Here is a 57,552-nt window from a genome sequence, read left to right on the forward strand (position 1 = left end):
GGCCGCTTCGTCATGTCCGAACCAGCTGCCCCGCTCTCTCGCTACCGGGTCGGCGTGGCAAACGACGGGGCAGGCACACCCTGTAGCCGTTAGCCAGTGGCGTCATAGCAACAAGCTGGGGTTGCCGGAAGCGCTGGGCCGTCGCAAGGATCACAGGCATGGATGATCAGCCCGACCACGTCGTGGCCCTAGCTGTGATCGTGGACGCCGGGCGGGTGCTGCTTGCCCGCCGTGCGGTCGCCGAGGGCACCCTCACCCTCTCGTGGGTCTTCCCAGGCGATGCCGAAGAAGCGGCGACGTGTCTCACCTGCAGTTTGACCGGAGAAGCGGACATGTCCATCGGTATCGATCCCGCTGGACCCCGGTCAACTCGGTCGCCAAGGCGCTCGGGTCAACACCGAGTCCGATCCGGCCTTCCGGAGATGGCCACACGTCGGGGGTAAACCCCGCCCCTCGGCTACTCCTCGGCGCCCTCCGGCTTCTTCCCGGCGGAAGCCAGCGTTCCGCCGAGGAGGGTCGTACCCAGGGGCCATGAGTGCATGTGCACCGGAAGGGTCACGCAGTGCCCCCCGACGCGCAGGAGCAGGCCCCTGTCCACCAGGTCGTACGCGGCGGCGGCGCGCAGCGGGTCCCGGGTCAGCCCGGCCCATGCGCATCCCTCCAGTCCTCGGCGGAAGACATCCATCAGGACGGGGTCGTCCAGGACGATCCGGCTCCCGGATTCGGGGCGCTGATCGACGACAGACAGGAACGCCGGACCCTTGCGGAAGTAGAGGAGGCCGAACTGCCGGGCGGACCGCCACCGGTCGACGGGAAGAGGCCCCTTCTCCCGTACGGTGATCCGGTCGGGGGCGGGCAGGTGGTCGAGGCGCGGGATCAGGTCGAGCTGTTCCGGGCCCAGGGTCAGTGACCAGGTGATCCGGGCCCCGATCGAGGAGCACTCGCGAATCAGCGCGATGAGCCGCACAATCGCGTGACCGCCGAGGGCCGAGAAGTCCGCCGGATCCGCCAGCCGCACCTCGGCGATGGGCACCCGGGCCAGCAGCGCCGCCAGCTCGGCGGCCGCCGGGAGTTCGGCCTCACCAGGGCCGAGGGCGAGCGTCGCAGTCGCCGGCCGGCAACCGGGCGAGGCGCCGCCCTCACCGGAACCCGCCGCCCGTGCCCTGAGTTCACCGATGTCCATCAGCGCGCTCACCACGACGCCGCGACCTCCTTGCCGTTGATCAGCTTGCGTCGGTACGGGTCGACCCCGAGTGCGACGCTCACGAAGCGCCCCTCGTCCTCGAAGGCCAGGCCCCGGTCGACGAAGTAGCGGAGCATCTTCTCGACGTCCTCGTCCCCGACGGTGTGTCCGCCCTCGGCGAGCCGTCGGCGTATGCCCTCGCGGCCGGCCGCCTGGAACATGCCGAGATACACGTTGCTATGGAGGTCGTCCAGCTCGATAACTTCCTCCGGCCAGCTGGCGCGGCGGTCTTCGATGACCACCCGGCCTTGGTCATCGACGCGATAGGAGAGGGTGCTCTGCGGGTATGCCTTGGCCCAGTCCTCGCACGCCTGCTTCATCTCGTCCTCGATGGGTCCCGAGATTCCCTGGACGCTGGTGTCGAAGAAGAAGACCATGTCGTACAGCTGATCCCGTGGGACCTGGTAGATGAAGTCGTATATCTCCGACGGGCGGCGGAACATGAACCCTTGAGCGGGATCTTCGAAGTAGGGGCTGAACCGCTCGAGCGCTATGCGCCAGGCCCCGCTCGGCGGCTCCAGATGCTCGAGTGTGGCCATCTTCCTGAGCAGCCTGCGGTACTCGTTCTCGGTCTCGCCGGGGAAACCGTAGAGGATGCTCCACGTTACGTTGAGACCGAGATCCTGCCCGTCACGCAGCATCCGCACGTTGTGCGCGGCGCTGACGCCCTTGTCCATGAGGCGTAGCACGTGGCTGCTCAGACTCTCGATACCGGGCTGCACGAACAGGACGTTCGCCTCTTTCAGTCTGCTCAACTGTTCCCGGTTCATGTTGGACTTGATCTCGTAGTGGATTCTCAGATCGCAGTCGAGGGCAGCCAACTCAGGCATGGCCGTGCCGAGATACTTCATGTCGAGAATGTTGTCCACCATGACGAGGTCGAGGACCTGGTAACGCTGGGCGAGATCCCTGACTTCCTGGGCGATGCGCTCAGGGGCCTTGCTCCGGAAATCGATGTTCGATCCGTTCAGGCCGCAGAACGTGCACTGATGGGCTTCCCCCCACCAGCAGCCGCGGGAGGTTTCCAGCACCAGCATCGGCTGGACGTGGTGACGGACGGGTGACGTTTCGAGTGCCTGGAAGTAGCTGTCGTAGTCGGGTGCCGGCACCATGGCGAACGGCAGTGCCGTCTTGGCCGGCGGATTCACAACCGTCTGCCCGTCACTCCCTCTCCAGCTGAGCCCCGGAACGGCGGCAGGGGGCTCACTATGGTCGATGCAGTTCAGCAACGCGGGCAGTGCCCGCTCGCCTTCGCCGCTCACCACGAAATCGAGTTGCTCGAAATGCCGGTGCAGGGCGGGACCTTGGACTCCGTCGCAGTTGCTGCCACCGAGTACGGTGAGGATGCCCGGCACGAGTTTCTTCAGCTCCCGGGCCATCGCGAGGGACGGCACGTTCTGCATGAAGGTGCTCGTGAACCCGACCACGTCGGGTGGATCGGCGGCGATCTCGGCCGCCAGAGACCGGATGAACCCCCGGGCGTGTTTCTGCATCGCGACGGGAAGCGTCGGGTCTATGCCCCGCTGCTCGAGGAACTCGGAGTACTCGTCGGCCTGGTAGCTGTCGACGTCATACAGCGCCGGCGTGAACACCCAGTCGCCCACACCGTGGAAGACCTGATCCGCGACATTGCCGTAGTCCGCCGTTGTGATGGAGCCGTTGCTCTCCCGCATCAGGTGTTCGGCCCATCGGAGGTTGATGTACAACTCGTCGACATCCCAGTCGCCGGCATTCTTGCGGACGCACTGCCCGAGAACGCCCAGTGCGCTGGATGGGGTATCGAGCCCTTGCCACGGCATGGCGATCAAGAGGAGTTTCACAGGTTGCCTACCCAGGATTCGGTGTCGGACGACGGGAACGGGATGTGGCCGAGCGGCGGACGGGTATGTGCGGGCCGCGCATATCACGACCACTGCGTGCGGTCCGTCCGGCCGAGCGCCGTGAGCAGCGCCTCGTGTGCCTCGGCCTCGCCCACTGAGATCCGCACTCCGTGTGCCGGACAGGCGCGGACCTTGACCCCCGCCGTGGCCGCAGCCCGGGCGAAGTGCTCGGCGGCCGAGGCGAGCGGGAGCCAGACGAAGTTGCCCCGGGAGGGCAGGACGGGCAGCCCCAGTTTCTCAAGGCCTGCCGTGAGTTCCTCTCGTGCCGCGGCCACTGCGGCCAGCCGCCCGTACAGTTCGGCCGCGCTGCGCAGGGACCGGATGGCTGCTTGTTCGGCCATATGCGTCACGCCGAACGGCAGTGCTGTCTTGCGGACGGCGGCCATGACCTGGCGCGGCCCGACTGCGTAGCCCACCCGCAGGCCGGCCAGCCCGTACGCCTTGGAGAAGGTTCGCAGCACCACCGTGTTGCCGTGGTCGCGCAGCACCTCCGGCAGACCTGGCGGGTCGCCGCCCCGGTCGAACTCCACGTATGCCTCGTCGAGGACTGCGACCACGTGGTCCGGCAGTGCCTCCAGGAAACCGTGCAGTTGCTCGTGGTCGATGACGGTTCCAGTGGGGTTGTGCGGGGAGCACAGGATCACCACCCTGGTTCGCGGGCTCACGCGTTCGCGGAACGCGTCGAGGTCGTGACCGCCGGACGCGGTCAGCGGCAGGTGGACGCCGACGGCACCGCACATGGCAACCAGCAGCGGATAGGCATCGAATCCAGGCCATGCGTAGAGGACTTCGTCGCCTTCGCCGCACAGGGCGAGGAGGATCTGTTGGAGCACGCCCGCGCTCCCGGGGCCGACAGCCACCTTGTCCGCGTGGACGCACACGTGGCCGGCGATCTCCCCCGTCAGAGTCCGTGCGGTCGGGTCGGGGTAGCGGGCGAGCCGTGCGAAGCCCTCCTCGATGACGGGCAGCACGGTGGGCAGCGGGGGCAGAGTCAGTTCGTTGCTGGACAGATCGAAGGCGACGGCCGCGTTCGTTCCGGCGCTGGACGGTTCGGTGCCCCGGTAGGCCGTTATGTTCCGTAGCGTGCCGCGTTCCACGAATCTCACGTTCACCGCTGAACACTCCTCGCACGGAGGCATCGGTCGGCCGGCTTCACGCAGTCCTCGCCGCCCGCGACACGCTCAGCGCGAGCAACTCGTAGAGCATGTCGTGGACCGGGGCGGCCAGGCCCGCCCGGCCGGCGAGGCGGACCGCGGCGCCGGTCCAGGCCTCGAGTTCCGACGGCCGGCCCTCGAGGATGTCCCGTTGCAGCGAAGAGGTGACGTCGGGCGACTGCAGGTCCATGCGGGCGGTTGCCGCGTCCACGGCGTCATCCGGGAGTGCGATGCCCAGCGCCACGCCGGTCTCGTACATCTCCCGCATGCCGGCGATGAGTATCTTCCGGGTGCCGGCGCGCGATCGGAGCTCGCCGACGGTAGCCCCGCAGGCGGCACCAAGACTGCCGATCGGCACCACCAGCAGGAACTTCGCCCACAGGTCGGCCCAGATGTCGCTCGGCTCGGGGGCCGCCACCGAGGCGTTGCGCAGCGCCTCGCGCAGCCGCTTCACGCGGGGGGACGCGCTGCCGTCCCACTCCGCGAAGCCCAGGGCACCGGGGGGACCCATGTGCCTGATCTCGCCGGGACCGGCCGTCGTGGCCACGATCCTGACGGTACCGGGAAGCACCCGGTCGCGGCCGATGGCGGCGGCAACCTGCGCGGGGGCCTCCACTCCGTTCTGCAACGTGACCACGGCGGTGTCCTCGCCGAGCATCGGGAACAGGGCGTCGACGGCCGCCGGCAGCTGCGGCGTCTTGACACAGAGCAGTACGAAATCGACCTCGCCGATGTCCTTCGGGTCGCCCGACGTCCGTACCTGGGGCACCGACCAGTCGTGCTCGCCGCCAGTGACGCGCAGCCCGCTCCGCCTGAGCGCGGCGAGGGCCTCGCCGCGGGCCAGGAACTGCACATCGCACCCGGCGGCGGCGAGCCGCCCGCCGAGGTACCCGCCCACTCCGCCGACGCCCAGCACAGCGATGCTGGGCCCGCCCGGTTCTCGCGTCGCCGTCATCGGGCCAACCGCTCTCGCACTCGGATGGGGAGGGACTCCAGACCCCGGCTGAGTGAGCTGTCGGCGAGCCAGGTGACCTCCTCCTCGGGCACCGCGAGTTCGAACCCCGGTAGCCGGCGCAGCAGTGAGGAGAAGGCGATCTCGCCCTGGAGCCGGGCGAGGGGAGCGCCGATGCAGAAGTGCGTACCGTGCCCGAAGGAGAGATGGCGGTTCGGGGAGCGGGTGACGTCGAAGCGTTCCGGGTCGTCGTACACCTCGGGGTCGTGACCGGCGCCGGACAGGGACAGGTGGACGAAGCTTCCCTTGGGTATCTCCGCTCCCCCGAGTTGCATGTCCTCCGCCGCGACCCGCAGCGAGGCCCAGGCGGCCGATCCCTCGTAGCGCAGGATTTCCTCGATCGCCGCGGGAATCAGCTCGGGGTTTGTGCGGAGCATGCCTAGTTGCTCGGGGTGCCGGAGCAGCAGCAGTGTTCCGTTCGCGACCATGTTGGCCACCGTCTTGTGGCCGGCGATGATCAGCAGAAGGAGCGAGGAGAGCAGATCCTTCTCGCTGTACATGCCGGCGTCCCGGGCTTTGATGAGTTCGCTCAGCAGGTCGTTCCGTGGATCGCCGCGCCGCTCGGCCACCAGCCGGGTGAAATACTCGGTGAACTCCTGACTCGCTGCCTTGAGTTCCGCCTCGGCGTGCTGCAGCGGATCCTGGCTGAGGATGTAACTCCATTGCAGGAACAGCGGCCTGTCCTCGACGGGTATCCCGAGGTACTCGCAGATGACAGTGAGCGGAAGCGGCAGGGCGAACGCGGTCAGCAGGTCGATGTCACCGGACTGCGGGAAGGCGTCGATGAGTTCGTCGACGATGTCCTGGATGCGGGGGCGGAGCCGGGCGACCGCGCTGGGCAGGAAGGCCGAGCTGATCGGCTTCTTGAGGCGGGTGTGCTTGGGCGGGTCAGCGAACCCCAGATTTCCGACCACGAGGAGGCTGTTGGCCACCGCCTTGTCCCGGTACGGGGCGGGCAGGTTCTCGACTTGCTTGGACAGGCGCGAGTCACCGAGCGCCTCCTCGACGACCTTGTTCCCGAGCACCGCGTACGCCTCGGCACCGGGGGGAACGTCGATGCGATGGACCGGACACTTGGCCCTGAGATCTGCGGTGACGGCGTGCGGGTTCGGTCCAGGATGAGTGAAGAATTCCGAAGGAAGAACGTCAGACATCACGCCTCCCTGACTCGTGCCGCTCCGCTGCCGCCCGCAACCGCCGGCACGATCCAGATGATGTCGTCGTCTGCCACTTTCGTTTCGAGGTCGTCGAGACATCGAATGTCGCTGTCGTTGCGATAGACGTTGACGTATCGTTTCACCGATCCATCCTGGTCCATGAGCCGATCTTGCACACCGGGGCATGCTCGCTCGAGGGCGGCAAGCACCTCTCGGACGGTTTCGCCCTCGACGGGCAACTGCCGCCGACCGCCAGTCAGGGCGTGAAATGCCGCGGGAAGCTTGATGGATACGACAGGCGCAGGGTGCTTACCGACGGTTTGCGAGACGATCTCAGGCATGTGCCATCACTCCTTGGGTTCGCTATTTTCCCTTGGACGGCTCGTCATTCTTTGAACTGGCCTGCGATGCTGAATTCATCGCGAATGTCCGACGGAATGCGAATATCAAGCATTTCGCACCGCTCAGGACCGGGCCGCCAACCCGCCACGCGGTGCTCGAGAAGGCCACCGATCGCACGGATGTACCAGATCAGATTGACCGGCCAGGACGACTGACGGAAGAGATACTCATCCATCCGCGTCGGATTCTCGCTGAGCTCCTGAAACCGCTCGTGCGGCGGTCCGATCTCGTGCCAGTTCGGGTGCGAGTGCACGGATCCCAGCAGATCCAGGCCCTTCGCGGACTGGCGCTGAATCGCCTGGAGTACACCCTTGTCGTCGCTCCAGAACCCTCGTCCCGGATTCCGGTACACCTCGCCGAACCGGGGGGCGATAGCCGTCTCGAATTCGGCCATCACACTCTCGTCCTGGTCGCGGACGTTCTGTACGAATTCGAGGTCACTGATTGCGATCTCAGAGCCGCCCAACCGCCCGAACAGTAGTCCCGACGCACGGGGGAGATAAGTGGGAACCGCGTCCGCGTCACGGCTGTTCAGACACTTCAGGCACTCCTGTACGGCGTTGTCGACGAAGCGCCTGAGGGGTTCGCTTTCGAAACGCGCGACCCTCGGCAGATGGGCAGTCACGCGCCGAGCATTCTCCATGCTTGTCAGTTGTGACTCACCTCCGATTTCTCGCTCGACCCATATGATGCCAACCGGTGGTAGAGGAGCAGGCCAAACTACAACCAACGATGCATCGGGCGCGCAATGCGACTGACCGGGGCCGGCCCCTAGTTATGATGTGCCCATGCATCTCTCGTCATTTCTGTGCTGCTGGCGCTCCTCATAGGAGCGGCCGCCTCTGATGCATGACAGGGCCGTTCGGACGGATGGACGGGCCCTACGCGTCCCCTGGACCAGGGATCGGGCCATCCTCACGGCGGCATCGACCCCCAGGAGATTCTGTGAACACCGCATCCCGGACCATGTCAACCGACGCCACCAGCTCCGGCACCCCTGGCGACACGCTCGGCCTGTCCGCCGTACAGGCCCGCAACGCGCTGCTGGAGGAGCAGATCGTCAAGAACCCCAAACAGTTCCGGGTGCTGACGGGCGACCGGCCCACCGGTCGCCTGCACCTGGGGCACTACTTCGGCACGCTGCACAACCGCGTTCGTCTGCAGAACCTTGGCGTGGAGATGTTCGTGATCATCGCGGACTACCAGGTCCTGACCGATCGTGACGTGGCGGACAACCTGACCGAGCACGTGGAGAACCTGGTACTGGACTACCTTGCCGTCGGCGTGGACCCGGACCGCAGCACGATTTTCACGCACAGTGCCGTGCCTGCCCTCAACCAGTTGATGCTGCCCTTCCTCAGCCTCGTCTCCGTCTCCGAGTTGAACCGCAACCCCACGGTCAAGGACGAGATCGCCCACTCACGCCAATCGGCTGTCAGCGGGCTGATGTTCACCTATCCCGTTCACCAAGCCGCCGACATCCTCTTCTGCAAGGGCAATCTGGTCCCGGTCGGCCAGGACCAGCTCCCGCACCTGGAGATCACGCGCACCATCGCCCGCCGCTTCAACGACCGCTACGGCAACAGCACCGCCGTCTTCCCCGAGCCCGACGCCCTGCTGTCGAGCGCACCGCTGCTGCTGGGCACGGACGGCACCAAGATGAGCAAGAGCCGCGGGAATGCCATCCTGCTGTCCGCCGACGCTGACGAGACGGCCCGTCTGCTCAAGGGGGCCAAGACCGACGCCGAGCGCCACATCACCTACGATCCGGCCAACCGCCCGGAGGTGTCGTCGCTCCTCCTTCTGGCAGCGCTCTGCCAGAACCGGCCCCCCGAGGCGGTGGCCGCCGAGATCGGCTCCGCCGGGGCCGCCGCGCTGAAGAGGACGGTAACCGAGTCCGTCAACGAGTACCTGGCCCCGATCAGGGCTCTGCGGGCCGAATACGCGGAGGACCGCGGTTACCTCCGTCAGACGCTGCGTGAGGGCAACGAGCGGGCCCGGGCGGTCGCCGACGCCACGCTCGCCGAGGTACGTGCTGCCATGAACAGCGTCTACTGAGGTACCGGCCGGTGAGACACCGCCGCCGCTTCCGTTGCGGAAGCGGTGTCTCACCAGGTGGTTCCTGCCGCCCACCGGGGCAGTTGCTCGCGATCAGGATGAGGACCTCCATGCACCCTTGGATGCAGTCGCGGCCCAGGACGACACCATCCTCGTAATCTGACGCCGTGACAGTGACCTCCGGCAGAGTTCTCTCCCCTGCATCACGGCCTGGTGTCCCGGTGCGCCACTGGCCCCGCTACGTGCGTCTGAGCCTGGTCGAGGCCCGGCCTGTCGTCCAGATCGTGTTCCTCATGCGGTTCGGGGTGGGCGCCGCCTTCTCGGCTCAAAAAACGGTGGACGCACCGCAGTTGGCCGCCGGGGTCCTCGCATGGTGGCTGGCCGTGGTGACCGCCTACCTGGTCAACGGTGTGCTGGACGTCAAGGAGGACCGCGCCAACGGGTCCACCCGTCCGATCGCGCGGGGTGATCTGCCGGAGCGGACAGCCGCTTTCCTCACCGCGGCCGCGGCCGCGGGGTCCCTTCTGCTGTCGCTGTTCGTCCCTGGACTCACCGTGTGGGTGGCGCTGTTCCTGCTGCTGGGCTGGCTCTATTCGACACCGCCGTTTCCCGCAAAGCGCTGGAGCAGCACCTGTGCGGTGACGGTGTTCGGTCTCGGATGGACCTCGTTCGCGTCCGGTGCCACCTCCGTGGGAGGCGAACTGAGCCCGGCCGGCCTGGTCTTCGCCGCAGCGATGAGCGCCTGGATGGCCCTGGTGGGCGCGGTCGTCAAGGACCTCGGCGACGTCGAAGGGGACGCCGTCGGCGGGCGCCGCACCGTGGCCGTGCGGTACGGCGCCGGCCGAGCCCGCGCGGTGGCGGTGGCGGGGTCGCTGTTCGTCGGCGTCGGCGCGGTGCTGGCGGCACTGACCTGGGCCCCGCTGACGCTGGCCGGAACCGTTCCCCTGACGTTCGGAGCAGTATGCGTGGTGGCGCAGATCGTCCGCACGGCCCGGGTCGCCGACGGGGACAAAAGGACCAGGCGCAGCGCGTACCGAGTGTTCATGCGCACCCAGTACGCGGCGAACATCATCATGATGCTCGCGCTGGTGTTGCACGGGCCTGCGTGACATCCGCCCATGTGCCGGTGCTGAGGGGGCTTCTTGAAATTTTCCAAGTTCCTCAACAGATGCGAGTCAGTAGCGTCCGAAGGCCTTGTTGACGGCGTCGATACGGGACACGGCGTCCAGTTTTCCGTAGATGTTGTTGAGGTGCCGCTTCACGGTCGCTGTCGTTATGCCGAGCTGCCGGGCTATCTGGCTGTTGGTCATCGCCTTCGCGACCCTCTCGAGCACTTCCTTCTCACGCCTGGACAACGCCACGCAGGCGGCGTGCGCTGATGCCGTCTCCGAGGTGCCCTCTGCTGCGTCCTCGATCGGCAGAGTCTCGGACGCCCGGGCGGAGGCTCCGCCGTAGCCAACTGCGCCCGCATAGAGTCGGCTTCCGGAACTGGAGCGGAACGCGGCACTGATCAGCAACAGCGCGGATGTCCGTCGCGAGGGTGCCTCGTGCTGCACAGCGGAGCGGATGGTCGGCTGCATGGCTTTCCACAGGACCTCCACCGCGCGGACCGACTCGGCCACTGCGATTCCCTGGTTGGCGCGGTCGGCTCCCACGAGGTGTGAGTACTGCCAGACTTTGGCCGGCTCCAGCGGTTGGTCCCCGTTCAGCGTCGCAACGCAGTCCTCGACGATCGCCTGCGCCTGGTCGCGGCACTTCGGCCAAGCATCCATGCGCGTCACCAAGGGACTGCGGACGGTTCTCAGCGCCGTCTCATAGGAGCGGATGACGTTTGGAGTCGCGGTGCGCAGGAACTGCGCCGCAGTCGGGTAACGCAAGAGCCCCCCTGCTACAGCCTTATCGAAACGCGCCGGATGTACGGATCGACGCCACCCCTCAGCACGCGGGCGACCAGGACATCACGACCGCCAGCAGGGTAACCGCCCTGCCCCCGCGGCCCGTAGCCGTGTGCCCGACTTTCAATAACCTTGACGTTCGACTGTGTGTCAGATCTACCTCGAGTCCTCATCGGACCGGGATGACCCAGACCGCGGTGCCGATCGGACCGGCGACGATTCTGACGTGCAGGGCCAACCAGTTGTCCTCGTGGCTGAGTCATGACGCGGACGGCCGTTGCATCCCTACTCGGCAGGACAACAGTGGCGGCGCGGCTACCAGATGCTCCAGGATCGTCGTGCCGCCGTAGTCCTCGTCCACCCAGTTCGTGCCCGGAGACGGACCCTTCGCACAGCGGGCGAGTCCCGCCCATTCGACGCCGACACGTACGAGACCCGCGCTATCGGGGGTGATCTTCGAAGCCGTTCCTGCCGCACACCCCCGACGAGCAGGGCTTTGGTCAGTACGAGCGGTTCGGCAACGGCTACTTCTACGGGCGGATCGTCAGCGCCTCCGGCTGGGACACGGCTGCGCATACCTGGCGGGAGTACGACGTCACCAAGCACCCCCTCAACGTGTCATCCGATGCTGCCGAACTCGACGGGGAAGTCCGGAGGCCAGGGCTGGCTGAAGTCGAACAGGGACGGGTCCTCGAACACGCGGGCCGCCTCGCGCCACGCGGGTTCGGCGGACAGCAACCGGCACGACTCCCGCGGCTGGGAAGAATCCGGAGCCAAGGCCGCCGTCGGCAAAACGATGACCATCGCCGGCGGCGGCTACCAAGGCACCGGACTGGTCATCCCACACCGCCGACGCAAAGGCGAGGAACTTCCGGCCTGGAAAGAGGCACACAACCACTCCCACAAGCAGGTCCGAGCCCGCGTCGAGCACACCCTCGCCCGCATGACGGGCTGGAAGATCCTTCGCGACTGCCCCCTCAGAGGCGACGGAGTCCATCACGCGATTCTCGACATCGCCCAACCCTGCACAACCTCGCCCTCGCCGGATAAGTACAGGGGCGGCGCGGCGACCGACTCCCTTCAATTCCAAGATCGTTACGGGACAACCCTTAATCCCGCGCTGCTGACCGAAGAGGTGGTGGTGCCTCGGCGCCTGCTCCTCGCCGGGCAGAGCTGGCAGGTGACGTACATCGACTGGTCCCGGCGGCGACGCTTCGTCGAACCGGTTGACGGCGGCGGCAAGGCGCACTGAGGAGGAACTGGTTCCGGCCGGACCGCCTCGTACGAACTGACGCGCGCGGCACGGGAAGTGCTCCTCGGCGCCGGCCAGCCGGTCGCCCTCACCGGGCGCGCCAAGGCCGCGCTCACTCAGGCACGCGAGAGCAGTTCGGAACTGGTCCACCCCGACGGGACGGTGGTCGCAAGGGGCGGGCGCGACACCAGTGTGCGCTGGTGGACCTGGGCCGGCTACCGGGCCAACGCCACCCTGACCGCCACACTGACCACGATCGCCGATCCACTCCAGCATCCGACTTCACGAGGACGTGACGCCTGCGGAATGGAGGAAGGTCATTTCGGAAGCCGCCGATCAGCTGTGCCTTCCGGCAGTGGACGCGCGTGCGCTGAACGGCCTCACGTTCAACGCCGCACTGCCGACCCGGCTCGCGGAGGCCACCCTTGCCGCACGGCTCGCGAATCTGGACGGTGCGACGGCCGCGCTCAGAGGACCGACCAGGTTCACAGTTCTGGGGCAGTGACTTGGGCATCGATCATCGAGGGGCCCACAGGCCGACAACGTGAACCGGCTCCAGAAGATCAGGCTCGTACGTCCCGCTGCTGAACTTCCTTGAGCACTCCGGCCACCGTCGCGAAGTCGTTGTCCACGTGGAGAACGGTGTGCCCATGGTGCACAGCTGTCGCACACACCAACAGATCGATCGCTCCAGCCTCCCGATGCTGGCCCCGCTGGGTCAGCTTGTACTGGGCGGTGTCGACCCAACGCCAGGCATTCTTCGGCACAGGAGAGAGCAAGCAGAGCGCGTCCAGTTCCTCCGCGAGCTCGTCCCGATGGGACGGGCTGGTTGCCGAGTCGAGAAATTCGGCACGTGTCGGCTCGCAGATGTGGAACACCCCGGCGGCGATGTGTCCCTCCCAAGGGCGCAACGCACCCGGAGTACGGAACAGGTGCCACAGAGCCGACGTATCCATCAGATACGTGATCACTCGAAGGCCTCGCGCCGGGCACGCTTCTCCGCGTCATGCGCCGCCGCGGCCTGCTCGAACTCACCACGCGCACCCCGCCCGGCCAGCTTCTCCGCAGCCTCAAGCCTCTTGATCCGCGCCACGTAGTCCCGAAGGGCCGCGTTGACGGTCTCCTTCTTCGTCGTGACACCCATGAGCCGCATGGCCTCGGCCAGCGCCTCGTCGTCGAGATCAATCTGCGTGACGGACATCGGACACCTCCAACATCCGCTATGTATGCACCCAAGATACATCACCAACATTGGGTGGGCCATCGATCACAGGGAGACCGCGCGAGGGAAGTGCGCCGAACGTTGGGGCGCCCCCATGGGGCACTTCCCGCTACAGGACGAGCCAACGGAGACCCGCTCAACATCGACACAAAATACACCGCATAGGCGCCATACCCGACTTGACCGGAATCGGCGTCCAGAATCCGTCCAGACGATCATGGAAACATGATCTCGACAGGGTCGCCAGGACCCTCAACTCGCCCGACCCTCCAGCGAAGTTGCTGGTCAGATCGATTCTTCCCGCGTAGCGGAGAGTGGGGCGGGTGGGACTCGAACCCACGGCCGACGGATTATGAGTCCGCTGCTCTAACCGGCTGAGCTACCGCCCCATTACGGCGCGTCGCGCACATTTGTACGCGCCGTCTGCCGCAGCATAGCCGCTCATACGATCTCCTGCTTCGGATGGTCGGCTTCGCATGACCATGAGGACCCCGCCCTGCGCGGAGCGGTTCCACCGGGCATGAAAAAGGACCCCATCGGGGTCCTCTTCCGCTGCTCTCCCGACTGGACTCGAACCAGTAACCTGCCGGTTAACAGCCGGCTGCTCTGCCAATTGAGCTACAGGAGATCGAGCTCCCCCGACTGGACTCGAACCAGTAACCTGCCGGTTAACAGCCGGCTGCTCTGCCAATTGAGCTACAGGGGATCGCTTCGTTGCATCGAACGCACCTACCTGGGTATTCGCCAGGGGGCGTGCGCTCGCTGCGACACATACATTAGCGCAAGCAGGGGGGTGCTCCGCCAATCGGTTCCCCCCGCACCGATGACGACGCAAGGGAAGGGTGGCTGCCATGCGCTACCGGCTCACATTCGTCGCCGGACTGGCTCTGGGTTACGTGCTCGGCACAAGGGCCGGGCGCGAGCGCTACGAGCAGTTGAGGAAGACCGCCCGTCAGGTCGCCCAGAACCCGGCGGTGCGCAACACCGCCGAGTCCGCGGCCCAGCAGGGGCGGGAATTCGCCGGCAAGGCGTACCACGTGGTGAGTGAGAAGGTCGGTGACCGTGTCCCCGACTCCGTGACCGACCGGGTGCGCTCCCTGCGGGAGCGCAACGCCGGCACCGGCGGCGGGGACGACTGGGGCACCACGAACACCTGAATCACCCGGCTGAGGGCCGTCGGCGGGCATCCGTCCGCCGACGGCCCTGCGCGCTCACCCCCCTTCGTACGGCAGAATTTGCACCATGGGGATAGTCGCCGGGTTGGACAGTTCGCCCGATTTCACTCGTATCGTCGTCTGCGACGCGGACACGGGCGCCGTGCTGAGGCAGGGCTATGCGCCGCACCCGGTCGAGGGTGCGGAGGGTGGCGGCCGTCCCTCCGACGTCGATCCGCAGGCCTGGCTGCTGTCCCTGGGCGAGGCGGCGGGCGGCGGGCTGCTCGAAGGTGTGCAGGCCATCGGCGTTTCCGCGCAGCAGAACGCGCTGGTCCCGGTGGACGCCCAGGGCAATACGGTGCGCCCCGCGCTGGTCGGCGGGGACAAGCGGGCGCAGGTGGCGGCGGCGGATCTGGTCGACGCGCTCGGCGGCCGTGAGGCCTGGGCCCAGGCCGTGGGGTGCGTACCCCAGGCGGCCCATCCGGTGACGAAGCTGCGCTGGCTGGCCAAGACGGAACCCGAGGTCGCGCTGCGTACCGGCGTGCTGCTCCAGGCGCACGACTGGCTGGTGTGGCAGCTGCTCGGACGGCCGGTGAGACGGACCACGGACCGGGGCGGGGCCTCCGGTACCGGTTACTGGTCGGCGGCGACAGGCACTTACCGGCCGGATCTGGTCGAGCTCGCGCTCGGGCACCAGGCGATGCTGCCCGACGTGCTCGGGCCGTCCGACGCCGCGGGCACCACCCCCGAGGGGCTGCTGATCTCCGCCGGGACCGGCGAGACCATGGCGGCGGCCTTCGGACTGGGCATCGGGCTCGGCGACGCGGTCGTGTCCCTGGGGGCCTCCGGGTCCGTGATGGCCGTACACCCCGAGGCGCTGATCGACTCCTCCGGGATGATCACCTCCCTCGCGGACGCGACCGGGATGCATCTGCCGGTCGTCACCACACTCAATGCCGTACGGGCCCTGCGCGGCGCCGTCGACCTGCTGGGGCTGCCCGATCTGGAGAGCCTGTCCGACCTGGCGATGAAGTCGACGCCGGGTTCCCACGGGCTGGTCATGCTGCCGTATCTGGAGGGCGAGCGGACGCCGAATCTGCCGCACACGGCGGGGACGCTGGCCGGGCTGCGCCGGGAGTCGATGCGGCCCGAGCACCTGGCGCGGGCCGCGTTCGAGGGCATGCTGTGCGGGCTCGCGGACGCGCTGGACGTGCTGCGCGGCCGGGGTGTCGAGGTGCAGCGGGTCTTCCTGCTGGGGGCGGCCGCCGAGCTGACCGCGGTCCAGGCGGCGGCCCCGGCGCTGTTCGGCGCGCAGGTCGTGGTGCCGCAGCCCGCGGACTACGCGGCGATTGGCGCGGCCCGGCAGGCGGCCTGGGCGCTCGGGGTCTCGCAGGGCGCGCTCGACCCGCGGCTGCCACCCGTCTGGCAGGGTGCGGCCGCGCAGCTGCTGGAGCCCGGCGAGGACCTGGCCGTGGGGCAGGCGGTACGGCAGCAGTACGTGTCCGTACGGGAACAGACGCATCCGGGCGCGTTCCGGGCATAGCGCCCGGGAGCGGCACCGGGGCGTACGCCTCAGGTCGGAGGCGCGGGCGGCCCGGGACCGAGGCCGCGTCCGTCCTTTGACCGCTGTTGGGTTAATCAGTTGAGGTAACGCGGGGGGAGTGACCGACGATAGGGGGGTGGTGCACCACCCAGCCCCCGTCGCCGACTCCGAGAGACCCCGCGTGCTCATACGACTCCTGCGTACCTATCTCAGTCCGTACAAGAAGCCCATCGCCCTGCTGTTGCTGCTGCAGTTCCTCCAGACCTGCGCCACGCTCTACCTGCCCACCCTCAACGCGCACATCATTGACAACGGTGTCGTGAAGGGGGACACGGGTTACATCCTGTCCTTCGGGGCCCTGATGATCGGCATCTCGCTGGTCCAGGTGGTCTGCAACATCGGCGCGGTCTACTTCGGCGCCCGTACGGCGTCGGCGGTCGGCCGCGACATCCGGGCCGGCGTCTTCGACCGGGTGCAGTCCTTCTCCGCCCGCGAGGTCGGCCACTTCGGTGCGCCCTCGCTGATCACCCGCACCACCAATGACGTCCAGCAGGTGCAGATGCTGACGCTGATGGCGTTCACCCTGATGGCGTCGGCGCCGATCATGTGTGTGGGCGGCATCGTCATGGCGCTCGGATTGGATGTGCCGCTGTCCGGCGTGCTCGTCGCCGTGGTGCCGGTGCTCGGCATCTGCGTGACGCTGATCGTGCGGCGGCTGCGGCCGCTGTTCCGGACCATGCAGGTGCGTCTGGACACCGTGAACCGGGTGCTGCGCGAGCAGATCACCGGCAACCGCGTGATCCGCGCCTTCGTACGGGACGGCTACGAGAGGGACCGGTTCGAGAAGGCGAACGCCGATCTCACCGAGGTGTCCCTGGGCACCGGCCGGCTGCTGGCCCTGATGTTCCCGATCGTCATGACCGTCGTGAACCTGTCGTCGATCGCCGTGGTCTGGTTCGGTGCGCACCGCATCGACAGCGGCGGCATGCAGATCGGCGATCTGACGGCGTTCCTCGCCTATCTGATGCAGATCGTGATGTCCGTGATGATGGCCACCTTCATGTTCATGATGGTGCCGCGCGCGGAGGTCTGTGCCGAGCGCATCGAGGAGGTCCTGGCGACGGAGAGCAGCGTCGTGCCGCCGATCGCACCCGTGGTGGAGCTGCGGCGGCACGGGCACCTGGAGATCCGGGGGGCCGGGTTCCGCTACCCGGGCGCCGAGGAGCCGGTCCTGAGGGCCGTCGACCTGGTGGCGCGGCCGGGCGAGGTGACCGCCGTGATCGGGTCGACCGGCAGCGGCAAGTCCACGCTGCTCGGGCTCGTCCCCAGGCTGTTCGACGCCACGGAAGGCACCGTGCTCGTCGACGGTGTGGACGTGGGCACCGTCGAGCCGCAGCTGCTGGCCAGGACCGTGGGGCTGGTGCCGCAGAAGCCGTACCTCTTCGCGGGCACGGTGGCCACGAACCTGCGGTACGGCAATCCGGACGCGACCGACGAGGAGCTGTGGCACGCGCTGGAGGTGGCGCAGGCCAAGGGCTTCGTGGAGGGGCTGGAGAACGGCCTCGACTCCCCCATCGCGCAGGGCGGCACCAACGTCTCCGGTGGTCAGCGGCAGCGGCTCGCGATCGCCCGCACCCTGGTGCAGCGGCCGGAGATCTACCTCTTCGACGACTCCTTCTCCGCCCTCGACTACGCGACGGACGCGGCGCTGCGGGCGGCGCTGGCCGAGGAGACCGCCGAGGCCACCGTCGTCATCGTGGCGCAGCGGGTGTCGACGATCCGGGAGGCCGACCGGATCGTGGTCCTCGACGAGGGCCGGGTGGTGGGCTCCGGACGGCATCACGAGCTCATGGCGGACAACGAGACCTACCGGGAGATCGTTCTCTCCCAGCTCACGGAAGCGGAGGCTGCCTGATGGCCGGGCCTATGGGGCGGATGATGGCCGGGGGCGGCCCCGATCAGCGCTCGATGGATTTCAAGGGGTCCGGCAAACGGCTCCTCGCACAGTTCAAGCCCGAGCGGGCCACGATGTTCGCGATGCTGTTCGCCGTCGTCCTGAGCGTGGGCCTGTCGGTGGTCGGTCCGAAGATCCTCGGGCGGGCGACCGACCTGGTGTTCGCGGGCATCATCGGGCGGGAGATGCCCGCGGGTGCCACCAAGGCCGAGGTCCTCGCGTCCATGCGGGAGCGCGGTGACGGCGGCATGGCCGACATGCTCTCCGGTACGGACTTCACACCGGGCGAGGGCATCGACTTCAACGCGGTCGGCGAGGTGCTGGGGCTCGCGCTCGTGGTGTTCGTGCTGGCCGGCCTGCTGATGGCGGTCGCGACGCGGCTGGTCAACCGGGCGGTCAACATGACCGTGTACCGGATGCGCGCGGACATCCAGGCGAAGCTCTCGCGGCTTCCGCTGTCGTACTTCGACAAGCGGCAGCGCGGTGAGGTGCTCAGCCGCGCCACCAACGACATCGACAACATCGGGCAGACCCTCCAGCAGTCGATGGGCCAGCTCATCAACTCGCTGCTGACCATCATCGGCGTCCTCGCGATGATGTTCTGGGTCTCGCCGCTGCTGGCCCTGGTCGCACTGATCACCGTGCCGCTGTCCTTCGTCATCGCCACGCGCGTCGGCAAGCGCTCGCAGCCGCACTTCGTGCAGCAGTGGCGGACCACCGGAAAGCTCAACGCGCACATCGAGGAGATGTACACCGGGCACACCCTGGTGAAGGTGTTCGGGCGGCAGGAGGAGTCGGCCGCGCAGTTCGCCGAGCAGAACGAGAAGCTGTACGAGGCCGGGTTCAAGGCGCAGTTCAACAGCGGGATCATGCAGCCGCTGATGATGTTCGTCTCGAACCTGAACTATGTGCTGGTGGCGGTCGTGGGCGGGCTGCGGGTCGCGTCGGGCTCCCTGTCGATCGGTGACGTGCAGGCCTTCATCCAGTACTCGCGGCAGTTCTCGATGCCGCTGACGCAGGTCGCGTCGATGGCCAACCTGGTGCAGTCCGGGGTCGCCTCGGCCGAGCGGATCTTCGAGCTCCTCGACGCGGAGGAGCAGGGCGCCGACCCGGTCACGACCGAGCACCCGGCGGAGGTGCGCGGACGGGTGGCGCTGGAGAACGTGTCCTTCCGCTACGACCCCGACAAGCCGCTCATCGAGGACCTCTCGCTGAAGGCCGAGCCCGGGCACACGGTCGCGATCGTCGGTCCGACGGGAGCGGGCAAGACCACGCTGGTCAATCTGCTGATGCGGTTCTACGAGGTCACCGGCGGGCGGATCACGCTCGACGGGGTCGACGTCGCGAGGATGTCCCGGGACGAACTCCGGGCGCAGATCGGCATGGTGCTCCAGGACACCTGGCTGTTCGGCGGCACGATCGCGGAGAACATCGCGTACGGCGCCTCCCGGGACGTCACCCGGGGGGAGATCGAGGAGGCGGCGCGGGCGGCCCACGCGGACCGGTTCGTGCGCACGCTGCCCGAGGGGTACGACACCGTCATCGACGACGAGGGGTCGGGGGTCAGCGCCGGTGAGAAGCAGCTCATCACCATCGCGCGGGCGTTCCTGTCCGATCCGGTGATCCTCGTGCTCGACGAGGCGACGAGTTCGGTCGACACCCGTACGGAGGTGCTCATCCAGAAGGCGATGGCGAAGCTCGCGCACGGGCGTACGTCGTTCGTGATCGCGCACCGGCTCTCCACGATCCGGGACGCGGACACCATCCTGGTGATGGAGAACGGGGCCATCGTCGAGCAGGGGGCTCATGCGGAGCTGCTCTCCGCGGGTGGTGCGTATGCGCGGCTGTATCAGGCCCAGTTCGCGCAGGCGGTGGCCGAGGTGGACTGAGGGCTTCTTTCGCCCCCTCCGCCCCTGCCAGTCCCCGGGGCCCGCCCCCGGCCCCCGCTCCTCAAACGCCGGAGGGGCTGATGTTCAGCCCCTCCGGGTGCGCGCCCTCAGTCCAGGTAACCCCGCAGCTGGTCCGCGAAGGCGTGGTCCCTCAGTTTGTTGAGGGTCTTGGACTCGATCTGGCGGATGCGTTCGCGGGTGACGCCGAAGATGCGGCCGATCTCCTCCAGGGTGCGGGGCCGGCCGTCGGCCAGGCCGTAACGGAGCTGGACGACCTTGCGCTCACGCTCGCCGAGCGTGGACAGGACCGCCTCCAGATGCTCACGGAGCAGCAGGAAGGCGGCGGACTCGACGGGACTGGCCGCGTCGCCGTCCTCGATCAGGTCGCCGAGCGCCACGTCGTCCTCCTCGCCCACCGGCGCGTGCAGCGACACCGGTTCCTGGGCCAGCCGCAGGACTTCGCTGACCCGCTCGCCGGGCAGGTCGAGGTGGGCGGCGACCTCGTCGGGGGTCGGCTCGTAGCCCCGCTCCTGGAGCATGCGCCGCTGGACCCGGACGACCCGGTTGATCAGCTCGACCACGTGGACGGGGACCCGGATCGTGCGGGCCTGGTCGGCCAGCGCGCGTGACATGGCCTGGCGGATCCACCAGGTGGCATAGGTCGAGAACTTGTACCCGCGGGCGTAGTCGAATTTCTCAACTGCCCTGATCAGGCCCAGGTTTCCCTCCTGGACGAGGTCGAGCATGGTCAGTCCGCGGCCCACGTACCGCTTGGCGACGGACACGACGAGCCGCAGGTTCGCCTCGATCAGCCGGCGCTTGGCCATCCGGCCCATGACGACGAGCTTGTCCAGGTCGAGGGCGAGCTGGCTGTCCAGGTCGCGGGCGAGCCGCAGCTTCTCCTCGGCGAAGAGGCCCGCCTCGACGCGGCGCGCGAGCTCGACCTCCTCGACGGCGGTGAGCAGGGGGATGCGGCCGATCTCGCGCAGGTACTGGCGGAACAGGTCGGAGGAGGGACCGGTGTCGGCCGCGGCACGGCTGCGGGACCGCTCGACGGGCTCGGGCTCGACGACCTCGGGCTCGGCCTCGGCTTCCGGTTCGGTGGCGTCGGACACGGCGCCCTCGCCGGGTGGCTCGTCGGGTTCGGCCGGGCTCCCCGGGTCCGCCTCGGGGTGGTGCGTGGCACGGCTCTGCGGGGGGACCGCCGCGACGACGCCGGTTTCCGCGTCCGTGTCCGTGGTGTTGTCGGTCTGTGTGAGGGTCTGGGTCTGCACGGGGGCGACCTCCAGGAATGTCGCTGCTGAGGCATGCGGCAGCGGTACGTCGGGGATGGGGTCGACGGCCTTGCCGCTGACCATCCCGTAGTCGTTTGGCGGAACCGCGGGGATGGGGGACCCGTCGCGTACGGGTCGGCCGCGCTCCGAGGACTCAGGCACCGGAACCCAGTGTGGAGTACGACACATCGCTGCCACGAGGGGCGTGCGGTGACTTTTTGCGTCCGGTCCGTGACCGCATGGTTACCCTGCCGGACGAGTGCGCAGTCCAGGGCGGTCCGAACGGGGCGAAAGTCGCACGTGCCGGATGCCTGTGCCGGGCGCACCGCGCACCGGGGCGGCGACCGGAGGCGGCCGGGGCCGACGCCGGGTCCCGGTGCCGCACCGTCAGAGCGCCGCCGCGCCCCGCTCCCGCAGCGCCTGACCGTACTGCTGGAGGACCCACAACTCGTTCTGTACGGCGGCCAGATGGGCCGGGTCGCCCTGGGTGCTCGCGCGGCTCAGCGCCCCCTGGACATCGCGGATGCGGCGGTCGACGGCGCGCCGGCGGACCATGACGAGCTGGTCGCCCGCATAGGTCTCGTCGACGGTCCTGCGCAGGATGGCCTCGACGGCCAGCTCCGTGACCATGGCGCGGACCGCGTTGTCCGGGGCGGCGTCGCGGACCTGGACCAGATACTCCTGGGGGTCCTGGACGCCGGACTCGGCACCGCCCGCGTCCATGATCGCCTGGCGCACGGCCGCGTACGGCGGGGCGGTGAACTCGTCGAGCCCGTACGCGTCGAAGGCCGGGGAGACCAACTCCGGTCGCTGGAGGGCGAGTTTGAGGAGCTCGCGCTCGGTGGCGAACACGGGGTTGCGGAGGGTGAGCGCGGGACCGCCGGCCGGTGCCTGGGCCGCCGCGTACGTCTGCTGGGGGCGCTGGGAGGCGGGGGCCGGGCCCTTGCCGCCGCGGTCGCGGGACCAACGGGCCAGCTGGGCCACCCGCTTGACCACGAACTGGGTGTCGAGGATGCCGAGCATGCCCGCGAGCTGGACCGCGACCTCGTGCTGCGCGCCGCTGTTCTTGATGCGGGCGACGATCGGGGCGGCCTCGTCGAGCGCGGCGGCGCGGCCCGCGGGGGTCTCCAGGTCGTAGCGCAGGACGATCTGGCGGAGCGCGAACTCGAAGAGCGGAGTGCGGGGTTCGACCAGGTCGGCAACTGCTTCGTCGCCCTTGGCCAGGCGCAGTTCGCAGGGGTCCATGCCGTCGGGGGCGACCGCGATGTAGGTCTCGGCGGCGAACTTCTGGTCGTCCTCGAAGGCGCGCAGGGCCGCCTTCTGGCCGGCCGCGTCACCGTCGAAGGTGAAGATCACCCGCGCCGAGCCGTTGTCCATCAGCAGGCGGCGGAGGATCTTGATGTGGTCGCTGCCGAAGGCCGTGCCGCAGGTGGCGATGGCGGTGGTGATGCCGGCCAGGTGGCAGGCCATGACGTCCGTGTAGCCCTCGACGACGACCGCGCGGCTGGCCTTGGCGATGTCCTTCTTGGCGAGGTCGATGCCGTAGAGGACCTGGGACTTGCGGTAGATCGGCGTGTCGGGCGTGTTCAGGTACTTCGGGCCGTTGTCGGAGTCGTAGAGCTTGCGCGCGCCGAAGCCGACCACGTCGCCGCCGATGTCCCGGATCGGCCACATGAGGCGGCCGCGGAAGCGGTCGATGGGGCCGCGCCGGCCCTCCTGGGAGAGCCCGGAGAGGACCAGCTCCTTGTCGGTGAAGCCCTTGCCGCGCAGATAGCGGGTGAGGTGGTCCCAGCCCTGGGGGCTGTAGCCCACACCGAAGTGGGCGGCGGCGGCCTGGTCGAAGCCGCGCTCGGCCAGGAACTTACGGCCCGTGTCCGCCTCGGAGCTGGTGTCGAGCTGCTCGATGTAGAACTGCGCGGCCGCCTTGTGCGCCTCGACCAGGCGGATGCGCTCGCCGCGCTGGTTGGAGGGGTTGTACCCGCCCTCCTCGTACCGCAGGGTGATGCCCGCCTGGCCGGCGAGGCGCTCGACGGCCTCCGAGAACGTGAGGTGGTCGACCTTCATCACGAACGTGATGGTGTCGCCGCCCTCCTGGCAGCCGAAGCAGTGGAACAGTCCCTTGCTCGGGCTGACCTGGAAGGACGGTGACTTCTCGTCGTGGAAGGGGCACAGGCCCTTCAGATTGCCGCCGCCCGCGCTGCGCAGCTGGAGGTACTCGGACACCACGGCGTCGATCGAGACCGCGTCCCGAACAGCCTTCACGTCCTCGTCGTTGATCCGTCCTGCCACGGGGAGAGTCTACGGCGACTCACCGACACTCCTGGGGCGCGCCGGCCGTCCGCCGGGGTCCCGGGGGCCGGCCCCCGGATCCGCGGCGCGGCGGCCGGGCGCCGGGGCCGGTCATGGCACCAGGCTCTCCAGGGGCACATGGGGGTCGGCGAGTGCCTCGGTGTCCACCTGGACCCGGGACCGGATGAGGGCCTGGATGGGCTCCGTGACGTCCCACACATTCACGTTCATCCCGGCGAGGACCCGGTCGTCCTTCACCCAGAAGGCGATGAACTGCCGCTTTCCGGCGTCGCCGCGGATCACCACCTGGTCGTACGAGCCCGGCGGCGCCCAGCCCGAGTACTCGAGCCCGACGTCGTACTGGTCGGAGAAGAAGTAGGGCACACGGTCGTACGTCACCTCCTGGCCGAGCATGGCGCGGGCCGCGGCCGGGCCGCCGTTGAGGGCGTTGGCCCAGTGCTCGACGCGCAGCCGGGTGCCGAAGAGCGGGTGGGGGAAGGAGGCCACGTCGCCGGCCGCGTGGATGTCGGGGTCGGAGGTGCGCAGCCGGGCGTCGACGGCGATGCCGCCGCCGTGCGCGCGGTCGGCGAGGGTGAGGCCGACGGCCTCGGCCAGGCCGGTGCGCGGGGCGGCGCCGATCGCGGCCAGCACGTCGTGCGCCGGGTGCTCCTCGCCGTCGTCCGTGCGGGCGGCCAGCACGAGGCCGTCCTGGCCGACGATCTCGGTGAGCCGGGCGCCGAAGTGGAAACGGACTCCGTGCTCGCGGTGCAGCTCGGTGAAGAGCTGGCCCAGCTCGGGGCCGAGGACGCCGTGCAGCGGGGTCGCCTCCGGCTCGACGACGGTGACCTCGGCGCCGTACTCACGGGCCGCGGCGGCGACCTCCAGGCCGATCCAGCCGGCGCCCGCGATGACGATGTGGCCGTTGTCGCGGCCGAGGGCGGCGAGAACACCCTTGAGCCGCTCGGCGTGGGCCAGGCGGCGCAGGTGGTGGACGCCCGTCAGGTCCGTGCCCGGGATGTCGAGCCGGCGGGGCTCGGCGCCGGTGGCGATGAGCAGCTTGTCGTAGTGGACGAGGGTGCCGTCGTCGCCGAAGCGGACGGTCTTCGCCACCCGGTCGACGGCGTCGACGGTCTGGCCGAGGTGGAGCTCGATGTCGTTCTGCGCGTACCAGCTCGGTTCGTGGACGAAGACGCTGTCGCGCTCCTCCTTGCCGAGCAGGTAGCCCTTGGAGAGCGGCGGACGCTCGTAGGGGTGGTCGCGCTCGTCACAGATCAGTATCACCCGCCCGGTGAACCCCTCCGCGCGGAGCGTCTCGGCCGCCTTCGCGCCGGCCAGACCTCCTCCGACGATGACGAATGTCTGATCCGCGTCGACCACTTGATGCCTCCTCGTAAGGGTGTCGCCACATGCGAGCGTCCCGCACGGAGTGTGATGCGGGAAGAGGGAGTGGCCCGATCAGGCCACGCAGGGTCACCCTCGGCCGCCGCCGTCGGGGCGGGTGGTGAACCTGAGGTGCAGGGAGCGTGCCGAGGCGTCCGTGAGCGAGGCGATCTGGTCGACGAGCACGCGCTTGCGGGCCCGGTCGTCCGGGGCCGTGTCGAACAGGGCGCGGAACTGCGGGTCCAGTCCGTCCGGAGCGCGCGCGGTGAGCGCCTCGGCCAGCTCGGCGACGACGATCCGCTGGTCGGCGCGGAGCCGCTCCTGCTCGGCGCGCTGCATCACGTAACGGTCGGCGACCGCCTTGAGGACCGCGCATTCGTGGCGGGCACTCGTCGGTACGACGAGTTCGGCGGCGTACCGGGAGAGGCGGCCGCTGCCGTACCGCTCGCGGGTGGCGGCCTCGGCGGCGAGGCAGAAGCGGCCGATGAGCTGGCTTGTGGCGTCCTTCAACCGGGCCTGCGCGACGGCCGATCCGTCGTATCCGTGCGGCCACCACTCCTGGTCCAGGAGGCGGTCGAGGGCTTCGTCGAGCTCGGCGGGGTCCGTGTCTGCGGGTACGTACCGCCCGATGGCCACCGCGAAGATCGCCTGCCGCTCCGGCTCGGCGTGCAGACAGTTGGGGTCGATGTGACCGGCGTGCAGGCCGTCCTCCACGTCGTGCACCGAGTAGGCCACGTCGTCGGACCAGTCCATGACCTGGGCCTCGAAGCAGATACGGGTGCCGGGGGCGCCCTTGCGGACCCAGTCGAAGACCGGCCGGTCGTCCTCGTAGACACCGAACTTGGGTGACTTGGGGTCGGCGGGATGGCCGCCGCGGGGCCAGGGGTACTTGGTGGCGGCGTCGAGGGCGGCGCGGGTGAGGTTGAGGCCGACGCTGACGAGTTCGCCGGACTCCTCGGAGCGGACGAAGCGCTTGGGCTCGATGCGGGTGAGCAGCCGCAGTGACTGGGCGTTGCCCTCGAAGCCGCCGCAGTCCTCAGCGAATTCGTTCAGTGCCTGTTCGCCGTTGTGCCCGAAGGGCGGGTGGCCCAGGTCGTGCGAGAGGCAGGCCGCCTCGACCAGGTCGGGGTCGCAGCCGAGGGCGGCGCCCAGCTCGCGGCCGACCTGGGCGCACTCCAGGGAGTGCGTCAGCCGGGTGCGGGCGCTGGCGTCCCAGGCCTGGCTGCGCGTGCCGGGGGTGACCACCTGGGTCTTGCCGGCGAGCCGGCGCAGGGCGGAGGAGTGCAGCACGCGCGCGCGGTCGCGCTGGAAGGCGGTGCGGCCGGGGCGTTTGTCGGGCTCGACGGCCCAGCGCTCGACGGCCGCCTCGTCGTACGCGGCGGGCAGGGTGTGGTTCTCGTGGGGCTGGGGCGGGGTGGTGCCTTCGGTCTTCGGTGCGGTGCCTTCCATGCCCCGACAGTAGACGCAGGCAGTGACAAACGGGACGCGGCCGTCCGGTTCAGGCCGAGGCCAGGGCCCGCTCGGGGGCGGGCTCGGGGGTGGCAAGGGCCTGGTCGTAGCGGTGCAGGACGAGGCGGGCCATCGCCGGGTGGGCGCCGAGCGGGGCGGCGGCGATCCAGGGGGCGGCGGCCGCGCACTCCGTGGCGAAGCGGCCGGGGGCGGTGAAGTAGGAGGCGACGGCGACCCGGTGGCGGCCGCGGGCGGCGAGGGTGCGCAGGGCGGCGCTGACGGTGGGCGTCGCGGCGGAGGCGTACGCGGGCACGACCGGGACGCCGAGGCGCTCGGCGAGCAGCTGGGCGGTGCGACGGGTGTCGACGCCCGCGTCGGGGTCACGGGAGCCGGCGGCGGCGAGGACGACACCGCTGGAGCGGCGGGCGGCATCGCTCATCCGGGTCCGCCAGCCGGCCTCCACGAGCCGCGCGTACAGCGTCTCCACGAGGAGGGGGTGCGGGCCGAGCGGGGCGGCGACGCGGGTGCGCACCACGTCCGGGGCGGCGGCCGCGGCCTCGGGGATGTCGTGCTTGACGTGGTGGCCGCGGCTGAGCAGCAGCGGGACGAGGACGGCCTCACCCGGGTCCGCGGACGCGAGCGTGTCGGGCAGCAGCGGCTCGTTGAGCTCGATGTGGCCGAGGCGCACCGGCAGGTGCGGGCGCAGCTCACGGATCCGTTCGATCAGCACGCGTACGGTGCTCAGCGTGCGCGGGTCGCGGCTGCCGTGCGCCACCAGGACGAGCGTCGGCGGCGCCGGGCGGCGGGTGCCGTTGAGCGAGACGAGGCTGAGCTGGCTGCCGAGCTGGCTGGTGATCCGGTTCATGAGTTGCGCCGTACTGTCGAGGTGGGTGCCGCGGAGCGTGGGGCCGCCGGGGCCGGCAGGCGACTCGTCGCGAAGAGGGTTCGACGCCGTCATGGGCCGATCCTGACGGTAGGAGGTTGCCGTCCCGTTGCGCGGGCATGACGGGTGTTTTCCGGCGGATCACCATGGGGTGAGGGGAAGGTGTGAGGCGCGTCCCCCCGCGGTCGCGGCGCCCGGGGTGAGCCCCTTCACGCCGGGGAGGCGAACCGTATCGCCTTGCACTGCGTCCCCCTTTGTCGAACGCCGAACGCCGAACGCCGAACGCCGAACACCGACGTCACTGGGGGTACACCGACCATGCGCCTGCCGCGCCCGGGCTTCCGCAGGCCGTCGCTGCCGCGCACCCGCGCGGGACAGCGCCGGGCCGTGCAGGGATTCATGCTGCTGTGCGTGCTCGCGCTGCTGCCCGCGACCTGGATGTTCGTGTCGACGGGCGACCGGCTGCGGACCATCGCGGACGTGCCGCGGACCGAGGTGGCGGTGGTGTTCGGGGCCGGGCTGTGGGAGGGCGAGCCGTCGCCGTATCTCGCGCACCGGCTGGACGCGGCGGCGAAGCTGTACCGGGACGGGCGCATCGAGGTCGTGCTCGTCACCGGTGACAACAGCCGCGAGGACTACGACGAGCCGGACGCCATGCGGACCTATCTGACGCGGCGTGGGGTGCCGGACCGGCGGATCGTCAGCGACTACGCCGGGTTCGACACCTGGGACTCGTGCGTGCGGGCGAAGAAGATCTTCGGTGTCGACCGGGCCGTGCTGATCAGTCAGGGCTTTCACATCCGGCGGGCCGTCGCGCTCTGCGAGGCGGCGGGGGTGTCGTCGTACGGAGTCGGGGTCGACGCCAAGCACGACGTCACCTGGTACTACGGGGGTGCGCGGGAGGTGTTCGCGGCGGGGAAGGCCGCGGTGGATGCCGTGTTCCGGCCTGATCCCCGGTTCCTGGGGCCCCGGGAATCCGGGGTGACCCGGGCGCTCGGAAGCGCGGGGCGCTGACCTGTTTCTGTCGAGGGTTTTCGCCCCCTCCGCCCCTTCCCGTCCCGTACTCGGGGCTCCGCCCCGGACCCCGCTCCTCAAACGCCGGAGGGGCTGGATTTCCCTCACGGTGGCGTCCAGGCCGACGGGAGGTCTCCGCCGCGGGTGCGTAACGGAGTGCGTCCCGGGGTGAAACACGGTCGTCGCACGCTGGGCGGCATGGAGAACTCCGTGACGCCGACGCACTGCCCGTACTGCGCCCTGCAGTGCGGGATGAACCTGACGCCGGCGCCCGGCGGAGGCGTCGAGGTGACGGAGCGGGCGGACTTCCCGGTGAACCGGGGGGCGCTGTGCGGCAAGGGCCGTACGGCGCCGGCGCTGCTCTCGTCCCGGGTCCGGCTGACCTCCCCGCTGGTGCGCAGGGCGGGCGTCCTGGAGCCCGCCACGTGGGACGAGGCACTCGAACGGATCGCCGGGGGATTCTCCCGCATCCGGGCGGAACACGGCCCGGACGCGTGCGCGGTCTTCGGCGGGGGCGGCCTCACGAACGAGAAGGCGTACGCGCTCGGGAAGTTCGCCCGTGTCGTCCTCGGCACCTCGCAGATCGACTACAACGGGCGCTTCTGCATGTCGTCGGCTGCGGCCGCCGGCATCAAGGCGTTCGGCCTGGACCGCGGGCTGCCGTTCCCGCTGGAGGACATTCCGAGGACCGGGTGCGTGATCCTCGTCGGTTCGAACCTCGCCGAGACGATGCCGCCGGCGCTGCGGTATCTCACCGAGCTGCGGGCGAACGGCGGCAAGCTGATCGTGATCGACCCGCGCCGGACGCGTACGGCCGAGCAGGCGGACCTGCATCTGGCGCCGCGGCCCGGCACGGATCTGGCGCTGGCGCTCGGTCTGCTGCACCTGGTGGTGGCCGAGGGGCGCACGGACGAGGAGTACATCCGCGACCGTACGAGGGGATGGGAGGAGGCCCGGGCGGCGGCGATGGCGCACTGGCCGGAGCAGGTGGAGCGGATCACAGGTGTGTCCGTGCCCCAACTCCGCGAGACGGTACGGATGTTCTGCGAGCCGTCCACCGCCATGGTGCTCACCGCACGCGGGCCCGAGCAGCAGTCCAAGGGCACCGACACCGTGGGCGCGTGGATCAACCTCTGTCTGGCGACCGGCCGTGCGGGCCGGCCGCTGTCGGGGTACGGCTGTCTCACCGGGCAGGGGAACGGACAGGGCGGGCGCGAACACGGCCAGAAGGCCGACCAGTTGCCCGGTTACCGCAAGCTGACGGATCCGGCGGCGCGGCGGCATGTGGCCGAGGTGTGGGGCGTGGACCCGGACTCGCTGCCGGGGCCCGGGCGCAGCGCGTACGAACTCCTCGACGCGCTGGGCACGGACATCCGCTCGCTGCTGCTGATGGGCTCGAACCCGGTGGTGTCCGCGCCCCGGGCCGCCCATGTCGAGGAGCGTCTGAAGTCGCTGGACCTGCTGGTGGTCGCGGACGTCGTCCTCTCCGAGACGGCCGCGCTGGCCGACGTGGTCCTGCCCGTTACCCAGTGGGCGGAGGAGACGGGCACGACGACGAACCTGGAGGGCCGGGTCCTGCTGCGGCGCCGGGCGGTCAGCCCTCCCGACGGGGTGCGCAGCGATCTCGACGTCCTGCATGAACTGGCCGACCGCCTGGGCGTGGAGAAGGGCTTCCCGACTGATCCCGAGGAGGTCTTCGAGGAGCTGCGCCGGGCGAGCGCGGGCGGTCCCGCGGACTACTCGGGGATCACCTACCGGCGGCTCGCGGAGGAGGCCGGAGTCTTCTGGCCCTGCCCGGCGCGGCCTGCCCACGACGACGCTCCGGGCACGCCCCGGCTCTTCCTGGACCGTTTCGCCACCGACGACGGACGGGCGAACTTCGTGGCGGTCGCGCACCGGCCGATCGCCGAGGAGCCGGACGCCGAGTACCCGGTGCTGCTCACCACCGGGCGGGTGGTCGCGCAGTACCAGTCGGGGGCGCAGACCCGGCGGGTCGACGAGCTGAACACCGCCGCGCCCGGGCCGTTCGTGGAGATGCATCCGCGGCTGGCCGAGCGGCTCGGCGCCCTGGACGGCGACACCGTGGCCGTCGTCTCCCGCCGCGGACGGGCCCTCGCACCGGCGCGGGTCACCACCGCCATCCGCCCCGACACCGTCTTCATGCCCTTCCACTGGCCGGGCGAGGGGCGGGCCAATACGCTGACCAACCCGGCGCTCGACCCGACCTCCCGCATGCCCGAGTTCAAGGCGTGTGCGGTCCGCGTGGAGACCGTCGGACCTCCCGCACCCGGCGTCGGCGCGGTCCCCCACTGACCGGCGCCCGCGCTCCCGCTGACCCCGTGCCCGCGCTCCCCGGAGACGGCCGGCCCCGCCCACACCGGCGCCGGTCCGGTCCGGCGCACCGGCTGACCGGCGGCAAGGCGCAAGAGGTGACCGGGCCGCACCCGCACCCGGACCGGTCCGGTCCGGCGCACCGGCTGACCGGCGGCAAGGCGCAGGAGGTGACCGGGCCGCACGGGCACCCGGCACCGGTCCGGTCCGGCGCACCGGCTGACCGGCGGTAAGGCGCAGGAGGTGACCGGGCCGCACCGGCACCCGGACCGGTCCGGTCCGGTCCCCCACTGACCCGCGCCCGCGCTCCCCGGAGACGGCCGGCCCCGCCCACACCCGGCACCGGTCCGGTCCGGCGCACCGGCTGACCGGCGGCAAGGCGCAGAAGGTGACCGGGCCGCACGGGCACCCGGCACCGGTCCGGTCCCCCGGCTGACCGGCGGCCGTGTCCCGGCGTGACCAACGGCCCCCCGGGCGCGCCGGCGCGGCTCAGCGGCGGGTGTGCCAGTCGCCGCTCTCGATGAGCTTGCCGCGGGCGCGCAGCCGGGCGGCGACGGTGGGGGCGGCCACGTACACCCAGGCCCGCACGACCGCCCCGTCCGGGCGGGTCACCTCCCGGGCCACGCGCTGGTAGGGACTGCGCGGGTCGCCCGGCACGTACTCCTCCAACCGGTCGAGCGCGCCCAGCAGTTGCCCGTACGCCTCGCGCAGCGCGGTGATCACCTCCCCGCTCACCTCTCCCCCGTGCTCCTCCACGGCGTACGGATAACCGGGCCCCTCGTAGAGCACCAGTCCCCGCATCCGCCCCGGCTCCTCGGACTCCGTGCGTCCGCGCAGGAAGAGGTCGTGGTTGTGCTCGCCGGGGCGCAGGGTGCCGTAGACGAAGAAGGGCAGCGCCGGGCCGGTCAAGAGGCCGTGTCCGCGCGGGCCGGCGCCGGTGCCTTCTTCGCGGCGTCGTTCGTGGTCAGGACGGTGAGCCAGTCGGGCGTGGCCATGATCGGTCTCCCTCTCGCGCTGTCGCGGACGCCGCTGCGAGGCCCCCACGGATGTCCTCCCGGACGCCCTCCCGGTGCCTTCGCAGAAACGATTCTCGCCCCTCACACACCCACACACATCCGCCAGGTCGCGCTATGGACATGACATGTCATGGCCCCTTAAATCTGAGTCACCTTCAGCGCCTCCCCACGCGCCCCAAGGCGCCTTCCCAAGGAGACAGATGAGTCGGACACGGCACATCCGAGGTTCCCGTCTCGCCACCGCGGGCATAGCCGCGGCGGCCACCGGACTGGTGGCCGCCGCCCTCACCCCGGCCGCCGGCGCGGCCGACCGGCCCAGCCGCGCCACCGCGATCAGCAACGCGGCCTCCGCCCTGCTGGACGAGGCCGCGCGGCTCGGACTGACCTCCGCGCAGGGCACCAGCGTGCGGGACGTCGTCGTGGACGCCGACGGCGACCAGCATGTGCGCTACGACCGCACGTACCGCCAACTCCCCGTACTCGGCGGCGACTTCGTGGTCCACCTGGCACCGGACGGAACCTACCGCGGCGCCGACCGTGCCACGACCCGCAGCGTCTCCGTCGCCGACGTCAAGCCGGCGCTCTCCGCGCCGAAGGCCGCCGGCCTGGCCGCCGGCGCGCTGCGGGCCGCGAACGCGGGCGAGACGCTGAAGAAGGTGACGGCCAAACCCCAGCTGGTCGTCGACGCCCTGCACGGGGCGGCCCGGCTGGCCTGGCGGACCAACGCCGTGGGCCAGGACTCGCTGGGCAACCCGGTCGCCCGCACGGTGCTGACCGACGCCCGCACCGGCAGACAGATCGACGCGTGGGACAGCATCGAGACGGCGACGGGCGACGGGAAGTCGCTCTACGGCGGCACGGTCCCGCTGGAGTCCACGCTCTCCGGATCCACGTACCAGCTGAAGGACCCGACGCGCGGGAACACGTACACCGGCGACGCCGCGAACAAGACGGACCTGTGCATCCTGGGCATCTGCTTCAGCCGGGCGCCCGCGACGCTGTTCACCGACGCCGACAACCACTGGGGCACCGGGACGACGGCGGACCGGGCCACGGCGGCGGTCGACGCGCAGTACGGCACCAACACCACCTGGGACTACTACAAGAGCGTCCACGGTCGCAACGGCATCGCCGGGGACGGCAAGGGCTCGTACAACCGCGTGCACTACGGGAGCAACTACAACAACGCCTTCTGGGACGACAGTTGCTTCTGCATGACGTACGGCGACGGTGACGGGACGACGTTCGGGCCACTGGTCGCCCTCGACGTGGCCGGGCACGAGATGTCGCACGGCGTGACGTCCAAGACGGCGGCGCTCACCTACTCCGGGGAGTCCGGCGGACTCAACGAGGCGACCTCCGACGTCTTCGGGACCCTGGTGGAGTTCTACGCGGGCAGCGCCGCCGACCCCGGCGACTACCTCATCGGCGAGAAGATCGTCCGCCCCGGGTTCGGCAAGTCCGCGCTGCGCTACATGGACCAGCCCTCCAAGGACGGCAAGTCGGCGGACTGCTGGAGCTCTTCGGTCGGCAATCTGGACGTGCACTACTCGTCGGGCGTCGCGAACCACTTCGCGTACCTGCTCGCCGAGGGCAGCGGCGGCAAGGTCATCGGCGGGGTCCAGCACAACGGCACCACGTGCAACGGCGCGTCCCTGACGGGCATTGGCAAGGACAAGCTCGGCGCCATCTGGTACCGCGCCCTCACCGTCTACATGACGTCCTCGACGAACTACGCGGGCGCGCGCACGGCGACGCTGAACGCGGCGAAGGACCTCTACGGGGCGGGCAGTGCGGAGTACAACGCGGTCGCGGCCACCTGGTCGGCGGTGTCCGTGGGCTGAGCGCGGGGACCGAGGCCGGCCTCGCCTTCGAGGCCGGCCTCGGCGACTTCATCCCCCGTACGGGCGCCTCTCCTTGGCCTCCCGCAGGGACCTCGCCCACCAGACCAGCTGGTCGAGCATCAGCTTCGCCGCCGCGGTGGCCGGCGCGGGATCGCGGAGTGCACCCTCCTCGTCGAAGGCCGCGCTCGCGTGGTGGAAGGACACCGTGTCGCGGACCGTCACGGCGTGGAGTTCGGCGAAGACCTGGCGCAGGTGCTCACTGGCGCGCAGACCGCCGGCGAGGCCGCCGTAGGAGACGAGGGCGACCGGCTTGGCGCGCCATTCGGTGTAGTGCCAGTCGATGAGGTTCTTCAGGGCCGCGGGGAAGGAGTGGTTGTACTCGGGGGTGAGCACGACGAAGGCGTCCGCCGCGGCCAGCGCAGGTGTGACCCCGGCGAGCGCGGCGGCCGCCTCGGCCGAGGGCGAGTGGGTCAGGGCCGTGGGGAGGCGTACGTCGGCGACGTCCACGACCTCCGGTGCGAGATCGGTGCGCTCGCGCACCCTGGCGAGCAGCCACTCGGCGACGACGGGGCCGAACCGGCCCTCGCGGTTGCTGCCGATGACGACGGCGACCCGGACCGGCGCCTCCGGGGTCTCGACGGTGGCCGTGGCCGGAGCGGTGGCGGTCTCAGGGACGATCGTGTCCGGGGCCGCCGGAGCGGCCGTGGCGGGGGCGGTGGCGGGGGCGGTGGCGGGGGCGGTGGAATCAACGGTGGCGGTCTTCATGGACCCAGCCTGATACCTCAAGCTTCGTTGAGGTCAAGCGGGCCGGGCCGGACCCCGGTCACCCGTTCACACCCGCGCGCCGCGCCCTTCGGGTTCTTTTCGCCGAGGCATCGCCGCCACGCCGGTGACCTGCTGGAACGTCGCCGGACCGGCCCTCAGGGAGCACCTCCTGACACCCGTTCACATCATTTCTGACGCGTCATCAGGGAGCGGATGCGGCCGTGTGCCACTTACCTCGGAAGAGCAGGGGCGCGACCGACGCAGCGGCACATGGGGGTGCCGCGGGCCGTGCCCTCTCGGAGGAGCAACACCATGCGCACAACCCGTCTGCTGACCGGTACCGCGCTCGCCGTGGCCGCCGCGGGCCTCGCCGCCGCGCCCGCGTACGGCGGCGACACCGGCACGCTGGAGGTGTCCCCGTCCACCGTCGTCCCCGGCGCCGGCGTGACGGTGAGCACGGCGGCATGCGGCGCGGACGGCTCGGCCGCGGGAGACGCCAGCGCGGTGGGCGCGGGCACCTTCACGCTCGCCCCCGGCACGCACGGCAAGGAGGCGATCGGACAGTTCCGGGTGCCGCCGAGCGCGCAGCCGGGGACGTACGAGATCGTCGCGAAGTGTTCCGGCGGGCGGCGGGTCACGGGTGACCTGATGGTCACGCTGACCGCCACCACGGAGCAGACGCACCCACGCGGAAGTGTGAAGACGGGGGTCGGCGGCGCACTCGGCCCCGACCCCGTACAGACCACGGCGGGAGTGGCGGCCCTGGCCGTCGCCGCCGCGGGCGGTACCTGGCTCCTGCATCGCCGGGCGAGAGGCGACGGGATCTGACGGACACCCTCCGCTGTCCGTCCGCCGGTACCGCAGTCCCCTCCCCCTCCGGGTCCGACGCCCCTCGCGGCCCGGAGGGGGCGGGGGACCCAGTGGGCCCCGCAGGTGAGGGCCCCGGCCCCACAACAGGTGAGGCCCCGTGGGCTCGACCGGTGCGGGTCCCATGGCACCGGGCTCGACCGGTGCGGGCCCCATGGCACCGGACCCGACCGGTGCGGGCCCCATGGCACCGGACCCGACCGGTGCGGGCCCCATGGCACCAGAAAGGAGGCTCACGTGCGCAGGCTCAGCAACACCGCGATAGCTTCCGTCACGGTGGTCGCCCTCTGCTCCGGCGCGTGGCTGCTGCGCAGCGGCGCCGAGACGCACGCGCCGCCCCAGCCGTCGGCCGCGCAGGCCGCGTCCCCCGGTGCCGCCGCCGGCAGGGAGCAGGCCGCGCCCGCGCTGCCGCCCTCTCCGCCCGACCGCATCCGCATCCCCGCGATCAGGGTGAACGCGCCCCTGATGGGCCTGAACCTCACCCCGCAGGGCAGCCTGGACGTCCCGCCCGCGGCGAAGAAGAACCTCGCCGGCTGGTACCAGGCCGGCACCACCCCGGGGGAGACCGGCACCGCCGTCGTCGCCGGACACGTCGACAACGCCGAGGGCCCCGCCGTCTTCTACGACCTCGGCTCCCTGAAGAAGGGCAGCACCGTCGAGGTGCAGCGCCGGGACGGCTCCGTCGCCGTCTTCGCCGTGGACGCGGTCGAGGTGTACGACGCCCGGAACTTCCCGGACGAGAAGGTGTACGGCGCGGCCCGGCGCCCCGAACTGCGGGTCATCACGTGCGGTGGCGGCTACTCGAAGGCGACGGGCTACCAGGGCAACGTGGTGGTCTTCGCCCACCTCACGGGCAGCCGGTGACCACCCGCGTACGGCCCCTGCGGGCGTCGTCGGACCGCCGCGCCTACGCGATCCACTGCTGATACGCGAGGTTCGCGACCAGCGCGAAGACCACCGTCAGCAGCACCACCCGGACGAACCCGCTGCCCTTCTTGAGCGCGGTGTGCGCGCCGACCGTCCCGCCGACGAGGTTGAAGACCGCCATCAGCGCGGCCAGCTGCCAGAACACCGTGCCCTGCCAGGCGAAGGTCGCGAGCGCGCCCGCGTTGGTGCAGCAGTTGACGATCTTCGCGGTGGCGGAGGCGGTCACCAGGTCGAGGTGGAGGAGCGCGGTGAGGGCAAGCACCAGGAACGTGCCCGTGCCGGGGCCGATCAGCCCGTCGTAGAAGCCGATGCCCAGGCCCGCGATGCCGATCGCGGCGAGGACGCGGCGCGGCGGCACGGGCGCGGTCGACGGCGCCGTACCGAAGGCCGGCCGCATGATCACGAAGGCGCCGACGCCGAGCAGGACGACCATGACCACGGGCTTCAGCACCTCGGTGCTCATCCCGGCGGCGACGAACGCGCCCGCCGTGGACCCGGCGAGTGCCGCGAGCCCGATGCGTATGGCCGTGCCGACGTCCACGGGCGCCTTGCGCGCGTAGGTCACCGCGGCGCCGGTCGTCCCGACGATCGCCACCGCCTTGTTGGTGCCGAGTGCGTACGCGGCCGGGGTGCTGCCCGGCAGTCCGAGCAGCATCGCCGGCAGCAACAGCAGTCCGCCGCCGCCCACGACTGCGTCGATCCAGCCCGCCGCGAGGGAGGCGAGGCACAGCACGGCGACGACGGTCAGGGATATGTCGGGCATGATCATGACCCTAGGGACGGGTAGATGTGCAGTCCATGGATCCTGGGAACCTTGAGGGTCTTCTGAGGTTCGGCCCGCGGACCCCCGCCCCGCCCGTCCCGGCCCGCTCCGCCGGTCGTGGTCCCCGAACCCTCACACCCCGCCCCCGCCCCCGCTGAGGGCAGCGTTCCCCGCGGGAAACGGGAGGGATGCGGCCGGGAAACACCGGCACCGCACGCTGCGGTCATGACCTCGAATACGCGTGTGGTGGTGATCGGCGCCGGGCTCGCGGGCGCCCGGCTCGCCCGCCGGCTCGACGAGCTCGGCGTGTCCGCCGTGCTCATCGGCGAGGAGGAGCATCGCCCCTACAACCGCGTCCTGCTCGCCGAGGTCCTGGCCGGGCGGTACGCCCCCGAGGTGATCGCCCTCCCGGCCCCCGCCCGGCTCACCCGCGCCCGGGTGACCGCCATCGACCGCGCCGCACGCACCCTGCACTGCGCGGACGGCACGGCGACCGCGTACGACACGCTGGTCCTCGCCACCGGCTCGAACCCCGTACTGCCGCCCCTGCGCGGCCTGTTCACCCCCGACGGCCATGAACTCCCCGAAGGCGTCCACGCCTTCCGCACGATGGACGACTGTCTGGGGCTGTCGAAGGCCGTACGGCCGGGCTCGCGCGCCGTCGTCGTCGGCGGCGGTCTCCTCGGCGTCTCGGCCGCCCGCGCGCTGGCCGTGCGCGGCGCCCAGGTGGTCCTCGCCCAGCAGGGCGAGCGGCTCATGGAGCGCCAGCTCGACCCGTCCGCGTCCCGGCTGGTGCACCGGCACCTGACCGACCTCGGCGTGGAGGTGCACACGGAGAGCCGGGTCCGCGGTGTCCGCAGTGCCGGCGGGGCGGTCCGGGCGGTCGAGATGGCCGACGGATACGCCCTCGACACCGACCTGGTGGTCCTCGCCTGCGGGGTCCACCCACGGGTGGGGCTCGCCCAGGACGCGGGGCTCGCGGTCCACCAGGGCATCCTCGTCGACGACGAGCTGCGCACGTCCGACCCGCACATCCGCGCCATCGGCGACTGCGCCCAGCACGCGGGCACGGTCTACGGACTGGCCACGCCCGCCCTCGAACAGGCCGAGGTACTGGCCGAGTTGCTGGCCGGTGGCGCCGGCCGGGCCGACGCCCGTTACACCGGCACCCGCTCCCTGACCCGGCTCACTCTGACCGGCCAGGCCGCCCCCCTGGACCTGGCCGCGTTCGGCGAGCCCGACCCCCGCCCCGGCGACGACGTCATCCAGCTCGCCGACGCCACCCGCGGCACCTACCGCAAGGTCGTCGTCCGCGACGACCGGCTGGTCGGCGGGGTGCTCGTCGGCGAACTCGGCACCGTCGGCGCGCTCGCCCGCGCCTGGGAGCAGGCGGAGCCGCTCCCCATGGACGGCGCACCACCGCTCCATCTGCTCACCAACGACGGAGGCTCCTGATGACCGCCGCCCCGGGGTCCACCCCCACGATCGTGCTCGTCGGCCATGGCATGGTCGGCCAGCGCTTCCTCGAAGCGCTCGCCGAGCGCGGCCTGACCGCGACGCACCGCGTGGTCGTGCTGTGCGAGGAGCCCCGCCCCGCGTACGACCGGGTCCGTCTCACCTCGTACTTCTCGGGCCGCACACCCGACGAACTCTCGCTCACCGACCGGGAGTTCATCGACGGGCACGGGATCGAGCTGCACCTCGGCGACCCGGCCGAGGCCATCGACCGGACGGCCCGGACGGTGACCGCCCGCTCCGGTCTGGTGATCGCGTACGACACCCTCGTCCTGGCCACCGGCTCCTTCCCCTTCGTGCCTCCGGTGCCCGGCAAGGACGCCGAGGGCTGCTTCGTCTACCGCACGATCGAGGACCTGCTGGCCATCGAGGCGTACGCGAAGTCGAGGGCGACGACGGGCGCGGTGGTCGGCGGCGGTCTGCTCGGCCTCGAAGCGGCGGGCGCCCTGAAGGGGCTCGGACTGACCACGCACATCGTGGAGTTCGCGCCGCGTCTGATGCCCGTCCAGGTGGACGACGGCGGCGGTGCGGCGCTGCTGCGCACCATCGAGGAGATGGGCCTGAGCGTGCACACGGGCACGGGAACGCAGGAGATCGTCACCGGCGACGACGGCGCGGTGTCCGGCATGAAGCTGTCGGACGGGTCCGAACTCGCCGCCGATCTGGTGGTGTTCTCCGCCGGCGTACGGCCCCGGGACGGGCTGGCCCGTGACACCGGGCTCTCGGTCGGCGAGCGCGGCGGCATCACGGTCGACGAACAGTGCCGCACCTCGGACCCCTCGGTCTTCGCCATCGGCGAGTGCGCCCTCGCGTCCGACGGCCGGGTCTACGGCCTGGTCGCGCCCGGCTACGAGATGGCCGAGACGGCCGCCGCCACCATCGCCGCCGACGAGGCGAGCTTCACCGGCGCCGACCTGTCCACCAAGCTCAAGCTCCTCGGGGTCGACGTCGCGTCCTTCGGTGACGCGCACGGCACCACCGCGGACTGCCTCGACGTCGTGTACGCGGACTCCCGGTCGGGCACGTACAAGAAGCTGGTGATCGGCCGCGACGGAGAGCTGCTCGGCGGGATCCTGGTCGGCGACGCGGAGGCGTACGGCACGCTGCGCGCCCTCACCGGATCGGTGCCGCCCGTCGCGCCCGAACAGCTGGTGCTCCCGGCGGGCGCGGGCGCCCCGGTCGCCCTCGGCCCGTCCGCTCTGCCGGACACCGCGGTCATCTGTTCCTGCCACAACGTGACCAAGGGCGCGATCCGCGGCGCGGTGACCGAGCACTCCTGCACGACGGTGCCGGAGGTCAAGAAGTGCACCAGGGCCGGTACGGGCTGCGGGAGTTGCGTCAAGGTCCTCGGGCAGCTCGTCAACGAGGAACTCGCGGCGAGCGGCGTCGAGGTCGACCACGGCCTGTGCGGCTGCTTCGGGCAGACCCGCGAGGAGCTGTACGAGATCGCCCTCGCCCTGCGCATTCCCTCCCACCGCACCCTGCTGGACCGCTTCGGCCGGGAGAGCGCGCGGGGCGGTGACGGCTGCGAGATCTGCAAGCCCGCGGTCGGCTCGATCATCGCCTCGCTGGCCCCGGCGATCGGCGCCGAGGGTTACGTCCTGGCCGGCGAGCAGGCCGCGCTCCAGGACACCAACGACCACTTCCTCGCCAACCTCCAGAAGAACGGCTCGTACTCGATCGTGCCGCGCATCCCCGGCGGCGAGATCACCCCCGAGAAGCTCATCGTGATCGGGGAGGTGGCCCGGGACTTCGGGCTCTACACGAAGATCACGGGCGGTCAGCGCATCGACATGTTCGGCGCGCGGGTCGAGCAACTCCCGCTGATATGGGCGCGGTTGGTGGACGCCGGCTTCGAGTCGGGCCACGCCTACGGAAAGGCGCTGCGCACGGTGAAGTCGTGCGTGGGGCAGACCTGGTGTCGCTACGGCGTCCAGGACTCGGTCCGGATGGCGATCGACCTGGAGCTGCGCTACCGGGGACTCAGGTCCCCGCACAAGCTGAAGTCGGCGGTCTCCGGGTGCGCCCGCGAGTGCGCCGAGGCCCAGTCCAAGGACTTCGGGATCATCGCCACGGCGAACGGCTGGAACCTGTACGTCGGCGGGAACGGCGGCGCCACCCCGCGCCACGCGGACCTGCTCGCCCAGGACCTCTCGGACGCCGAACTGGTGCGTCTCATCGACCGGTTCCTGATGTTCTACATCCGCACGGCCGACCGGCTGGAGCGCACCTCGACCTGGCTGGAGCGGATCGAGGGCGGCCTCGACCACGTGCGCGACGTGGTCGTCCACGACTCGCTGGGCATCTGCGAGGAGCTGGAGGGCCTGATGAGGGCCCATGTGGCGGCCTATCGCGACGAGTGGGCCGAGACGATCAACGACCCGGAAAAGCTGGCCCGGTTCGTGTCCTTCGTGAACGCCCCGGACACCCCCGACCCGGTCGTGGGCTTCGTGCCCGAGCGCGACCAGATCAAGCCCGACCTGCCGCTGCTGACCATCGGCATGCGGCCCCTGGAACCCGCGGAAGCCCTGGAAGGAAGCGCCCAGCGATGACCCTCGCCCCCGAGACCACGACACTCGATGTGCACGTCCGGCTGGAGGAGGGCTGGCTCGCGGTCTGCGATCTGTCCCTGCTCACTCCGGGACGCGGGGTGGCCGCGCTGCTGCCCGACGGCCGGCAGGTCGCGCTCTTCCTGGACCGCGCGGGCCGGATGTACGGGATCGACAACCGCGATCCGTTCAGCGGCGCCGCCGTCCTCTCCCGCGGTCTGACCGGCACCCACCAGGGCCGCGCGTTCGTGGCCTCCCCGCTGCTCAAGCAGCGCTTCGACCTGGAGTCCGGGCAGTGCCTGGACGACGAGGCGGTGACGGTGCGGACGTACGAGGTGCGCGCCTCCTGACCATACTTGACCGAGCGTTCTCGAATGACCTACGGTTCCGACCATGGCCAGGACCAAGGAGTTCGACCCCGAAGCCGCGCTGCAGTCGGCCCTGGAGCTGTTCTGGCGGCGCGGCTACGAGGCGACGTCGATGGCGGACCTCGTCGAGCACCTCGGCATCGGGCGCGCCAGCATCTACGCGACGTTCGGCAACAAGCACGAGCTCTTCCTGAAGGCGCTGGACCGCTACAGCGAGAACCGCGACCCCGATCTGCTGCGCGAGCTCTCCCAGCCGGGGCCCGCCCTGCCCGCCGTCCGCACGCTGGTACGGCGTTTCGCCGCCGAGGCGGCCACTGAGGACCGGCGCCTGACCGGCTGCTTCGTCACGAACACCGCAGCCGAGCTGGCCCCGCACGACCCGGCCGCGGCCCGTCGGGTCGAGCACAGCTGGGACCACATCGAGACACTGCTGCACGCGGCCCTCGTCCGCGCGCAGGCCCAGGGCGAGCTGGCGGCCGGCCGTGATCCACACGCCCTCGCCCGCACGGTGCTCGTCCTGATGCAGGGACTGCGCGTGGTGGGCAAGGCCACCGCCGACCCGGCCCGCGTGCTGGACGCGGCGGAGCAGACCCTGACCCTGCTCGACTGAACCGCCCTTCCCGGGCGGGCGCTTTCGCATGCCCTCATAATGAACCGATCGGTCAAGAAAAGAGATCTCATGACGACCCGCTTCACCGGCCGGACCGCCCTCGTCACCGGCGCCGGCTCCGGCATCGGGCGCGCCACCGCCCTCGCGTTCGCCGCAGGGGGCGCGAACGTCGTCGTCGCCGGACGCACCGCCGCCCCGCTCGACGAGACCGTCGCGCTGATCGAGGAGCACGGCGGCAAGGCGCTCGCCGTGACCGCCGACGTGTCCCGCGCGGCCGACGCGCAAGCCCTGGTGCGGGCCGCCGTCGACCACTTCGGCTCGCTCGATGTGGCGGTCAACAACGCGGGCGTCTTCCGCGGCGGAGCGCCGCTCGCCGACCTCGCCGAGGACGACTGGCACACCCAGCTCGACATCAACGTCACCGGTGTGTTCCTCGCCCTGCGGGCGCAGATCCGCCGGATGCGGACACAGCCGGCCGGCGGCACGATCGTCAACATCGCCTCGAACATGGGCATGCACACCCGCCGCCCCGGAGTCGCCGCCTACGCCGCCTCGAAGGCCGCCGTCGCCGCGCTGACCCGCGCGGCCGCCCTGGACCACATCGCCGAAGGGGTCCGGATCAACGCCGTCAGTCCCGGCGCCACCGCCACCGCCATGTCGCTGCGGCCCGGCGAGAGCGAGGCCGAGCGCGGGGAGCGCGTCCGGCACCAACTGCCGCTCGGCCGGGTCTCGGCGACCGAGGAGGTGGCCGCCGCGGTGCTGTACCTGGCGTCCGACGACGCGGCCTCGGTCGTCGGCACGGACCTGGTGATCGACAGCGGCGGCTCCCTCTGAAAGGCGCCCTCCGGCCGGTCAGTCGTCGATCCCTGACCGCTCCACCCCCGCCACGATCCACCGCTGGAAGCAGAGGAACACCACCAGCAACGGCAGGATCGACACGGCCGCGGCGATGAACAGCTCGTGCAGCCGGATCACTTGGGACGTCGTGAAGGACGACAGCGCCACCTGCACCGTCCAGGCGTCGCGGTCCTGGCCGATGACCAGCGGCCACAGGAAGGAGTTCCAGGCACCGATGAAGACGATCGTGCCGACGGCCGCGAAGACGGGCCGGGCGTTCGGGACGACGATCCGCCAGTACGTACGCCAGTAGCCGAGTCCGTCGACCTGGGCCGCGTCCTCCAACTCCCGTGGGAAGCCGAGGAAGTACTGCCGGAAGACGAAGCAGGCGAAGGCGGAGAAGAGCGTCGGGACGATCAGCCCGCGCAGGGTGGAGATCCAGCCCAGCGAGGAGACCAGCACGAAGCTCGGTACGAAGGTGACGGCCGCCGGCACCATCAGGGTGCCGAGGAACGCGTAGAAGACCTTGTTCGCGTGCCGGTAGGGGATGCGGGCCAGCCCGTATCCCGCGAGTGAGGCGAGGACCAGCGTGCCGAGGGTGGTGGCGACCGCGATCAGCGCGGAGTTGAGCAGCGAGCGCGCGAAGGGCACGGACGTGTCGTCGAACAGCTCGCGCACGTTCGACCAGCGCAGCTCCGACGGGAAGAAGGTCCACTCCGGCGAGGTGATGTCCCGCTCGCTGGACAGCCCGTTGCGGACCAGGAGATAGAAGGGGATCAGGAACAGCAGGGCCAGCGCGATCAGCAGCACGAGCCGCAGCGCCCGCCCGGCCCGTACCGCCGCCTCGTCCTTCGTGCGCATCACTCCTCCCTCCTGCCGAGGCCGAACCACGTGGCCTGGCCGATCGTGACCACCGCGATGATCAGGGCGAGGATCACCGCGCCCGCACTGCCCAGGCCGAGGTTCTGCCCCTGCCCGAGGGCGGTGTAGTAGAGGTAGACGAGCGGCGGGCGGGCGTAGGGCGGGTAACCGCGGGAGTCCGAGAGCAGGTTGTAGAACTCGTCGAAGGCCTGGAAGGCGTTGATGACCAGGAGCAGGACGACGGCGACGGAGGTGGCGCGCAGCTGCGGCAGGGTGATGTGCCGCAGGACCTGCCAGCCGGGCCGGGCCCCGTCGACCGCCGCCGCCTCGTACAGCGTGGGGCTGATCCGCTGCAGCCCGGCGAGGAAGAGGATCATGTAGAAACCGGCCTGGAGCCAGAGCCGGACGGTCACGATGACCAGCCAGTACCAGGGCGGATCGGTCGTCGACAGCCACGCGGTCTGCTCGCCGCCGAACCAGCCGAGCACGGTGTTGGCCAGCCCGAACCGCACCCCGTTGAAGATCGACATCTTCCAGATGAGCGCCGCGACGACGTACGAGCAGGCCGCGGGCAGGAAGAAGACGGACCGGAAGAACGCCTGGGCGCGGCGCAGCCGGTTGACCATCAGCGCGAGGGCCAGCGAGAGCACGAAGGTCGCGGGCACGATGAAGGCGGTGAAGACCAGGAAGGTCCACAGGCTGTCGGTGAAGGCGTCGTCCGACAGCATCGCCGTGTAGTTGTCCAGGCCCACGAAGTCGGTCGGCGTGACCGTGTTGTGCGCGTCGAAGAAGCTGAGGCCGACGCTCCAGGCGAGCGGGACATAGGTGAAGAGGCCGAGGCCGACGGCGAAGGGACCGACGAAGATCCAGAACCAGAGCGTCCTGTTCCGTGCGCGCCGGACGGCGGTCCGCCGCGCCGCACCGGCCCGCTCCGCCGTTCCCGTCCGTCGCCCGGACGCTGCCTCCCGCGTGGCCGACGTCACGACTTCTTCTTCACCCGGTCGAGTTCGGCCGACACCTTCCGTACGACCTTCCTGAGTTCGCTCTCCGGGTTGGCGCCGTCCTTGATGATCCGGCTGAGGGCGTCCTGATAGGCGGTCTGGGCGGCGGGGGTCCACAGCAGGGGCTGGGCGTACCCGTGGTCGGTGGTGAAGCGGACGGCGTCCGCGGCGGCGCCCTCCTTCAGCTTGTCCGCCTTCTTGGCGAGGGAGATCCGGGCCGGGATGTGGAAGCCGTAGGAGAGGGCGAAGTCCTCCTGATAGTCGGCGCGTTCGACCCACAGCCACTTCACGAAGTCCTTGGCCTCCTCCCGGTGCCGGCCGCGCGCGCTGACGGCGGCTCCGTACGCGCCGACGGGCACCGAGGGCTGTCCCGCGGAGCCGTCCTTCGGGAAGGGCAGGACGCCGAAGTCGTCGCCGAGTTCCTTCTGGACCTGGGGCAGCGCCCACAGCCCCGACCACTGCATCGCGGTCAGTCCCTGGAGGAGGGCGGAGGGGTCGGACCAGTCGGTGGGCGCGCCGAGGAGGAGAGACTTGTCGGCGTAGAGCCGGTGGAGTTTGCCGAGTGCGGTGGCGGCCGCGGGGTCGTCGAAGCCGACCTTGCCGCCGTCGGTGACGAGCTGGAGTCCGGCCGCGTAGAGGGGCGTTCCGCCGAGGACGCCGGCACCGCCGTCATTGCCGAGGAAGAGACCCTTGACGCTCTTGGTGGTCAACGCCTTGGCCGCGTCGACGAGTTGGTCCAGGGTCTCGGGCGGCTCCACGCCCGCGTCCTTGAGCAGGCTCTTGCGGTAGTAGAGCAGCTGCATGTCGATGACCTGCGGGATGCCCCAGATCTTCCCGTCGTACGTCTTCGGCGCTAGCACCGCCGGGTTGAAGTCGTCCTTGACCCCGTCGAGCAGGCCGGTGAGGTCGACGACCTGCCCGCCCTGGATCTGGTCGAGGGTGGGGCCGTTCACCTCGAAGACGTCCGGGCCGGAGTCGGTGAGCAGCGCGGCGGCGGTCTGCTGGTCGTAGTTGCCGGGCCGCCACTGGACGGTGACATCGGCCTTCTCGTACGCGGCGGCGTACCGCTTCACGGCCTGTTCGGTGCCCGACTCGCCGTACTGGTGGTACCACTGCGACAGCTTCGGCCCGGACGAACTCCCGTCGTCCCGGCCGGTGTTGGACCCGCACGCGGTGAGCAGTCCGAGTCCCGCACCGGCTCCGGCGCCCGCCCTGAGGAGTCCCCTGCGGCTGATGGTCATGGTGTGCCCCCTGAATGACGTGGTCGTCGCACGGCCCAACGATCAACCATGCAGGTCGATTACGAAGGTGATGTTGCGACGGCATGTCACGGCACGCAAGCGGGCCCATGGCCTCTCTCCGCGGTCACCGGGTCGGCAGGGGGCGGTTCGGGCGAGCTGGAGGGCGCCGCGGGGAGGCTCCGGCCCCGTCACACCTTGAGCGCGTCGTACGGCACGCCGGTCAGCCGCTCGGACGCGGCCCACAGCCGCTCACCGGCCCGGTCGTCGCGCGTCCAGGGGGCGCGCCGGGACTTGCCGGGCGCGCCGCGCCACATCGCGAACGACGGCCCGACGAAGCAGTCCGGGCGGACGCCGTGCGCGGTGGCCGCGTACAGCGAGGGCAGCGCTCCGGCGTCGGCGCTCTGCCCGAGGATCCGGGTGCCGATCTCCATGACCCGCTCGGCCCCCTTGCGGCCTTCCAGCTTCGGCCCGGCGGTCTGCAGGTTGGTGGAGGCGTAGCCGGGGTGCGCGGCGGCCGCCACGACGTCGGACCCCGCGGCGGCCAGCCGCCGGGCGAGTTCGTGGGTGAAGAGGAGGTTGGCGGTCTTGGAGCGGGCGTAGACGGTCCAACGCCGGTAGGAGCGCTCGCTGTTGAGATCATCGAGGTCGATGTTGGACAGCACGTGCATCATGCTCGACACGGTCACGACGCGGGCGCCGGGCGTGGCCAGCAGGGCGGGCAGGAGCAGCCCGGTGAGCGCGAAGTGCCCGAGGTGGTTGACGCCGAACTGGGTCTCGAACCCGTCGGCGGTACGGCCCAGGGGCAGCGCCATGACACCGGCGTTGTTCACGAGGAGATCGAGCCGCTCGTAGGGGTACGCGGCCGCGAACTCCCGTACGGAAGCCAGGTCCCCGAGATCCAGCCGTACGAACTCCACGTCCGCGCCCGGTACGTCGGCCACGAGCCGGTCGCCCGCCTCGGCCCCGCGTGCCGCGCTGCGGCAGGCGAGCAGCACCCGGGCGCCCCGGCGGGCCAGCTCCCGGGCCGTGACGTATCCGAGGCCGCTGTTGGCCCCCGTGACGACGGCGATGCGGCCGCTCTGGTCGGGGATGTCGCTCGCGTTCCAGCCCGTCATGGCCGAACTCCCTCTCGGTGTCCCGGCGTGGGTGTGCCCGGTGGCCCCAGCGTATGCCGCGCGGCGCCCCCGGCCGCCGTATGCGGGACGGGCACGCGCCGGCCGTACGCGGGACAGGCACGCACCGGCCGTACGCGCGACGGGCACCCGCCCCGCCCGTGTGCGGGACGGGCACGCGCCGAAGGGGCGGCACCCCCGCACAGGGTGCCGCCCCTTCGTCTTGCGCGCCGGAGCCACGGCCGCGTCGGTGAGGGTCAGGATGACCGGCGGCGGCTCCGGAGACCGTTACCGGTGGTCGCTGCCCTGCGACTGCGAGGCCGCCCGGCCCGCTTCGAGACGGGCCACCGGGATCCGGAAGGGCGAGCAGGACACGTAGTCCAGTCCCACCTCGTGGAAGAAGTGGACCGACTCCGGGTCGCCGCCGTGCTCGCCGCAGACGCCGAGCTTCAGGTCGGGCCGGGTCTCGCGGCCGGCGATCGCGGCGTCCCGGACGAGCTTGCCGACGCCCTCCTTGTCGATGGTCTCGAAGGGGGAGACCCCGAAGATGCCCTTCTCCAGGTACGCGGTGAAGAAGCTGGCCTCCACGTCGTCGCGGGAGAAGCCCCAGACCGTCTGCGTGAGGTCGTTCGTGCCGAAGGAGAAGAACTCCGCGGCCTCGGCGATCTGGCCGGCGGTCAGCGCGGCCCGCGGCAGCTCGATCATCGTGCCGATGGCGAGCTTCAGTTCGGTGCCGGTGGCCTCCTGGACCTCGGCGATGACCTGGTCGGCCTCGTCGCGCACGATCTCCAGCTCCTGGACCGTGCCGACCAGCGGGATCATGACCTCCGCCCGCGGGTCGCCCTTCGCCGCCTTGCGCTCGGCGACGGCCTCCGCGATCGCCCGCACCTGCATGGTGAACAGGCCGGGGATGACCAGGCCGAGACGGACACCGCGCAGGCCCAGCATCGGGTTCTGCTCGTGCAGCCGGTGCACCGCCTGGAGCAGCCGCAGGTCGTTCTCGTTGGAGTCCTTGCGGGACTCGGCGAGCGCGACGCGCACCGACAGCTCGGTGATGTCGGGCAGGAACTCGTGCAGCGGCGGGTCGAGCAGGCGGACCGTCACCGGCAGCCCGTCCATCGCCTCGAGGAGCTCCACGAAGTCCTGCTTCTGCAGCGGCAGGAGCTCCTTCAGGGACTCCTCGCGCTCGGCCTCGGTGTCCGCCAGGATCAGCCGCTCCACCAGCTCGCGCCGGTCGCCGAGGAACATGTGCTCGGTGCGGCACAGGCCGATGCCCTGGGCGCCGAAACGGCGGGCGCGCAGCGCGTCCTCGGCGTTGTCCGCGTTGGCCCGCACCCGCAGCCGGCGCTTGCGGTCGGCGAACGCCATGATCCGGTGCACGGCCTCGACCAGCTCGTCGGCGTCGTCGGCGCCGGCGTGCATCCGGCCCTCGAAGTACTCGACGACCGGGGAGGGCACCACCGGGACCTCGCCCAGGTACACCTTGCCGCTGGAGCCGTCGATGGAGACGACGTCGCCCTCCTCGACGACCACACCGCCCGGCGCGGTCATCCGGCGCCGCTTGGTGTCGACCTCGAGCTCCTCGGCGCCGCAGACACAGGTCTTGCCCATGCCGCGCGCGACCACGGCCGCGTGGGAGGTCTTGCCGCCGCGGGAGGTCAGGATGCCCTCGGCCGCGATCATGCCGTCGAGGTCGTCGGGGTTGGTCTCCCGGCGGATCAGAATGACCTTCTCGCCCGAACGCGACCACTTGATCGCGGTGTACGAGTCGAAGACCGCCTTGCCGACCGCGGCGCCGGGCGAGGCGGCGATGCCCCGGCCGAGCTGCTCGACCTTCGCCTGGTCGTCGAAGCGCGGGAACATCAGTTGCGCGAGCTGCGCGCCGGTGACGCGCTGGAGCGCCTCGGCCTCGTCGATCAGGCCCTGGTCCACCAGCTGCGTGGCGATACGGAAGGCGGCTCCGGCCGTCCGCTTGCCGACGCGGGTCTGGAGCATCCACAACTGGCCGCGCTCGATGGTGAACTCGATGTCGCAGAGGTCCTTGTAGTGGTTCTCCAGCGTCGCCATGATCTGCATCAGCTGGTCGTACGACGTCTTGTCGATCTGCTCCAGCTCGGCGAGCGGGACCGTGTTGCGGATGCCCGCGACGACGTCCTCGCCCTGCGCGTTCTGCAAGTAGTCGCCGTAGACGCCCTGGTGACCCGAGGCGGGGTCGCGGGTGAAGGCGACGCCGGTGCCGGAGTCGGGGCCGAGGTTGCCGAAGACCATGGAACAGACGTTGACGGCCGTGCCGAGGTCGTGCGGGATGCGCTCCTGACGGCGGTAGAGCTTGGCCCGGTCGGTGTTCCAGGAGTCGAAGACCGCGTGGATGGCGAGGTCCATCTGCTCGCGCGGCTGCTGCGGGAAGTCCCGCCCGGCCTCGGTCTTGACGATCTTCTTGAACTTGGTGACGAGCTTCTTGAGGTCCGCCGCTTCGAGGTCCGTGTCGACCGTGACCTTCTTCGCCGCCTTGGCCGCCTCCAGCGCTTCCTCGAAGAGGTCGCCGTCGACGCCGAGGACCGTCTTGCCGAACATCTGGATGAGACGGCGGTACGAGTCCCACGCGAAGCGCTCGTCGCCGGCCTGCTGGGCCAGGCCCTGCACCGACTTGTCGGAGAGCCCGATGTTCAGGACGGTGTCCATCATGCCCGGCATGGAGAACTTCGCACCCGAACGGACGGATACCAGAAGGGGGTTGTCGGCCTGTCCGAGCTTCTTGCCCATCGTCTGCTCGAGGGCGTCGAGATGGGCCGTCACCTCGTCACGCAGTGCCGCGGGCTCGTCGCCGCTGTCGAGGTAGGTCTTGCAGGCCTCGGTGGTGATGGTGAAGCCCGGAGGCACGGGAAGGCCCAGGTTGGTCATCTCGGCGAGGTTCGCGCCCTTGCCGCCGAGGAGGTCCTTGAGGTCCTTGTTGCCCTCGGTGAAGTCGTAGACGAACTTCACGTCCTCACCGCCACTGTCGCCGTTCTCAGCTACGTGGGGATCTTTGTTTTCCGACACGAGTCTCGACTCCTCGACGTCGCGGTGGCTGCCCTGACGTCGGGGAACATACCCAGATCGAAGGCATCTGGGTACGTCCACTTGCGCGTCATGCGCCTGTAACCACCCGTCCGCCAGCAGATCGAAAGTCAAAGGTTGGCAAGCCAAGTTGAGCTGATGTTTTCACTTCTTGAATGAATCAACACCCGTAGATCGCGATAAGCGCTCTTCTGAGCGGCACTCGGCGCGCCTGAGTTCATTCGGTGAACGATCAAGGGGTGGCACTGAGTGCCACCCCTTAGGGAAGTGCAACCGCTGATGAATCGCTCATCTGAGCGCCACCCCTATCAGAGTGGCGAGAATCACGCCCGTCGAGCGACCGGATTTCACCATGCGGACCGCCTCGTGGACACGTCACACGGACGTCATACGCCGAGCGCGGCGAGCCGCTGCTCCACCCGCTCCGGCGCGTACAGATGCTCCACGACCAGCGCCCCGGCGCCGACCAGCCCGGCCCGCTCCCCGAGCCGCGCGGTCACCACGTCCAGATGAGCGGTGGAGCGGGGCAGCGCCCGCTGGTAGAGCAGCTCGCGGACGCCGGTGAGGAAGTGGGTTCCGGCCAAATCCCCGGCGATCATCAGGACGCCGGGATTGAGCAGGGTCACCACGGTCGCGAGCACGTCACCGACATGCCGGCCGGCCTCGCGTGCGAGCGCGACGGCCTCCGGGTGACCGGCCGCCAGCAGCGCGCGCACGTCCGAGCCCGAGGCGGCGGACACCCCGGCCTCGGCCAGCCGCCGCGCCACCGCGCCACCGCTCGCGACGGCGGCCAGACAGCCGTACGAGCCGCACTTGCACAGCGCGTCGGCGCCGCCCGGCACGCGGATGTGCCCGATGTCCCCGGCGCCCCCGTCGATGCCCCGGTAGACGGAGCCGCCGACCACGACTCCGGCGCCGATTCCGGTGGAGACCTTGACCAGGGCGAACGCCGAGCAGTCCGGATATCCGGTGCGCTGTTCGCCGTACGCCATCAGGTTGGCGTCGTTGTCGACGAGGACCGGCACGGGGGCGCCCGCGTCGGTGCCCGCGTGCTCGGCGAAGGCGCGGCCGAGGCGGCCTCTTATGTCGTAGCCGTCCCAGCCCGGCATGATCGGCGGCTGTACGACCCGGCCGCTGTCGGTGTCCACGGGTCCCGGGACCGCGAGCCCGATCCCGCACACCGCGCCGGCGCTGCGCCCCGACTTCTGCACCAGCTCGGCCAGCCACCGGCCGAGTTCGCCGAGCACCGCTTCCGGCCCGTCGTCGATGACGAGAACACCCATGCGCTCGGCCAGGATCTCGCCGGTCAGGGTGAGGACGGCCGCGCGCGCGTGCCGGGTGTCGAGGTCCGCGGCGAGGACGACGGCGTGGGCGTCGTCGAATTCGAGCGTGATGGACGGCCGGCCGCCGAGCGGCGAGTCCACCGGGCCGCCCGCGCCCTCGCGCAGCCAGCCCGCGCGGAACAGCCGGTCGAGGCGCTGCCCGACGGTCGCCCGGGACAGACCGGTGGCCTGTTGCAGCGCGCCGCGCGTCGTGGCCCGGCCGCTGCGCACGAGTTCGAGCAGTTCTCCGGCGCTTGCCTGGTTCCCGGCCCTCATGGCCTTCGCCGCCCTTCCTGTCATGCCCACCCTCTTGCGTTCACCAACTCTGCATTACATATTGAGTTTTGCGTGTTAAATAGACGTAACCCTACGGTAGCTAGTGCCGAACTGGTCGGCAGGATGTATTCGGGGAGACCTGAGTGGACCGCACAACCCAGCTCACCGCCCGTCGCACGGGAATCACCACCCCCGTGCGCACCTCGGGACCGCCTCCCGCGGCCGGTCCCGGCGAGATCGTTTCGTCCGCGACGGTCGTATACGATCCGGCCGACCTGTCCGGTTCGCTGCACCTCAGGGCGGCCCGGGTGCTGAACGGGAACTGGACCGGGGCGTCCACCGTGCCCTCGCGCGGCCTGTATCCGCACCAGTGGTCCTGGGACTCGGCCTTCATCGCGATCGGCCTGCGCCATCTGTCCCCCTTACGGGCCCAGACGGAACTGGAGACGCTGCTGACCGCCCAGTGGGCGGACGGGCGGATCCCGCACATCGTCTTCAACCCCTCCGTGCCGCTGGACGCGTACTTCCCGAGCCCGGACTTCTGGCGCTCCTCGACCGCGGGGCGCGCCGCGGGCGCCCCGCGCACCGTACAGACGTCGGGCATCGTGCAGCCACCGGTGCACGCGCTCGCCGCCTGGCTGGTGCACTGCGCCGACCCGGGCCTGTCGCGGGCCCGCGGCTTCCTCCCCCGGGTCTATCCGCGGCTCGCGGCCTGGCACCGCTACCTCCTGCACCGCCGGGACCTGGGCGGCGGCGGCCTCGCCTCCGTGGTGCACCCCTGGGAGCAGGGCATGGACAACAGCCCCTGCTGGGACGCGCCGCTGAGCCGGGTCACGCCGGCCGCGCCCCGCTCCTTCCGCCGGGCGGACCTCGACCACGGGGCTGCCGAGGACCGCCCGACGGATCTCGACTACGGACGGTATGTGCGGCTGGCCGCCGACTACCGCGACCGCGGGTACGCGGACGGGGTGGGCGAGTTCGCGGTCGAGGACCCGGCGTTCAACGCCCTGCTGATCGCCTCGGAGCACGCCCTGGCCCGGATCGCGCGCGAGCTGGGCGCGACCGGGACGGCCCGGCACACCCGCGCGGAGCGGCTGACCGGGGCCCTGGTGGAGCGGCTGTGGGACCCGGCGCGGTCCATGTTCTTCTGCCGGGACGTGCATGGGGAGCTGATCCCCGAGCGCGGGGTCGCCGGCCTGGTGCCGCTGATCCTGCCCGCACTCCCCCGCGAGGTCGCCGCGGCGCTCGTGCGCACCGTCCACGGCCCGCACTTCGGCCTCGGCTCGGCCGCCCGGCTGGTGCCGAGCTACGACCTCACCGGCGAGGCGTTCGACCCGCACCGGTACTGGCGCGGGCCGGCCTGGTTCAACACCAACTGGCTGCTGGAGCGCGGACTGCGGCTGCACGGGGAGCACGGCCGGGCGGACACGCTGCGGACCGCGCTGCTCGACACGGCCGGCGAGTCCGGATTCGCCGAGTACGTGGATCCGTACACCGGCGAGGGCTGTGGGGCGCTCGGCTTCAGCTGGACGGCCGCGGTCACGCTCGATCTGCTTCACGAGCCCCCGGGACACGGCGTGGCCGACGTGTCCTCGACGGGGTCCGGCACGTTCGACATGGGTGACAAGGGAGGGGACCGGCGATGACGGACCGGCATCATCTGCTCGTGCGCGGGGGGACGTTCGCCGCCGTGGGCGACGGCGGGGACATCAGCGGGGTGCGCGGACAGGGCGCTCCGGACGGCCTGTTCGTGCGGGACGCACGGCACTTGAGCCGCTGGCAGCTGACCGTCGACGGCGCGGTGCCCGAGGCGCTCACCCCGGTCGCGGACGGGGACACGGCACGCTGTGTGCTGGTGCCGCGCGGCGGACGCCAGGAGCCGCCGGCGTACACGCTGTTCCGGGAACAGGCCGTCGCCGAGGGCGCGTTCGTGGAGGCGCTGCGCGTCACCAGCAACCGCTCCACGCCCACCACGGTCCGGATCGCGGTCACCGCCGACGCCGACTTCACGGACCAGTTCGAGCTGCGCTCCGACCACCGCACCTACACCAAGACCGGTGCCGTGCGCTCCCGCCAAGTCCTCGACGACGGCGTGGAGTTCAGCTACCAGCGCGGTGAGTGGCGGTCCTGTACGACGGTCACGTCCGAGCCCGCGCCGGACGGCGTCGAGGAGACGGGCACGGGCGCCCGCCGCCTCGTGTGGGCCCTCGACCTCGAACCGCACGGTTCGGCGGAGCTGTCGCTGCGGGTCGCGGCGCGTCCGCACGGCGCGAGCCGGCAGCCGCGCGTGCCGCGCTCCCCCGCCGCAGCCAACGAGCAACTCCTTGCACTGGAAGGACAGTTCGCGGAGGGCGTGCCCTTCCCCACAGGCTGGCCCGAGCTCGCCGCGGCCTGCGCGCGGGGACTGTCCGACCTGGCGGTCCTCCAGGTCCCGGCCGACGGCCCGGACGGCGAGGAGCTGCTCGTCCCCGCCGCCGGCGCCCCCTGGTTCCTCACCCTGCTCGGCCGCGACGCCCTGCTCACCTCGCTCTTCGCGCTCCCCTACCGGCCGCAGCTCGCCGCCGCCACGCTGCCCGCGCTCGCCGCCACCCAGGCGACCGAGACGGGTACGGGACCGGTCGCCCAGCCCGGCAAGATCGTGCACGAGGTGCGGTACGGCGAGCTGGCGCACTTCGGCCAGGTGCCGTTCGGCCGCTACTACGGCTCGGTGGACGCCACGCCGCTGTTCCTCGTCCTGCTCGGCGCCTATGTCGAGCAGACCGGTGACGTCGAGCCGGCCCGGCGTCTGGAGTCGCACGCCCGGGCGGCCATCGGCTGGATGCTGGACCACGGCGGGCTGACCTCCCGCGGCTATCTCGTCTACCGCGCGGACGAGGGCGGCCTCGCCAACCAGAACTGGAAGGACTCCCCCGGCGCCATCTGCTCGGCCGACGGCAGCCGGGCCACCGGGCCGGTGATGGCGGCCGGCGCGCAGGGGTACGCGTACGACGCGCTGCGCCGCACCGCCCACCTCGCGCGGACCGTCTGGGACGACGAGGTCTACGCGGCCTTGCTGGAGCAGGCGGCGGGCGATCTGCGCGACCGCTTCCAGCGGGACTTCTGGATGGCGGAGCACTCCTTCCCGGCGCTGGCGCTGGACGGCGACGGCCGCCATGTCGACGCCCTCGCCTCCGACGCGGGCCATCTGCTCTGGTCGGGGCTCCTGGACAAGGAGTACGGCGAACTGGTCGGCCGCCGGCTCCTGGAACCGGACTTCTTCTCCGGCTGGGGCGTACGCACCCTCGCCGCCGGACAGGCCGCGTACCACCCGCTGTCGTACCACCGGGGCTCGGTCTGGCCCCACGACAACGCGCTGATCACGCTCGGCCTGGCCCGCTACGGCCTGCACGACGAGGCGCGCACGGTCGCCCACGCCCTGGTCGACGCGGCCACCGCGGCCGGCCACCGCCTCCCGGAGGTCCTCGCGGGCTACGGCCGTGACACCCACGCCGAGCCGGTGCCCTACCCGCACGCGTGCGTCAGGGAGGCCCGCTCGGCGGCCGCCCCGCTGGCCCTGCTCACCGCGGTGGGAGGCGCCTGAGCAGGCTGCGCCGCATGTCCCGACGCCGGTGACGGAGCGGTGACACAGCGGTGACACACGAGCCCACAACCAACCCCCGGGTCGCCTGGTCTCACCACACGTAAGCAACAGGCACCAGTTGACCGACCACCGACCACGGGGGAACACCATGAACACTTCTCGTCGCACCATCACGGCCGCCGCGCTGGCCGTCGCCGCTCTCGGCACCACCGCCGTCATCGCCGGCCCGGCCGCCGCGGCACCCCGCACGACCGCGGTCGCCGCGGCCGACGCCACCGCGCAGGCGGCCTACAACGGCGTCTGCGGCGCCGGTTACACCGTCATCGACTCCACGCCGGTCCCCGACAAGGGCACGGTCTACGTCACCTACAGCAAGGCGACCGGCAAGAACTGTGCGGTCTCGATCCGCACCAACCCGGGCACGCCGGTGTGGATGGCCGTCACGCTGAACATCGACGCCGGTCGCGGCGCCCCGAGCGTGACGGACAGCGGCTCGTACTCGACGTATGCCGGGCCCGTCTACCTGGACGCGAAGGGCCAGTGCATCCAGTGGACGACCGCCATCGACGGCGTCCTCGCGAACGGTCACGGCCACTGCGGCTGAGCCGTCACCCGGGCCCGTCCGGCGGTCAGCCGCCGGACGTGTCCAGTTCGGCGTCCTCCGTGATGCCCGCGCAGTCGTACGGGTCCTTCAGCCAGCCGTCCGGCAGGACGACCCTGTTGTTGCCCGAGGTGCGGCCGCGGGGCCCGTCGGCGCCGGCGGGCCAGGGCTGGTCGAGGTTCAACTCGTCCAGCCCGTCCCGCAGTTCGGCCAGCGACGAGGTGATCGCGAGACGCCTGCGCAGCTCGGAGCCGACCGCGAAGCCCTTCAGGTACCAGGCCACGTGCTTGCGGAAGTCGATGACCCCGCGCGCCTCGTCGCCGATCCATTCGCCGAGCAGGGTCGCGTGCCGGACCATGACCGAGGCGACCTCGCGCAGGGCCGGGCGGGCGTAGTCCCCGGGGCGGCCCTCGAAGGCGGCCACCAGGTCGGCGAACAGCCAGGGGCGGCCGAGGCAGCCGCGGCCGACCACCACTCCGTCGCAGCCCGTCTCCCGCACCATCCGCACGGCGTCCTCGGCCGACCAGATGTCGCCGTTGCCGAGAACCGGGATCTCGGGCACATGCTCCTTCAGCCGCGCGATGGCGTCCCAGTCCGCCGTGCCGCCGTAGTGCTGCGCTGCGGTGCGGCCGTGCAGCGCGATGGCCGTCACGCCCTCCTCGACGGCGATCCGCCCGGCGTCCAGATACGTGATGTGGTCGTCGTCGATGCCCTTGCGCATCTTCATGGTGACGGGCAGATCACCGGCCCCGCCGACGGCCTCCCGCAGGATCGCCCGCAGCAGGTTCCGCTTGTACGGCAGCGCCGAGCCGCCGCCCTTGCGGGTCACCTTGGGCACCGGGCAGCCGAAGTTGAGGTCGATGTGGTCGGCGAGGTCCTCTTCCGCGATCATGCGGACGGCCTTGCCGACGGTCGCCGGGTCCACGCCGTAGAGCTGGATCGAGCGCGGCTGCTCGCTCGCGTCGAAGCGGACCAGCTGCATGGTCTTCTCGTTGCGCTCGACCAGCGCCCGTGTGGTGATCATCTCGCTGACGAACAGGCCCTTGCCGCCGGAGAACTCCCGGCAGAGCGTACGGAAGGGCGCGTTCGTGATCCCGGCCATGGGCGCGAGGACGACGGGCGGCTGCACCGTGTGGGGGCCGATCGACAGCGGGGACGCGGGGGCGAGGGTGGGCGCGGACATTCCCCCATTGTCGCGTACGGCGGACGGTGCTCGTGCGGGCCCCGGCCAGCGCCCGGCGGACGGTGCGATTGCGGGCCGGCACCCGGCGTCCGGGAGACGCTTCTCGCGCGGCCCCGGCACCCGCGTCCGGCACGCGAGACGGAAGATCATGTATCAGTCATTAGTTAGACGCACTACCGACTCGGCGTTACGCTGGTGGAATGCCAGAGCTCAGCCACCGCCGCCGCATGCTGGTGCTCGCGATCTGCTGCATGAGTCTGCTGATCGTGAGCCTCGACAACACGGTTCTCAACGTCGCCCTGCCCTCGATGCAGCGGGAGCTGCACGCGAGCGTGTCGGGCCTGCAGTGGACCATCGACGCGTACACGCTGGTGCTCGCCTCGCTGCTGATGCTCGCGGGGTCGACCGCCGACCGGATCGGCCGCCGCCGGGTCTTCAAGGCGGGCCTGGTCGTCTTCACCCTCGGTTCACTGCTGTGCTCCATCGCCCCGAACCTCGAATCGCTCATCGTCTTCCGCATGGTCCAGGCGGTCGGCGGCTCGATGCTGAACCCGGTCGCGATGTCGATCATCACCAACACCTTCACGGAGCCGCGTGAGCGCGCCCGCGCGATCGGCGTCTGGGGCGGTGTGGTCGGCATATCCATGGCCGCGGGTCCGCTGGTCGGCGGCCTCCTCGTGGACTCGGTCGGCTGGCGCTCGATCTTCTGGATCAACCTCCCGGTCGGCCTCGCCGCCCTGCTGCTCACGCTGCGGTACGTGCCCGAGTCCCGCGCCCCCAGGGCGCGCCGCCCGGACCCGGTCGGCCAGCTCCTGGTGATCG

Annotated in this window: 45 protein-coding genes, 3 tRNA genes and 1 pseudogene (1 of these 49 cut by a window edge); 21 read left to right on the forward strand and 28 right to left on the reverse strand. The window is 70.8% G+C overall.

From position 1 onward, the window contains the following. Positions 1–457: 457 nt before the first annotated feature. The 7 genes from ACFVYF_RS04025 to ACFVYF_RS04055 form a co-directional block, all read right to left on the reverse strand. Entirely contained in the window at positions 458–1,198 is a 741-nt protein-coding gene (locus ACFVYF_RS04025; protein ID WP_389450325.1) for a DUF5825 family protein, read from the reverse strand. Continuing rightward, complete coding sequence (locus tag ACFVYF_RS04030; RefSeq protein ID WP_389450663.1) at positions 1,192–3,042, reverse strand: RiPP maturation radical SAM C-methyltransferase; 1,851 nt, start codon at positions 3,040–3,042, stop codon at positions 1,192–1,194. Before ACFVYF_RS04030 ends, ACFVYF_RS04025 begins: the two co-directional genes overlap by 7 nt. 104 nt (positions 3,043–3,146) lie before the next feature. Beyond that, positions 3,147–4,235, reverse strand: coding sequence for a histidinol-phosphate transaminase (locus ACFVYF_RS04035; RefSeq protein WP_389450328.1), 1,089 nt, complete (start codon positions 4,233–4,235; stop codon positions 3,147–3,149). Between the two features lie 40 nt (positions 4,236–4,275). Beyond that, positions 4,276–5,232, reverse strand: coding sequence for a 2-dehydropantoate 2-reductase (locus ACFVYF_RS04040; RefSeq protein WP_389450331.1), 957 nt, complete (start codon positions 5,230–5,232; stop codon positions 4,276–4,278). After that, positions 5,229–6,443: a cytochrome P450 gene (locus ACFVYF_RS04045; protein ID WP_389450334.1), complete on the reverse strand. Its 1,215-nt coding sequence runs from the start codon at positions 6,441–6,443 to the stop codon at positions 5,229–5,231. Before ACFVYF_RS04045 ends, ACFVYF_RS04040 begins: the two co-directional genes overlap by 4 nt. Then, positions 6,443–6,787 (reverse strand): ubiquitin-like small modifier protein 1, encoded by a 345-nt coding sequence (locus ACFVYF_RS04050; protein WP_389450337.1) that lies wholly within the window; start codon positions 6,785–6,787, stop codon positions 6,443–6,445. The genes ACFVYF_RS04045 and ACFVYF_RS04050 overlap by 1 nt, the downstream gene beginning before the upstream one ends. A gap of 44 nt (positions 6,788–6,831) precedes the next feature. After that, positions 6,832–7,473 (reverse strand): hypothetical protein, encoded by a 642-nt coding sequence (locus ACFVYF_RS04055; protein ID WP_389450340.1) that lies wholly within the window; start codon positions 7,471–7,473, stop codon positions 6,832–6,834. Between the two features lie 341 nt (positions 7,474–7,814). Here ACFVYF_RS04055 and trpS point away from each other — a divergent pair, with 341 nt between their 5' ends. Together trpS and ACFVYF_RS04065 are read left to right on the forward strand one after the other, a co-directional pair. Beyond that, on the forward strand, positions 7,815–8,906 hold the full coding sequence (trpS, locus tag ACFVYF_RS04060; RefSeq protein WP_389450666.1) for a tryptophan--tRNA ligase: 1,092 nt from the start codon (positions 7,815–7,817) through the stop codon (positions 8,904–8,906). A 221-nt stretch (positions 8,907–9,127) separates the two neighbouring features. After that, positions 9,128–10,015 (forward strand): UbiA prenyltransferase family protein, encoded by an 888-nt coding sequence (locus ACFVYF_RS04065; protein ID WP_389450343.1) that lies wholly within the window; start codon positions 9,128–9,130, stop codon positions 10,013–10,015. A gap of 66 nt (positions 10,016–10,081) precedes the next feature. Here the strand turns inward: ACFVYF_RS04065 and ACFVYF_RS04070 are convergent, their stop codons facing one another. Beyond that, entirely contained in the window at positions 10,082–10,783 is a 702-nt protein-coding gene (locus ACFVYF_RS04070) for a helix-turn-helix transcriptional regulator (protein WP_389450346.1), read from the reverse strand. A 754-nt stretch (positions 10,784–11,537) separates the two neighbouring features. On the opposite strand from ACFVYF_RS04070, the pseudogene ACFVYF_RS04075 reads away from it, so the two are divergent. Beyond that, positions 11,538–11,851: pseudogene (locus tag ACFVYF_RS04075) on the forward strand (transposase family protein); the annotation flags it as partial. Positions 11,852–12,616: 765 nt separating this feature from the next. Here the strand turns inward: ACFVYF_RS04075 and ACFVYF_RS04080 are convergent. The 5 genes from ACFVYF_RS04080 to ACFVYF_RS04100 all read right to left on the reverse strand — a co-directional run bounded on the left by ACFVYF_RS04080 (position 12,617) and on the right by ACFVYF_RS04100 (position 13,981). Further along, positions 12,617–13,024 carry a PIN domain nuclease gene (locus tag ACFVYF_RS04080; RefSeq protein WP_389450349.1) on the reverse strand — a complete coding sequence of 136 codons (408 nt, stop codon included), beginning with the start codon at positions 13,022–13,024 and terminating at the stop codon, positions 12,617–12,619. Continuing rightward, positions 13,021–13,254, reverse strand: a complete 234-nt coding sequence (locus tag ACFVYF_RS04085) for a type II toxin-antitoxin system VapB family antitoxin (protein WP_389450352.1) — start codon at positions 13,252–13,254, stop codon at positions 13,021–13,023. Before ACFVYF_RS04085 ends, ACFVYF_RS04080 begins: the two co-directional genes overlap by 4 nt. A 336-nt stretch (positions 13,255–13,590) precedes the next feature. Continuing rightward, a tRNA-Ile gene (locus tag ACFVYF_RS04090) sits at positions 13,591–13,664 on the reverse strand. 166 nt (positions 13,665–13,830) lie between these two features. After that, positions 13,831–13,903 (reverse strand) — tRNA-Asn (locus tag ACFVYF_RS04095). 5 nt (positions 13,904–13,908) lie between these two features. Further along, positions 13,909–13,981: transfer RNA gene (locus tag ACFVYF_RS04100), tRNA-Asn, on the reverse strand. A 145-nt stretch (positions 13,982–14,126) separates the two neighbouring features. On the opposite strand from ACFVYF_RS04100, the gene ACFVYF_RS04105 reads away from it, so the two are divergent. From ACFVYF_RS04105 to ACFVYF_RS04120, 4 genes are all read left to right on the forward strand, one after another. Beyond that, on the forward strand, positions 14,127–14,432 hold the full coding sequence (locus ACFVYF_RS04105; protein WP_389450355.1) for a YtxH domain-containing protein: 306 nt from the start codon (positions 14,127–14,129) through the stop codon (positions 14,430–14,432). Positions 14,433–14,517: 85 nt separating this feature from the next. After that, entirely contained in the window at positions 14,518–15,972 is a 1,455-nt protein-coding gene (locus ACFVYF_RS04110; protein ID WP_389450358.1) for an FGGY-family carbohydrate kinase, read from the forward strand. Positions 15,973–16,153: 181 nt separating this feature from the next. Continuing rightward, positions 16,154–17,887: an ABC transporter ATP-binding protein gene (locus tag ACFVYF_RS04115; RefSeq protein WP_389450361.1), complete on the forward strand. Its 1,734-nt coding sequence runs from the start codon at positions 16,154–16,156 to the stop codon at positions 17,885–17,887. Beyond that, positions 17,887–19,815 (forward strand): ABC transporter ATP-binding protein, encoded by a 1,929-nt coding sequence (locus tag ACFVYF_RS04120; RefSeq protein WP_389450364.1) that lies wholly within the window; start codon positions 17,887–17,889, stop codon positions 19,813–19,815. The genes ACFVYF_RS04115 and ACFVYF_RS04120 overlap by 1 nt, the downstream gene beginning before the upstream one ends. 107 nt (positions 19,816–19,922) lie before the next feature. On the opposite strand, the gene ACFVYF_RS04125 is transcribed toward ACFVYF_RS04120, so the two are convergent. The 5 genes from ACFVYF_RS04125 to ACFVYF_RS04145 all read right to left on the reverse strand — a co-directional run bounded on the left by ACFVYF_RS04125 (position 19,923) and on the right by ACFVYF_RS04145 (position 27,165). After that, positions 19,923–21,251: an RNA polymerase sigma factor gene (locus tag ACFVYF_RS04125; protein WP_389450366.1), complete on the reverse strand. Its 1,329-nt coding sequence runs from the start codon at positions 21,249–21,251 to the stop codon at positions 19,923–19,925. Positions 21,252–21,476: 225 nt separating this feature from the next. Then, on the reverse strand, positions 21,477–23,378 hold the full coding sequence (dnaG, locus tag ACFVYF_RS04130; RefSeq protein WP_389450369.1) for a DNA primase: 1,902 nt from the start codon (positions 23,376–23,378) through the stop codon (positions 21,477–21,479). A 111-nt stretch (positions 23,379–23,489) separates the two neighbouring features. Continuing rightward, complete coding sequence (locus ACFVYF_RS04135; protein ID WP_389450372.1) at positions 23,490–24,755, reverse strand: NAD(P)/FAD-dependent oxidoreductase; 1,266 nt, start codon at positions 24,753–24,755, stop codon at positions 23,490–23,492. A gap of 93 nt (positions 24,756–24,848) precedes the next feature. After that, entirely contained in the window at positions 24,849–26,207 is a 1,359-nt protein-coding gene (locus ACFVYF_RS04140; RefSeq protein ID WP_389450375.1) for a deoxyguanosinetriphosphate triphosphohydrolase, read from the reverse strand. Positions 26,208–26,256: 49 nt separating this feature from the next. After that, positions 26,257–27,165, reverse strand: coding sequence for a sirohydrochlorin chelatase (locus ACFVYF_RS04145; protein WP_389450378.1), 909 nt, complete (start codon positions 27,163–27,165; stop codon positions 26,257–26,259). 243 nt (positions 27,166–27,408) lie between these two features. Between ACFVYF_RS04145 and ACFVYF_RS04150 the strand changes: the two genes are divergently transcribed. Both ACFVYF_RS04150 and ACFVYF_RS04155 read left to right on the forward strand, forming a co-directional pair. Beyond that, the gene (locus ACFVYF_RS04150) at positions 27,409–28,104 is read left to right on the forward strand and encodes a vancomycin high temperature exclusion protein (protein ID WP_389450381.1); all 696 of its coding nucleotides are present in this window, start codon (positions 27,409–27,411) and stop codon (positions 28,102–28,104) included. Between the two features lie 198 nt (positions 28,105–28,302). Further along, positions 28,303–30,417, forward strand: a complete 2,115-nt coding sequence (locus ACFVYF_RS04155) for a molybdopterin oxidoreductase family protein (RefSeq protein WP_389450384.1) — start codon at positions 28,303–28,305, stop codon at positions 30,415–30,417. A gap of 507 nt (positions 30,418–30,924) precedes the next feature. On the opposite strand, the gene ACFVYF_RS04160 is transcribed toward ACFVYF_RS04155, so the two are convergent. Beyond that, on the reverse strand, positions 30,925–31,344 hold the full coding sequence (locus ACFVYF_RS04160) for a gamma-glutamylcyclotransferase family protein (protein WP_389450387.1): 420 nt from the start codon (positions 31,342–31,344) through the stop codon (positions 30,925–30,927). A 307-nt stretch (positions 31,345–31,651) separates the two neighbouring features. Between ACFVYF_RS04160 and ACFVYF_RS04165 the strand changes: the two genes are divergently transcribed. Continuing rightward, positions 31,652–33,295 carry a M4 family metallopeptidase gene (locus ACFVYF_RS04165; RefSeq protein WP_389450390.1) on the forward strand — a complete coding sequence of 548 codons (1,644 nt, stop codon included), beginning with the start codon at positions 31,652–31,654 and terminating at the stop codon, positions 33,293–33,295. A gap of 48 nt (positions 33,296–33,343) precedes the next feature. On the opposite strand, the gene ACFVYF_RS04170 is transcribed toward ACFVYF_RS04165, so the two are convergent. Then, positions 33,344–34,060 carry an NADPH-dependent FMN reductase gene (locus ACFVYF_RS04170; RefSeq protein WP_389450393.1) on the reverse strand — a complete coding sequence of 239 codons (717 nt, stop codon included), beginning with the start codon at positions 34,058–34,060 and terminating at the stop codon, positions 33,344–33,346. A 312-nt stretch (positions 34,061–34,372) separates the two neighbouring features. On the opposite strand from ACFVYF_RS04170, the gene ACFVYF_RS04175 reads away from it, so the two are divergent. Then, positions 34,373–34,888 carry a hypothetical protein gene (locus ACFVYF_RS04175; RefSeq protein ID WP_389450396.1) on the forward strand — a complete coding sequence of 172 codons (516 nt, stop codon included), beginning with the start codon at positions 34,373–34,375 and terminating at the stop codon, positions 34,886–34,888. A 276-nt stretch (positions 34,889–35,164) separates the two neighbouring features. Next, entirely contained in the window at positions 35,165–35,791 is a 627-nt protein-coding gene (locus ACFVYF_RS04180) for a class F sortase (protein WP_389450399.1), read from the forward strand. A 43-nt stretch (positions 35,792–35,834) separates the two neighbouring features. Here the strand turns inward: ACFVYF_RS04180 and ACFVYF_RS04185 are convergent, their stop codons facing one another. After that, on the reverse strand, positions 35,835–36,617 hold the full coding sequence (locus tag ACFVYF_RS04185; RefSeq protein ID WP_389450402.1) for a sulfite exporter TauE/SafE family protein: 783 nt from the start codon (positions 36,615–36,617) through the stop codon (positions 35,835–35,837). 225 nt (positions 36,618–36,842) lie between these two features. On the opposite strand from ACFVYF_RS04185, the gene ACFVYF_RS04190 reads away from it, so the two are divergent. The 5 genes from ACFVYF_RS04190 to ACFVYF_RS04210 all read left to right on the forward strand — a co-directional run bounded on the left by ACFVYF_RS04190 (position 36,843) and on the right by ACFVYF_RS04210 (position 42,493). After that, complete coding sequence (locus tag ACFVYF_RS04190) at positions 36,843–38,072, forward strand: NAD(P)/FAD-dependent oxidoreductase (protein ID WP_389450405.1); 1,230 nt, start codon at positions 36,843–36,845, stop codon at positions 38,070–38,072. Then, positions 38,072–40,684 carry a nitrite reductase large subunit NirB gene (nirB, locus tag ACFVYF_RS04195; protein WP_389450408.1) on the forward strand — a complete coding sequence of 871 codons (2,613 nt, stop codon included), beginning with the start codon at positions 38,072–38,074 and terminating at the stop codon, positions 40,682–40,684. The genes ACFVYF_RS04190 and nirB overlap by 1 nt, the downstream gene beginning before the upstream one ends. Continuing rightward, a complete protein-coding gene (nirD, locus tag ACFVYF_RS04200; RefSeq protein ID WP_389450411.1) occupies positions 40,681–41,031 on the forward strand; it encodes a nitrite reductase small subunit NirD in 351 nt (116 codons plus the stop codon). The genes nirB and nirD overlap by 4 nt, the downstream gene beginning before the upstream one ends. A 43-nt stretch (positions 41,032–41,074) precedes the next feature. After that, positions 41,075–41,659 (forward strand): TetR/AcrR family transcriptional regulator, encoded by a 585-nt coding sequence (locus ACFVYF_RS04205; protein ID WP_389450414.1) that lies wholly within the window; start codon positions 41,075–41,077, stop codon positions 41,657–41,659. 69 nt (positions 41,660–41,728) lie between these two features. Beyond that, on the forward strand, positions 41,729–42,493 hold the full coding sequence (locus ACFVYF_RS04210; RefSeq protein ID WP_389450417.1) for an SDR family NAD(P)-dependent oxidoreductase: 765 nt from the start codon (positions 41,729–41,731) through the stop codon (positions 42,491–42,493). Between the two features lie 18 nt (positions 42,494–42,511). Here the strand turns inward: ACFVYF_RS04210 and ACFVYF_RS04215 are convergent, their stop codons facing one another. The 6 genes from ACFVYF_RS04215 to ACFVYF_RS04240 all read right to left on the reverse strand — a co-directional run bounded on the left by ACFVYF_RS04215 (position 42,512) and on the right by ACFVYF_RS04240 (position 51,390). Next, positions 42,512–43,357 carry a carbohydrate ABC transporter permease gene (locus ACFVYF_RS04215; protein ID WP_389450420.1) on the reverse strand — a complete coding sequence of 282 codons (846 nt, stop codon included), beginning with the start codon at positions 43,355–43,357 and terminating at the stop codon, positions 42,512–42,514. Continuing rightward, positions 43,357–44,223 (reverse strand): carbohydrate ABC transporter permease, encoded by an 867-nt coding sequence (locus ACFVYF_RS04220; RefSeq protein WP_389450669.1) that lies wholly within the window; start codon positions 44,221–44,223, stop codon positions 43,357–43,359. Before ACFVYF_RS04220 ends, ACFVYF_RS04215 begins: the two co-directional genes overlap by 1 nt. A 113-nt stretch (positions 44,224–44,336) precedes the next feature. Beyond that, positions 44,337–45,599 carry an ABC transporter substrate-binding protein gene (locus ACFVYF_RS04225; RefSeq protein ID WP_389450423.1) on the reverse strand — a complete coding sequence of 421 codons (1,263 nt, stop codon included), beginning with the start codon at positions 45,597–45,599 and terminating at the stop codon, positions 44,337–44,339. A gap of 188 nt (positions 45,600–45,787) precedes the next feature. Then, positions 45,788–46,714: an oxidoreductase gene (locus ACFVYF_RS04230; RefSeq protein WP_389450426.1), complete on the reverse strand. Its 927-nt coding sequence runs from the start codon at positions 46,712–46,714 to the stop codon at positions 45,788–45,790. Between the two features lie 285 nt (positions 46,715–46,999). Continuing rightward, entirely contained in the window at positions 47,000–49,750 is a 2,751-nt protein-coding gene (gene ppdK / locus ACFVYF_RS04235) for a pyruvate, phosphate dikinase (protein WP_389450429.1), read from the reverse strand. 404 nt (positions 49,751–50,154) lie between these two features. After that, on the reverse strand, positions 50,155–51,390 hold the full coding sequence (locus ACFVYF_RS04240; protein WP_389450432.1) for an ROK family protein: 1,236 nt from the start codon (positions 51,388–51,390) through the stop codon (positions 50,155–50,157). A gap of 119 nt (positions 51,391–51,509) precedes the next feature. Here ACFVYF_RS04240 and ACFVYF_RS04245 point away from each other — a divergent pair, with 119 nt between their 5' ends. From ACFVYF_RS04245 to ACFVYF_RS04255, 3 genes are all read left to right on the forward strand, one after another. Beyond that, positions 51,510–53,012 carry an amylo-alpha-1,6-glucosidase gene (locus tag ACFVYF_RS04245; protein ID WP_389450435.1) on the forward strand — a complete coding sequence of 501 codons (1,503 nt, stop codon included), beginning with the start codon at positions 51,510–51,512 and terminating at the stop codon, positions 53,010–53,012. After that, positions 53,009–54,946, forward strand: a complete 1,938-nt coding sequence (locus ACFVYF_RS04250) for a glycogen debranching N-terminal domain-containing protein (RefSeq protein WP_389450437.1) — start codon at positions 53,009–53,011, stop codon at positions 54,944–54,946. Before ACFVYF_RS04245 ends, ACFVYF_RS04250 begins: the two co-directional genes overlap by 4 nt. A 148-nt stretch (positions 54,947–55,094) precedes the next feature. Beyond that, positions 55,095–55,550, forward strand: a complete 456-nt coding sequence (locus ACFVYF_RS04255; RefSeq protein WP_389450440.1) for a spore-associated protein A — start codon at positions 55,095–55,097, stop codon at positions 55,548–55,550. A gap of 25 nt (positions 55,551–55,575) precedes the next feature. Here the strand turns inward: ACFVYF_RS04255 and dusB are convergent, their stop codons facing one another. Next, the gene (gene dusB / locus ACFVYF_RS04260) at positions 55,576–56,730 is read right to left on the reverse strand and encodes a tRNA dihydrouridine synthase DusB (protein WP_389450443.1); all 1,155 of its coding nucleotides are present in this window, start codon (positions 56,728–56,730) and stop codon (positions 55,576–55,578) included. Between the two features lie 200 nt (positions 56,731–56,930). On the opposite strand from dusB, the gene ACFVYF_RS04265 reads away from it, so the two are divergent. Beyond that, positions 56,931–57,552, forward strand: partial view of an MFS transporter gene (locus ACFVYF_RS04265; RefSeq protein WP_389450445.1) — the 5' portion only. 824 nt of this gene lie beyond the right edge of the window; 622 of the gene's 1,446 nt are visible here — the first part of the coding sequence; its start codon is at positions 56,931–56,933; the stop codon falls past the right edge of the window.

The sequence above is a fragment of the Streptomyces sp. NPDC058274 genome, assembly GCF_042881375.1.
GTDB lineage: Bacteria > Actinomycetota > Actinomycetes > Streptomycetales > Streptomycetaceae > Streptomyces.

What these genes read in the sequence shown, in the direction of transcription:
- ACFVYF_RS04190 (WP_389450405.1), top strand. Translation starts at nt 36,843, where the DNA reads ATGACCTCGAATACGCGTGTGGTGGTGATCGGCGCCGGGCTCGCGGGC.
- ACFVYF_RS04250 (WP_389450437.1), top strand. Translation starts at nt 53,009, where the DNA reads ATGACGGACCGGCATCATCTGCTCGTGCGCGGGGGGACGTTCGCCGCC.
- ACFVYF_RS04030 (WP_389450663.1), bottom strand. Translation starts at nt 3,042, where the DNA reads ATGCCGTGGCAAGGGCTCGATACCCCATCCAGCGCACTGGGCGTTCTC.
- ACFVYF_RS04045 (WP_389450334.1), bottom strand. Translation starts at nt 6,443, where the DNA reads ATGTCTGACGTTCTTCCTTCGGAATTCTTCACTCATCCTGGACCGAAC.
- ACFVYF_RS04105 (WP_389450355.1), top strand. Translation starts at nt 14,127, where the DNA reads ATGCGCTACCGGCTCACATTCGTCGCCGGACTGGCTCTGGGTTACGTG.
- ACFVYF_RS04210 (WP_389450417.1), top strand. Translation starts at nt 41,729, where the DNA reads ATGACGACCCGCTTCACCGGCCGGACCGCCCTCGTCACCGGCGCCGGC.
- ACFVYF_RS04050 (WP_389450337.1), bottom strand. Translation starts at nt 6,787, where the DNA reads ATGCCTGAGATCGTCTCGCAAACCGTCGGTAAGCACCCTGCGCCTGTC.
- nirD (WP_389450411.1), top strand. Translation starts at nt 40,681, where the DNA reads ATGACCCTCGCCCCCGAGACCACGACACTCGATGTGCACGTCCGGCTG.
- ACFVYF_RS04255 (WP_389450440.1), top strand. Translation starts at nt 55,095, where the DNA reads ATGAACACTTCTCGTCGCACCATCACGGCCGCCGCGCTGGCCGTCGCC.
- ACFVYF_RS04215 (WP_389450420.1), bottom strand. Translation starts at nt 43,357, where the DNA reads ATGCGCACGAAGGACGAGGCGGCGGTACGGGCCGGGCGGGCGCTGCGG.
- ACFVYF_RS04225 (WP_389450423.1), bottom strand. Translation starts at nt 45,599, where the DNA reads ATGACCATCAGCCGCAGGGGACTCCTCAGGGCGGGCGCCGGAGCCGGT.
- nirB (WP_389450408.1), top strand. Translation starts at nt 38,072, where the DNA reads ATGACCGCCGCCCCGGGGTCCACCCCCACGATCGTGCTCGTCGGCCAT.
- ACFVYF_RS04085 (WP_389450352.1), bottom strand. Translation starts at nt 13,254, where the DNA reads ATGTCCGTCACGCAGATTGATCTCGACGACGAGGCGCTGGCCGAGGCC.
- ACFVYF_RS04165 (WP_389450390.1), top strand. Translation starts at nt 31,652, where the DNA reads ATGAGTCGGACACGGCACATCCGAGGTTCCCGTCTCGCCACCGCGGGC.
- ACFVYF_RS04110 (WP_389450358.1), top strand. Translation starts at nt 14,518, where the DNA reads ATGGGGATAGTCGCCGGGTTGGACAGTTCGCCCGATTTCACTCGTATC.
- ACFVYF_RS04230 (WP_389450426.1), bottom strand. Translation starts at nt 46,714, where the DNA reads ATGACGGGCTGGAACGCGAGCGACATCCCCGACCAGAGCGGCCGCATC.
- dusB (WP_389450443.1), bottom strand. Translation starts at nt 56,730, where the DNA reads ATGTCCGCGCCCACCCTCGCCCCCGCGTCCCCGCTGTCGATCGGCCCC.
- ACFVYF_RS04155 (WP_389450384.1), top strand. Translation starts at nt 28,303, where the DNA reads ATGGAGAACTCCGTGACGCCGACGCACTGCCCGTACTGCGCCCTGCAG.
- ACFVYF_RS04120 (WP_389450364.1), top strand. Translation starts at nt 17,887, where the DNA reads ATGGCCGGGCCTATGGGGCGGATGATGGCCGGGGGCGGCCCCGATCAG.
- ACFVYF_RS04145 (WP_389450378.1), bottom strand. Translation starts at nt 27,165, where the DNA reads ATGACGGCGTCGAACCCTCTTCGCGACGAGTCGCCTGCCGGCCCCGGC.
- ACFVYF_RS04040 (WP_389450331.1), bottom strand. Translation starts at nt 5,232, where the DNA reads ATGACGGCGACGCGAGAACCGGGCGGGCCCAGCATCGCTGTGCTGGGC.
- ACFVYF_RS04185 (WP_389450402.1), bottom strand. Translation starts at nt 36,617, where the DNA reads ATGCCCGACATATCCCTGACCGTCGTCGCCGTGCTGTGCCTCGCCTCC.
- ACFVYF_RS04175 (WP_389450396.1), top strand. Translation starts at nt 34,373, where the DNA reads ATGCGCACAACCCGTCTGCTGACCGGTACCGCGCTCGCCGTGGCCGCC.
- ACFVYF_RS04150 (WP_389450381.1), top strand. Translation starts at nt 27,409, where the DNA reads ATGCGCCTGCCGCGCCCGGGCTTCCGCAGGCCGTCGCTGCCGCGCACC.
- ACFVYF_RS04205 (WP_389450414.1), top strand. Translation starts at nt 41,075, where the DNA reads ATGGCCAGGACCAAGGAGTTCGACCCCGAAGCCGCGCTGCAGTCGGCC.
- ACFVYF_RS04140 (WP_389450375.1), bottom strand. Translation starts at nt 26,207, where the DNA reads ATGGAAGGCACCGCACCGAAGACCGAAGGCACCACCCCGCCCCAGCCC.
- trpS (WP_389450666.1), top strand. Translation starts at nt 7,815, where the DNA reads ATGTCAACCGACGCCACCAGCTCCGGCACCCCTGGCGACACGCTCGGC.
- ACFVYF_RS04240 (WP_389450432.1), bottom strand. Translation starts at nt 51,390, where the DNA reads ATGACAGGAAGGGCGGCGAAGGCCATGAGGGCCGGGAACCAGGCAAGC.
- ACFVYF_RS04170 (WP_389450393.1), bottom strand. Translation starts at nt 34,060, where the DNA reads ATGAAGACCGCCACCGTTGATTCCACCGCCCCCGCCACCGCCCCCGCC.